The 55537-nt window shown below is 70.3% G+C and carries 56 protein-coding genes (1 of these 56 cut by a window edge); 29 read left to right on the top strand and 27 right to left on the bottom strand.

Going from position 1 to position 55537, the window contains the following annotated elements; translation table 11 throughout:
* The 3 genes from ABD108_RS18110 to ABD108_RS18100 form a co-directional block, all read right to left on the bottom strand.
* Positions 1-1143, bottom strand: partial view of an oxygenase MpaB family protein gene (locus ABD108_RS18110; RefSeq protein WP_343930992.1) — the 5' portion only. 90 nt of this gene lie to the left of the window's left edge; only the first 1143 of its 1233 coding nucleotides appear in the window; its start codon is at positions 1141-1143; the stop codon falls past the left edge of the window.
* Between the two features lie 116 nt (positions 1144-1259).
* Positions 1260-2537: an alkane 1-monooxygenase gene (locus tag ABD108_RS18105; RefSeq protein WP_343930991.1), complete on the bottom strand. Its 1278-nt coding sequence runs from the start codon at positions 2535-2537 to the stop codon at positions 1260-1262.
* A gap of 142 nt (positions 2538-2679) precedes the next feature.
* Complete coding sequence (locus ABD108_RS18100) at positions 2680-3546, bottom strand: exodeoxyribonuclease III (RefSeq protein WP_343930990.1); 867 nt, start codon at positions 3544-3546, stop codon at positions 2680-2682.
* Positions 3547-3618: 72 nt separating this feature from the next.
* Here ABD108_RS18100 and ABD108_RS18095 point away from each other — a divergent pair, with 72 nt between their 5' ends.
* Positions 3619-4446, top strand: a complete 828-nt coding sequence (locus ABD108_RS18095; RefSeq protein WP_343930989.1) for a phytoene/squalene synthase family protein — start codon at positions 3619-3621, stop codon at positions 4444-4446.
* Here ABD108_RS18095 and ABD108_RS18090 read toward each other — a convergent pair.
* The 4 genes from ABD108_RS18090 to ABD108_RS18075 are packed head-to-tail and all read right to left on the bottom strand — an operon-like array spanning position 4388 to position 8201.
* Complete coding sequence (locus ABD108_RS18090) at positions 4388-5260, bottom strand: alpha/beta fold hydrolase (protein ID WP_343930988.1); 873 nt, start codon at positions 5258-5260, stop codon at positions 4388-4390. The genes ABD108_RS18095 and ABD108_RS18090 overlap by 59 nt on opposite strands.
* On the bottom strand, positions 5257-6153 hold the full coding sequence (locus ABD108_RS18085; RefSeq protein ID WP_343930987.1) for an alpha/beta fold hydrolase: 897 nt from the start codon (positions 6151-6153) through the stop codon (positions 5257-5259). The genes ABD108_RS18090 and ABD108_RS18085 overlap by 4 nt, the downstream gene beginning before the upstream one ends.
* A 9-nt stretch (positions 6154-6162) precedes the next feature.
* Positions 6163-7308, bottom strand: coding sequence for a PDR/VanB family oxidoreductase (locus tag ABD108_RS18080; protein ID WP_220656775.1), 1146 nt, complete (start codon positions 7306-7308; stop codon positions 6163-6165).
* The gene (locus tag ABD108_RS18075) at positions 7308-8201 is read right to left on the bottom strand and encodes a metal-dependent hydrolase (protein ID WP_220656774.1); all 894 of its coding nucleotides are present in this window, start codon (positions 8199-8201) and stop codon (positions 7308-7310) included. Before ABD108_RS18075 ends, ABD108_RS18080 begins: the two co-directional genes overlap by 1 nt.
* A gap of 158 nt (positions 8202-8359) precedes the next feature.
* On the opposite strand from ABD108_RS18075, the gene ABD108_RS18070 reads away from it, so the two are divergent.
* Both ABD108_RS18070 and ABD108_RS18065 read left to right on the top strand, forming a co-directional pair.
* Positions 8360-8695 carry an ArsR/SmtB family transcription factor gene (locus ABD108_RS18070; RefSeq protein ID WP_220656773.1) on the top strand — a complete coding sequence of 112 codons (336 nt, stop codon included), beginning with the start codon at positions 8360-8362 and terminating at the stop codon, positions 8693-8695.
* Between the two features lie 11 nt (positions 8696-8706).
* Positions 8707-9192 carry an SRPBCC family protein gene (locus ABD108_RS18065; protein ID WP_220656772.1) on the top strand — a complete coding sequence of 162 codons (486 nt, stop codon included), beginning with the start codon at positions 8707-8709 and terminating at the stop codon, positions 9190-9192.
* Positions 9193-9273: 81 nt separating this feature from the next.
* Here the strand turns inward: ABD108_RS18065 and ABD108_RS18060 are convergent, their stop codons facing one another.
* Positions 9274-10056: a nucleotidyltransferase domain-containing protein gene (locus tag ABD108_RS18060; protein ID WP_220656771.1), complete on the bottom strand. Its 783-nt coding sequence runs from the start codon at positions 10054-10056 to the stop codon at positions 9274-9276.
* A gap of 50 nt (positions 10057-10106) precedes the next feature.
* Entirely contained in the window at positions 10107-11570 is a 1464-nt protein-coding gene (gene crtI, locus ABD108_RS18055) for a phytoene desaturase family protein (protein WP_343930986.1), read from the bottom strand.
* An 82-nt stretch (positions 11571-11652) separates the two neighbouring features.
* On the opposite strand from crtI, the gene ABD108_RS18050 reads away from it, so the two are divergent.
* Complete coding sequence (locus tag ABD108_RS18050; protein ID WP_343930985.1) at positions 11653-13698, top strand: heavy metal translocating P-type ATPase; 2046 nt, start codon at positions 11653-11655, stop codon at positions 13696-13698.
* Between the two features lie 59 nt (positions 13699-13757).
* On the opposite strand, the gene ABD108_RS18045 is transcribed toward ABD108_RS18050, so the two are convergent.
* Positions 13758-14081, bottom strand: a complete 324-nt coding sequence (locus ABD108_RS18045) for a hypothetical protein (RefSeq protein WP_220656768.1) — start codon at positions 14079-14081, stop codon at positions 13758-13760.
* A gap of 455 nt (positions 14082-14536) precedes the next feature.
* Between ABD108_RS18045 and dnaK the strand changes: the two genes are divergently transcribed.
* From dnaK to ABD108_RS18015, 6 genes are read left to right on the top strand one after another with little or no spacing between them, the layout of a single operon-like run.
* Positions 14537-16378, top strand: a complete 1842-nt coding sequence (gene dnaK / locus ABD108_RS18040; RefSeq protein ID WP_220656767.1) for a molecular chaperone DnaK — start codon at positions 14537-14539, stop codon at positions 16376-16378.
* Positions 16378-16968, top strand: a complete 591-nt coding sequence (gene grpE / locus ABD108_RS18035; RefSeq protein WP_220656766.1) for a nucleotide exchange factor GrpE — start codon at positions 16378-16380, stop codon at positions 16966-16968. Before dnaK ends, grpE begins: the two co-directional genes overlap by 1 nt.
* Positions 16969-16984: 16 nt before the next feature.
* On the top strand, positions 16985-18178 hold the full coding sequence (dnaJ, locus tag ABD108_RS18030; RefSeq protein ID WP_305110263.1) for a molecular chaperone DnaJ: 1194 nt from the start codon (positions 16985-16987) through the stop codon (positions 18176-18178).
* Entirely contained in the window at positions 18178-18576 is a 399-nt protein-coding gene (locus tag ABD108_RS18025) for a heat shock protein transcriptional repressor HspR (protein ID WP_220656764.1), read from the top strand. Before dnaJ ends, ABD108_RS18025 begins: the two co-directional genes overlap by 1 nt.
* Positions 18577-18597: 21 nt before the next feature.
* On the top strand, positions 18598-18858 hold the full coding sequence (locus tag ABD108_RS18020) for a hypothetical protein (protein ID WP_305110262.1): 261 nt from the start codon (positions 18598-18600) through the stop codon (positions 18856-18858).
* A 44-nt stretch (positions 18859-18902) separates the two neighbouring features.
* Positions 18903-19664: a S1/P1 nuclease gene (locus ABD108_RS18015; protein ID WP_220656762.1), complete on the top strand. Its 762-nt coding sequence runs from the start codon at positions 18903-18905 to the stop codon at positions 19662-19664.
* A gap of 2 nt (positions 19665-19666) precedes the next feature.
* Here ABD108_RS18015 and ABD108_RS18010 read toward each other — a convergent pair whose 3' ends face one another.
* The gene (locus ABD108_RS18010; protein ID WP_305110261.1) at positions 19667-20815 is read right to left on the bottom strand and encodes an FAD-binding oxidoreductase; all 1149 of its coding nucleotides are present in this window, start codon (positions 20813-20815) and stop codon (positions 19667-19669) included.
* A 233-nt stretch (positions 20816-21048) separates the two neighbouring features.
* Here ABD108_RS18010 and ABD108_RS18005 point away from each other — a divergent pair, with 233 nt between their 5' ends.
* From ABD108_RS18005 to ABD108_RS17985, 5 genes are all read left to right on the top strand, one after another.
* Positions 21049-21939, top strand: a complete 891-nt coding sequence (locus ABD108_RS18005) for an SGNH/GDSL hydrolase family protein (protein ID WP_305110260.1) — start codon at positions 21049-21051, stop codon at positions 21937-21939.
* A gap of 156 nt (positions 21940-22095) precedes the next feature.
* The gene (gene clpB / locus ABD108_RS18000) at positions 22096-24648 is read left to right on the top strand and encodes an ATP-dependent chaperone ClpB (RefSeq protein WP_220656759.1); all 2553 of its coding nucleotides are present in this window, start codon (positions 22096-22098) and stop codon (positions 24646-24648) included.
* 91 nt (positions 24649-24739) lie between these two features.
* Entirely contained in the window at positions 24740-25777 is a 1038-nt protein-coding gene (locus ABD108_RS17995; RefSeq protein WP_220656758.1) for an alpha/beta hydrolase, read from the top strand.
* A 19-nt stretch (positions 25778-25796) separates the two neighbouring features.
* Complete coding sequence (locus ABD108_RS17990; RefSeq protein WP_220656757.1) at positions 25797-26177, top strand: PPOX class F420-dependent oxidoreductase; 381 nt, start codon at positions 25797-25799, stop codon at positions 26175-26177.
* Between the two features lie 197 nt (positions 26178-26374).
* A complete protein-coding gene (locus ABD108_RS17985) occupies positions 26375-27136 on the top strand; it encodes an endonuclease domain-containing protein (protein WP_343930984.1) in 762 nt (253 codons plus the stop codon).
* Positions 27137-27204: 68 nt separating this feature from the next.
* Here the strand turns inward: ABD108_RS17985 and ABD108_RS17980 are convergent, their stop codons facing one another.
* The 3 genes from ABD108_RS17980 to ABD108_RS17970 all read right to left on the bottom strand — a co-directional run bounded on the left by ABD108_RS17980 (position 27205) and on the right by ABD108_RS17970 (position 29069).
* Positions 27205-28356: a glycerol dehydrogenase gene (locus ABD108_RS17980; RefSeq protein WP_343930983.1), complete on the bottom strand. Its 1152-nt coding sequence runs from the start codon at positions 28354-28356 to the stop codon at positions 27205-27207.
* A 66-nt stretch (positions 28357-28422) separates the two neighbouring features.
* Entirely contained in the window at positions 28423-28677 is a 255-nt protein-coding gene (locus tag ABD108_RS17975) for a hypothetical protein (protein WP_343930982.1), read from the bottom strand.
* Positions 28674-29069: a YidH family protein gene (locus tag ABD108_RS17970; protein WP_220656753.1), complete on the bottom strand. Its 396-nt coding sequence runs from the start codon at positions 29067-29069 to the stop codon at positions 28674-28676. The genes ABD108_RS17975 and ABD108_RS17970 overlap by 4 nt, the downstream gene beginning before the upstream one ends.
* Positions 29070-29191: 122 nt before the next feature.
* Here ABD108_RS17970 and ABD108_RS17965 point away from each other — a divergent pair, with 122 nt between their 5' ends.
* From ABD108_RS17965 to ABD108_RS17945, 5 genes are all read left to right on the top strand, one after another.
* The gene (locus tag ABD108_RS17965; protein WP_220656752.1) at positions 29192-29638 is read left to right on the top strand and encodes a hypothetical protein; all 447 of its coding nucleotides are present in this window, start codon (positions 29192-29194) and stop codon (positions 29636-29638) included.
* 32 nt (positions 29639-29670) lie between these two features.
* The gene (locus tag ABD108_RS17960) at positions 29671-30360 is read left to right on the top strand and encodes a type III secretion system chaperone family protein (protein ID WP_220656751.1); all 690 of its coding nucleotides are present in this window, start codon (positions 29671-29673) and stop codon (positions 30358-30360) included.
* On the top strand, positions 30357-30902 hold the full coding sequence (pyrE, locus tag ABD108_RS17955; RefSeq protein WP_220656750.1) for an orotate phosphoribosyltransferase: 546 nt from the start codon (positions 30357-30359) through the stop codon (positions 30900-30902). The genes ABD108_RS17960 and pyrE overlap by 4 nt, the downstream gene beginning before the upstream one ends.
* 8 nt (positions 30903-30910) lie before the next feature.
* On the top strand, positions 30911-31588 hold the full coding sequence (locus ABD108_RS17950) for a TrmH family RNA methyltransferase (protein WP_220656749.1): 678 nt from the start codon (positions 30911-30913) through the stop codon (positions 31586-31588).
* Positions 31589-31677: 89 nt separating this feature from the next.
* Positions 31678-32799, top strand: a complete 1122-nt coding sequence (locus tag ABD108_RS17945; protein ID WP_343930981.1) for a glycoside hydrolase family 76 protein — start codon at positions 31678-31680, stop codon at positions 32797-32799.
* Here the strand turns inward: ABD108_RS17945 and ABD108_RS17940 are convergent.
* The 4 genes from ABD108_RS17940 to ABD108_RS17925 are packed head-to-tail and all read right to left on the bottom strand — an operon-like array spanning position 32796 to position 37690.
* Complete coding sequence (locus tag ABD108_RS17940) at positions 32796-34439, bottom strand: ABC-F family ATP-binding cassette domain-containing protein (RefSeq protein WP_343930980.1); 1644 nt, start codon at positions 34437-34439, stop codon at positions 32796-32798. The two genes, ABD108_RS17945 and ABD108_RS17940, sit on opposite strands and share 4 nt — an antisense overlap.
* Positions 34439-35074 carry a DedA family protein gene (locus ABD108_RS17935; RefSeq protein WP_220656746.1) on the bottom strand — a complete coding sequence of 212 codons (636 nt, stop codon included), beginning with the start codon at positions 35072-35074 and terminating at the stop codon, positions 34439-34441. Before ABD108_RS17935 ends, ABD108_RS17940 begins: the two co-directional genes overlap by 1 nt.
* A 6-nt stretch (positions 35075-35080) precedes the next feature.
* Positions 35081-35800, bottom strand: coding sequence for a DedA family protein (locus ABD108_RS17930; protein ID WP_220656745.1), 720 nt, complete (start codon positions 35798-35800; stop codon positions 35081-35083).
* An 18-nt stretch (positions 35801-35818) separates the two neighbouring features.
* On the bottom strand, positions 35819-37690 hold the full coding sequence (locus ABD108_RS17925) for a Na+/H+ antiporter (RefSeq protein WP_220656744.1): 1872 nt from the start codon (positions 37688-37690) through the stop codon (positions 35819-35821).
* Between the two features lie 50 nt (positions 37691-37740).
* Between ABD108_RS17925 and fbaA the strand changes: the two genes are divergently transcribed.
* The gene (gene fbaA, locus ABD108_RS17920; RefSeq protein WP_220656743.1) at positions 37741-38769 is read left to right on the top strand and encodes a class II fructose-bisphosphate aldolase; all 1029 of its coding nucleotides are present in this window, start codon (positions 37741-37743) and stop codon (positions 38767-38769) included.
* A 6-nt stretch (positions 38770-38775) separates the two neighbouring features.
* Here fbaA and ABD108_RS17915 read toward each other — a convergent pair whose 3' ends face one another.
* A complete protein-coding gene (locus ABD108_RS17915; RefSeq protein ID WP_343930979.1) occupies positions 38776-39348 on the bottom strand; it encodes a hypothetical protein in 573 nt (190 codons plus the stop codon).
* Positions 39345-41105, bottom strand: a complete 1761-nt coding sequence (locus ABD108_RS17910) for an Rv0361 family membrane protein (RefSeq protein WP_343930978.1) — start codon at positions 41103-41105, stop codon at positions 39345-39347. Before ABD108_RS17910 ends, ABD108_RS17915 begins: the two co-directional genes overlap by 4 nt.
* Positions 41106-41210: 105 nt before the next feature.
* Between ABD108_RS17910 and ABD108_RS17905 the strand changes: the two genes are divergently transcribed.
* On the top strand, positions 41211-41630 hold the full coding sequence (locus ABD108_RS17905; RefSeq protein WP_220656740.1) for a DUF3151 domain-containing protein: 420 nt from the start codon (positions 41211-41213) through the stop codon (positions 41628-41630).
* Positions 41590-42756 carry an FUSC family protein gene (locus ABD108_RS17900; RefSeq protein ID WP_220656739.1) on the top strand — a complete coding sequence of 389 codons (1167 nt, stop codon included), beginning with the start codon at positions 41590-41592 and terminating at the stop codon, positions 42754-42756. Before ABD108_RS17905 ends, ABD108_RS17900 begins: the two co-directional genes overlap by 41 nt.
* A gap of 1 nt (position 42757) precedes the next feature.
* Here the strand turns inward: ABD108_RS17900 and ABD108_RS17895 are convergent, their stop codons facing one another.
* Positions 42758-43393: a hypothetical protein gene (locus ABD108_RS17895; RefSeq protein ID WP_220656738.1), complete on the bottom strand. Its 636-nt coding sequence runs from the start codon at positions 43391-43393 to the stop codon at positions 42758-42760.
* Positions 43394-43477: 84 nt separating this feature from the next.
* Here ABD108_RS17895 and ABD108_RS17890 point away from each other — a divergent pair, with 84 nt between their 5' ends.
* The 5 genes from ABD108_RS17890 to ABD108_RS17870 all read left to right on the top strand — a co-directional run bounded on the left by ABD108_RS17890 (position 43478) and on the right by ABD108_RS17870 (position 49118).
* Positions 43478-44764: an adenylosuccinate synthase gene (locus tag ABD108_RS17890; RefSeq protein ID WP_220656737.1), complete on the top strand. Its 1287-nt coding sequence runs from the start codon at positions 43478-43480 to the stop codon at positions 44762-44764.
* Positions 44765-44990: 226 nt separating this feature from the next.
* Positions 44991-46646, top strand: a complete 1656-nt coding sequence (locus ABD108_RS17885) for a hypothetical protein (RefSeq protein ID WP_343930977.1) — start codon at positions 44991-44993, stop codon at positions 46644-46646.
* Positions 46646-47269, top strand: a complete 624-nt coding sequence (locus tag ABD108_RS17880) for an LpqN/LpqT family lipoprotein (RefSeq protein ID WP_343930976.1) — start codon at positions 46646-46648, stop codon at positions 47267-47269. Before ABD108_RS17885 ends, ABD108_RS17880 begins: the two co-directional genes overlap by 1 nt.
* A 60-nt stretch (positions 47270-47329) precedes the next feature.
* Complete coding sequence (locus ABD108_RS17875) at positions 47330-48007, top strand: response regulator transcription factor (RefSeq protein WP_220656734.1); 678 nt, start codon at positions 47330-47332, stop codon at positions 48005-48007.
* The gene (locus ABD108_RS17870; protein WP_343930975.1) at positions 48000-49118 is read left to right on the top strand and encodes a sensor histidine kinase; all 1119 of its coding nucleotides are present in this window, start codon (positions 48000-48002) and stop codon (positions 49116-49118) included. The genes ABD108_RS17875 and ABD108_RS17870 overlap by 8 nt, the downstream gene beginning before the upstream one ends.
* On the opposite strand, the gene ABD108_RS17865 is transcribed toward ABD108_RS17870, so the two are convergent.
* The 6 genes from ABD108_RS17865 to ABD108_RS17840 all read right to left on the bottom strand — a co-directional run bounded on the left by ABD108_RS17865 (position 49090) and on the right by ABD108_RS17840 (position 53996).
* A complete protein-coding gene (locus ABD108_RS17865) occupies positions 49090-50193 on the bottom strand; it encodes a UDP-N-acetylglucosamine--N-acetylmuramyl-(pentapeptide) pyrophosphoryl-undecaprenol N-acetylglucosamine transferase (RefSeq protein ID WP_343930974.1) in 1104 nt (367 codons plus the stop codon). The genes ABD108_RS17870 and ABD108_RS17865 overlap by 29 nt on opposite strands.
* Positions 50190-50822: a D-Ala-D-Ala dipeptidase VanX gene (gene vanX, locus ABD108_RS17860; protein ID WP_343930973.1), complete on the bottom strand. Its 633-nt coding sequence runs from the start codon at positions 50820-50822 to the stop codon at positions 50190-50192. Before vanX ends, ABD108_RS17865 begins: the two co-directional genes overlap by 4 nt.
* The gene (vanA, locus tag ABD108_RS17855) at positions 50819-51856 is read right to left on the bottom strand and encodes a D-alanine--(R)-lactate ligase (protein ID WP_343930972.1); all 1038 of its coding nucleotides are present in this window, start codon (positions 51854-51856) and stop codon (positions 50819-50821) included. Before vanA ends, vanX begins: the two co-directional genes overlap by 4 nt.
* Positions 51853-52851: a D-isomer specific 2-hydroxyacid dehydrogenase family protein gene (locus ABD108_RS17850; RefSeq protein WP_343930971.1), complete on the bottom strand. Its 999-nt coding sequence runs from the start codon at positions 52849-52851 to the stop codon at positions 51853-51855. Before ABD108_RS17850 ends, vanA begins: the two co-directional genes overlap by 4 nt.
* Positions 52852-52921: 70 nt before the next feature.
* Complete coding sequence (locus tag ABD108_RS17845; protein WP_343930970.1) at positions 52922-53872, bottom strand: PfkB family carbohydrate kinase; 951 nt, start codon at positions 53870-53872, stop codon at positions 52922-52924.
* Position 53873: 1 nt separating this feature from the next.
* Positions 53874-53996 carry a hypothetical protein gene (locus ABD108_RS17840; RefSeq protein ID WP_343930968.1) on the bottom strand — a complete coding sequence of 41 codons (123 nt, stop codon included), beginning with the start codon at positions 53994-53996 and terminating at the stop codon, positions 53874-53876.
* Between the two features lie 135 nt (positions 53997-54131).
* On the opposite strand from ABD108_RS17840, the gene purT reads away from it, so the two are divergent.
* Positions 54132-55537: formate-dependent phosphoribosylglycinamide formyltransferase (gene purT, locus ABD108_RS17835; RefSeq protein WP_343930967.1), on the top strand; the 1406-nt coding region annotated here is incomplete at its 3' end.

Genomic DNA, 55537 nt, shown 5'->3' with positions numbered 1-55537 from the left:
CTCGTCCATCTGGTGATAGAGCTCCGGTGGCAACGCGTTCCGCTCCAACGCCCCCTCGCGGATCCCCACGTAGAGCGGCCACGTCGCGGCCAGCAGGCCCTCCCAGAAGGGCTGCCGCGGCAGCTCCATCCAGTCGGTGAGCTTGTCGCCCAGGGAGTATCGAGTGAAGGCCTCGAGTACCGGGCGGGACAGGATGCGTCCGTCGATGTCGCGACCCAGGTCCACGAGCATGTTCGCGAGCTTCACGCCCTCGCGGGTCGGGCCCATGATTGGGTCGAGGTTCTGCTGCGCCAGGGCCTCGGCCTGATCCCAGGTCGCGGGGATGTAGGCGTCGCCGATGCCGAGCATGTGGCCGTGCAGCTGCCACGAGTGCAGCAGCCCGGACCGCTCGTCCTCCGGCAGGCGGATTCCCCAGTTCGACATCACCCGCATGCCCATGGTGGCCAGGCTGTGCCAGGTGACCATCATGTCGGCCTGGGAGATCGGCTTGGTCTCGGTGGCGACGCGGCGCCAATGCGGGGATTGCGGCAGCAGATGGCGCACCGCGCCGTGCGTCATGCGGGTCTTGACCGCGGTCACGATCATCCTCCCGTTGGGCCCGTAGGCACCCACGGCGATCGAGTCGTAGACCAGCTTGTAGGTCTTGGCGATCCGCACCTTCATGTTCGAGCCGCCCTTGGACCAGTACACGGCGCGTGATTCCCGCGGGATCACCGACATCATCAGCCCGCCCGAGAAGCCGATGATCGTGGACAGATAGAAGCTGCGCTTCTGATAGAAACTGTCGGCCCCGCGCATCCGGTCGGGATCGAGCCAGTCGGGCAGTTTCCTTGCATGCTCGATGAATTCACGAACATCGGCGGGGAGTCCCGCGGGTATCGGCTGGCCGTTGGTGGTCCACTCGGCCAGGACGCGGTTGACCCGCTCGGCGTCTCCGCGTTCGAGTACGGCCGCCATCAGGGGATCGCCTTCGGCGTCCCAGAGCTGCCTCGGATCCGGTCCGATGCCACTGCCCAGCGCCGACGACGGCGGTGCCGTGTCCGGCGCAGCGAGTGCCGGCCCGGCACCCAGTGCGGCGGCGGCACCGGCGGTCCCGACTATGCCGACCGCCTTGATCACGTCACGTCGCTTGAGTTCGTTCACGCCCGTCCCGCCTCCCGAATCGATCCGCGTGGATTCGCTGACACGTCAGCGGTGCGAAAACGATTCCCCGGACATTAGAGAGGGTTGACCGACTGATGCAACTTCAAATGCTAAGGCTAGCTTAGGGAACTGCCCAAAAGGCTGTGGACCATCTCATCGGCCGACAGTGGGCGCGTCGTGCGTGCCGTGCATGCACCCGATGTGAGGCGACGGGATCGAAGCCCCGTGCGGCGAGCGGTGCGGGCGAGAAGGACTCGGCGGTGTCCGGGCTGCCCGTGCAGGCGGCGCAGTTCGGGCGTGAGATTGGCCCGCGTGATGTCGCCGCCGTAGAGCGCGAGCACGCGCGGATTCATCACTCGGCTCCACAGGCGGGGGACGAGCGCGAGGAGAACCATCTGGCCGTATCCGCCGGGAAGTTCGGGCGCATGCTCGTCGATGCGCAGGAGTTGATACCGCCGGCCGGGGTGGGTGTGATGATCGCTGTGGCGTTGGAGGTGGAACGTCGCCAGGCCCGTGACCGGCAGGGTGCTATTCCAGCTGTGCTGTGGCCCGGAGCGCTCGTAGCGGCCGTCGGGGCGGCGCTCCCGGAGGAGGCCGTAGTGCTCGATGTAGTTCACCGACTCGAGGAACGCCAGGGCGATCACGGTGTGGCAGATCAGATGTGGCAGTACGCCCCAGCCGAAGTACAGGGTGAGCGCGCTGTAGAGGGCGGCACTGAGGAGCCATCCGTGGATGATGTCGTTCTCCCGCGAGAAGAACGGAAGCCGCCGGCGCCGCAGACGGGCGCGTTCAGCCTCGATGGCGAAACGGAACTCGCCGATGAGGCTCCTGCCCAGAAACCGGTAGAAGGACTCGCCGAATCGTGCGCTGACCGCGTCGACGGGGGTCGCCACGTGGACGTGGTGCCCCCTGCTGTGCTCGGTGTGGAAGTGGGCGTACCACACGGAGGCGGTGGCGATCTTGGACAGTCGGCGCTCGACCGGGTTCTTCTGGTGTCCGAGTTCGTGGGCCACGTTGATCGCGAACCCGCTCATCAGTCCCATCGTCAGCGTCAGGCCGATGAGGTCGCGTCCGTCGAGGGCGGCGTCCGTCCACATCTCGCATGCGATGAGGAGGCCGAGGAAGTTGATGGGAATGAATGCGTAGGTGCACCATTTGTAAAACGGGTCCTCGGTGAGATGGAGGATCTCGTCCGGCGACGGATTGCGCCGATCGCGGCGGCGGGTGCTTTCGAGAAGGGCGCCGGCGACGACGAGCATCGGCCCGCTCCACCAGAATATGTGCGCACCGGTAATGGCCACGAGGAAGGAGGGCGCCACGCTGCACAACGCGGGGATGACCCCGACTGTCCAGGCGAATTTCGGTGGGGAGCCGCTGCCGTATTTCTTAGGCATGCGGAGATGGTAGCGGCATTCATTGCGATCCCATAAAACACTATGTTATGCAGAGTATGAATGTCCTATTGCAATGCAAAATACGCAACAATCACGGTATGAATATCGACTCCGCGGATGCCGGCGGGCGGCGGGAGGAAGGCTATTTCTGCTGGGGCAGCTTCGCGCCCTTGGGTGACACGCGCCCGGCCGACGGTGGCGGCACCATCGGGCCGACGTCACCGTCGGGAGCGGTGTCCAGGTCCAGGATCACGGGTGCGTGGTCGCTGGGGCCCTTGCCCTTGCGTGCCTGTCGGTCGACCCACGCGGCGGCCGTGCGGTCGGCGACCGAGCCGCTCGCGAGGATCAGGTCGATCCGCATGCCGAGGTTCTTGTTGAACATGCCGGCCCGGTAGTCCCAGTACGAGAACACCTGCTCGGTGGGCCAGTGCTCGCGCACCACGTCACGGAGCCCGAGGGCCTCCAGGGACCGCAGCGCGTCCCGTTCGGGCGCGGTGACGTGCGTGTGCCCCACGAACGCGGCCGGATCGAAGACGTCCTCATCGGTGGGTGCGATGTTCATATCGCCGCACACGAGCTGCGGCACCGAATCGGCCTCGACCTGATCCCGCAGCGCCGCCAGCCATTCCAGCTTGTACAGGTAGTGGTCGGAATCGATCTCGCGGCCGTTGGGCGTGTACAGCGAGTGCACTCGAATCCCGTTGCACACCGCCGAGATCGCCCGCCCCTCCACGATGCCATCGAACGCGGGCGCCCCGGGGATGCCGACCACCACATCGTCGAGCCCCACCCGCGACAACACCGCCGAGCCGTTCCACTGCGGCTGGCCGGCGGTGGCGAACTCGTAGCCGCGCTCGGTGAGATCGGGCCCGATCAGCGTGCCGAAGACGTCGTCGGTCAGCTTGAGCTCCTGCAGGCACACCACATCGGGCTGCCGCGAGTCCAGCCATTCCAGCAGCCGGCCGTGCCGCTGCTTGACCGAGTTCACATTCCAGGTGGCGACGCGCATGCCTCCACCGTATCGGTCGGGTCCGACAGGCCATCGGTGGACGTCGGCGGCCCGTCGGGGAGAATCGGGGATATGGATCCCACCGAGCGGTACACGGCGGCGGCCGTCGCGGCCTCCGCGGTCGTGATCCGCCAGTACTCGACCTCGTTCTCGATGGCCAGCAGGATGATGCCGCGTCGGGTGCGGCCGCACATCACCTCGATCTACGGCTTGGTGCGCGTGGCCGACGAAGTGGTCGACGGCGCCTGCGCCGTGGATCCGAGGGCTCATCTCGACGGCCTGGAGTCCGCCACCGAGCGCGCGATGCAGACCGGATTCAGCACCGATCTCGTGGTGCACGCCTTCGCGAACACCGCCCGCACAACCGGATTCGGGACCGAGCTCACCCGCCCCTTCTTCGCCTCGATGCGTGCGGATCTCACACCCGCGCCGCATACCGCGGAGTCCCTCGCCGAGTACATCCACGGCTCCGCGGAAGTGGTGGGGCTGATGTGCCTGCGCGCCTACCTGCACGGGGTGGCACCGTCGGACTACGAGGCGCTCGCTCCCGATGCCCGACGGCTCGGCGCGGGCTTCCAGAAGGTCAACTTCCTGCGCGATCTCACTGATGACGAGCTGCGCCTCGGCCGTGCCTACCTGCCCGAGCTCACAGCGCAGGCGTACGCCGAGGCCCTCGCCGACGCCCGCTCCGATCTGGAGCAGGCCCGACGGGGCATCGACCGGCTCCCGCGCGACGTCCAGCGCGGTGTGCGCGCCGCCGCCGATCTCTATGTCGCTCTGCTGCACCGCCTGGAGGCAGCCGGGCTCGACGGTGCCCGAGCCGGCCGCATCCGGGTCCCGGCTACTGCGAAGCTGCTCGCCGTAGCTCGGGGGTCGCGTTCCGGGCGAGGAAGCCGGTGAGCAGCGCGTCGAACTCGGGTGCGCATTCGAGCTGTGGCATGTGACCGACGCCGGGGATCAGGTGTCCCTCGGCGTGCGGGATCAGGGCGCGGGCGGCGTCCAGGTGCGCGGGCGGCAGGATCTGGTCCCGGTCGCCCCACACGATCAGCGTGGGCCGCGGGGTCTTCGCGATCGCGGTCTGGAGGGCGTCGCGCCACTCCTGCTTCACGCCGCCCAACACGGAACCGAGAGTGTCGGCGGTGCGCCAGGTGGTGAGCCCGGCGTCGGTCTCCCGGGCGATGGCCATCGCGTGATCGATCCGCGCGCGAGTCGCGAAGGACTTGTCCGCGAAGATCAGTCGCTCCTGGATGATCGCGGACAGCCGGCTCGGAACGGTGGCCATGAGCTTGCCGATCACCGGCAGGCCGAGCAGACGCAGAAGCGGCGTCACCTCTTTACCGAAACCGGCGGAGTCGACCAGCGTCATCGTCGCGACCTGCTCCGGGCGTTGCGTGAGCAGCGTCATCGTGACCGCGCCGCCCAACGAATTGCCTACCACGTGAACGGGGCCGGTGACCCCCAGGGCGTCCAGGGTCTCGCCGACGCCGCGGGCCAGGGCCTCCAGTCCGGCACCCTCGGGATGCGGGGCGGACCAGCCGTAGCCGGGCAGATCCAGTGCGACGAGCCGGAACTCGCCGGACAGGGCCTCGAACTGCGGATCCCAGTCCTCCAGGCTGCGGGTGATGCCGTGCAGCAGCAGGACGGTGGGCTTGGACTCGTCGCCCTCGACGCGCACGCGCGCCCATCGGCCGTTGACGGAGATGGTCGAGATCATCGGTTGGCCTCGATCCACTCGGCGGTGACATCGGCCACGGGGGCGGGGTTCTGCGCCACCACCCAATGCCCGCCGGGCACCGAGACGTGCCGCGACTTCGGCGAGTGCTCCAGGCCGGCCAGCTGCAGCGGCGGCGTCACGAACAGATCGCCCTCGGGGGTGACCACCTGCACCGGCACGGTGGTGTCGGCCGCGGCCGGCTTGAGGAACGGGCCGGGCATGTTGGCGCGGTACAGGTTCAGGCCGTTGGTGAAGTCGTGGTCGGTGCGCGTGTAGCCCTCGGCGGTGCGGCCGCCGGTGCCGCGCTTCTCCAGGGTCTCGATCAGTTTCTGTCCCCAGCCGCGCCGGTACAGGGCATCCGCGAGGCCGGGGGCGAGGAAGAACGGGATGTAGGTCGATCCGGCGGCCTGGCGCAGCCGGGCGGGCAGATCCGCGGGGCGGCGGGCGCCCTGCAGGTACTCGCCGGCGTGGTTGAGGTTCGGGCCGGAGATCGAGGTGTAGCTCGCGGTCTTGTCGGCCACCGCCGGGTCGACCACCGCGTGCCAGCCCTGGATCGAGCCCCAGTCGTGGCCCAGCAGGTGCACCTTGGAGCGATCGCCGGACTGCTCGCGCACCGCGTCGATCACCTTCGAGACATCGGAGATCAGCCGATCGAAGCGGTATCCGGCCTTGCCGGCGGGCGCCTCGGACTCGCCCGCGCCGCGCACGTCGTAGGTGTACACGTTCGCGCGACCGGACAGCGAGTCGGCCACACCGTCCCACACATGGTGGTTATCCGGGTAGCCGTGGATCGCGACCACTGTGGGCAACGCGGAATCATGTTCGCCGTAACGGAATCCGGCGAGGGTGAGACCGTCGGACGTGGGCACGTCGAAGCGGGTCTGTGCAGTCATGAATGCCTTCTAGAGGTTGATGGTGAGGTGATCGCCGGCGGCGCGGGAGACGCAGGTGAGCATCTGTCCCTGCTCCCGCTCGAAGGGCGTCAGGGTCTGATCGCGATGGTCGACGGTGCCCTCGGTCACCGTCACCCGGCAGGTGCCGCAGAAGCCCTGCTTGCAGGAGTACGGGGCGTCGGGGCGCACCTTGAGGATGGCGGCGAGCAGCGTCTCGTCGGCGGCCACGTCGATCGTCTCGTCGGTCTCGGCGAGCGTGGTGGAGAAGGGCTTTCCGTCGACCACCGGAGGCGCCGAGAAGCGCTCGTAGTGCAGCTCGACGTCGGTGCGGCCGATGAGGCCGACCCGCAACGACTCCAGCATGGGGATGGGGCCGCAGGAGTACAGCGCCGTGGGACCGGGGGTGTCGCCGATCAGGATGTCGGCGGTGGGGATTCCGTGCACGTCGTCGGTGCGGATCTCCACCTTGTCGCCGAACTTCTCGACCTCGGAGATGAACGGGATCGTGTCGGTCGAGCGGCCGGTGTAGAGCATGGACCAGTCGAGGCCGAGCCGCTCGGCGGCGATCATCATCGGCAGGATCGGCGTGATGCCGATGCCGCCGGCCACGAAGCGCAGATGCTGTGCGGGAGAACCGTGTCCGGGCACCGCCATCGGCATGCCGTTGCGCGGGCCCTTCACTGTCACGGTGGCACCGAGGTGCAGCGTCTCGTGCACCTCGACGGAGCCGCCACCGCCGTTGGGGATGCGGCGCACAGCGATGCGGTAGGAGTCCGGTTCGGCGGGGTCGCCGCACAGGGAGTACTCGCGCATCCTGCCCGACGGCAGCATGAGGTCGAGGTGCGCGCCGGGCGTCCAGCGGGGGAGCGGCGTACCGTCGGCCGATTCGAAGGTGAGGGCGACCACGTCCTTGTCGTGCGCCACGATCTCCCGGCCGATCACCCGAAGCTGCCGCGACGTGTCCGGTTCGGCGAGCTGCCGCGGCCGCATCAGGTGCGCGAAGGCGGGAATGGTGGTGCCGAAGAAGGCATTGGCGAAGCGCAGCAACGGATCACGCTTCCATCGCCCGTACAGGTGCGGCGGAACCTCGGTGACGGGCTCGCCCCACGGCCGGAAGACGGACGGCGACGTGCGCCCCTTCTTGGGGTCGGTCATCAGTTGGCCGCCCGGGCCGCCGGAGAGGTGGCGAGGTAGGCGACGGCCTGCGCGGTGGATCCGATCGACGCGGGGTCGAAGTGCGGCTTGAAGTAGATCAGCGTGAACTTCACGATGTCGCGCAGCTTGGGCAGGATGTTCTTGCGCGAGCCCTTGAGGTACTCCCACCACAGCCGCGGGTACGAGTAGCTGAAGTTCGGATCCTTGCGGAGCATGAAGCCGGAGGACCGGTGCAGCGCCAGCACCAGGAAGACGATGCCCACGATCATCGCGCGGCAACGGTGGAAGTAGCTGGGGTCGAAGTAGTTCGCCACATCGTGCGCCACGCTGCGGTGCTCGACCTCTTCCGCGCCGTGCCAGCGACAGATGTCGGCCATCGTGGGGTCCACGTTGTAGTCGTCCCACGCGTTGTTCAGGGCGAAGACGCCGAGGATCGCCGTGTAGTGCTCGACGGCGGCGATCAGCCACAGGCGCTGCACCATGTCGTTGTACTGCGCGCGATCCGAGCGGTAGGTGCGCGGCGCGAGGATCTTGCGGAAGACGTACTCGAACTGCCGGGCGACCGGCGTGGTGTCGATGCCGCAACGCGCGAGGTACTCGGACAGCGCGCGGTCGTGCGATTCGGCGTGCATGGCCTCCTGGCCGATGAAGCCGCGCATGGTGCGGGCGAGGTTCTCGTCCTTCACGTAGGGCAGCGCCTCGTTGTAGACCTCGCAGAACCAGCGCTCACCCTCGGGGAGTACGGAGTGCAGGATGCTGCTGATGATGTCGCTGGCCACGGGCTCGCCGGGGATCCACTCCAACGGAGTGTTCTCCCAGTCGAAGGTGACGTTGCGGGCGTGGATCTCGACCTCGGCGGGCTCGTGTTCACGGGCCGTTGCACGGGAGCTCATCGCTGCCTCTCCTTCCGTGGGTGTCTTGACATTCAACACCCAAGTGTCGAGCAAACGGTACCAGTTCAAGTGAGAGAGTCCAGCCCGGAATCTATCAATTCCGACATCTGAGGATGTTCGCTTGAACACATCCCTGCGCACGGCTAATCTACAACCTGATGGTTGTAGATGAATTGACGCCGGACGAGGTCGATCGCCTCTTCCACGCGCTTGCGGACCGCACGCGCCGCGACATCGTGGTGCGGGTGATCGGGGGCGAACGATCGGTCTCCGAGCTCGCTCGGGGATACGAGATGAGCTTCGCCGCCGTCCAGAAGCACGTGGCCGTCCTCGAGAGGGCGGGCCTGGTCACCAAGGTGCGACGGGGCCGCGAGGCCCTGGTGCGACCCGACATCACGGCCGTCCAGCGCGCGCAGCGGCTGCTGCGCGAGTACGAGGAACTCTGGCTCGGCCGGGTGGCGCGCATGGACGCGTTGCTCGACGAGCCTCGATGAAGGAGTGAGAGATGCCCGTTCTGTCCACCGCGAGCGACCGCGAGGCGCTGACCTTCGATCTGGTCGCCGAGTTCGCCACCTCCCCCGAGAAGGTCTGGCAGCTGTGGGAGGACCCCCGGCTGCTGGAGAAGTGGTGGGGTCCGCCCACCTGGCCGGCCACCTTCGTCCGCCATGAGCTCACCCCGGGCGGCCAGTCGCGGTACTACATGACCGGACCCGACGGTACGAAGGCCGGCGGATGGTTCGCGACGCAGTCCACCGACGCACCGTCGACCTTCACCTTCCGTGACGGTTTCGCCGGCGAGGACGGCGAGCCGGTCGACCCCGAGGACTACTCCACGACCACCGTGGTGATCACGCCGGCGGGAGAGGTCACCCGGATGAACGTGACCGCGACCCATCGATCGCTCGAACAGCTGGACCGGGTGCTGGAGATGGGTATGGCGGAGGGGATGACCGAGGCGATGAATCAGATCGACGCCCTCCTCGCGGAGTGAGTCCTCACGAATTCGGGTCCTGCGGGGCGACGCGGCAGAATTCTGCCGCGTGCGCCCGCCGGACCCGAATTCGTGAACGCGTCACCAGCCCCAGTGCGTGCGCTGCGCCGCCACCGCCCACGCGGTGATCCGCGGAACGTCGGCGCGCTCGGGCAGCGGGCAACCGTCGTCGAGCAGTGACCGCACCGCCCGCTCCAACCGATCGATCTCCGCGGACACCTCCGCCCGCGGCACCTCGCCGCGCTTGACGGCCAGCACGCGCTCGCGCTGCGTCGGCTCCAACGGCAGGGTGAGCGTCCCGGCCGAGGCGATCTCGTGGCCCTGGTACGCCAGGCGCAGCGCGTGACTGCCGTACTTGACGTCCCAGCCGTACCGTTCCACCAGCTCCGGCCGGTTCGGCACACCGCTGGCACGGCCCAGCATCCGCTGGTGCTGCGAGTGCATGTAGCCCAGGAACCGCTCCACCGACTGCCGGGACAGGAAGGCGCCGCGCAGTGCTCGCAGTGAACGGCCGAGGGCGGTCACCTTCACCAGCGACTCCTCGGGCGCGTACAGCGGCAGGAGCACCGTCGGGTTGCCCTTGACGGCCAGGCGCAGGTACTTCCGCAGGCTGTACATCACCAGGTCGGTATCGCCCGGACCGCTGCGCACGCCCTCGGGCTGGGTGCGCCAGATGTAATCGGCCCGCGGCTCCGGCACGCCCAACAGCGAAGCGGGCGGCTCCAGGTAGACCCCCAGCTCGTCGTGATCGTCGGTGCCCGCGATCGCGATGCCGTGCACGTCGGAACCCACGACGGAGCGCAGGATCTCGCCCTGCATCGCCACGTCGCGGTCCCCGTACTCGACATTCGCTCGATCTGACATGGGCGCGACGCTACCCGGGGGAGTGCGCTGCGCTCCAGCGATTTTCGCTGCTACCGAGCGATCGCGCCGGCGGCGAGCCGGCCCGAGATCAGCGCGGGAGGCACACCGACACCGGGATGGGTCAGCGAACCGGCGAGCACGGCGTTGGCGATACCGGGAACCCGCTGCGGGCGCCGCAGCGGACCGGTCTGGGTGATCGTGTGCGCCGCCGCGAACGGGGTTCCCGCCGAAAGTCCTTGGCGCGCCCAGTCGGCGGGGGTATCGATGCGCAGGACCTCGGCGGTGTCGATGCCGCGGTAGCCTCGCGCGGCGAGAACGCCGAGGAAGTCCCGCACGTAGTCCCCGCCCACGGTGTCCCAATCCAGCGGGGCCGATTCGAGATTCGGGCACGGCGCCAGAACGGAGACCGGGCCGGGTTCGCCGACGGTGACCGACGGCCGGGTGATCAGGAACGAGGGATCGCTCATCAGCCGCCCCCGGCCGCGGGTGGCCGTGATCTCGGCGAAGGTGCGCTCCCACGCGGCGCCGAAGTCGAGCGTGTGATGCGCCTGGGTGGGCCAGTGCTCCTGCAGATCCGGGTCCACATCGAGGTGCACCACCACGGCCGACGGGGACAGCCGGACCTTCCGGCGCGGCGGTCGTCCACCCAGCGGCGCCAGCAGCCGGTCCGCGATCGGAGCGTCGGCGGTGACCACGACGGCGTCGAGGGCCAGCCGGACATCGCGGTCCGCGCGGGCGCGCAGCCCGCAGACCCGGCCCCGTCGGCCGTCCAGACCGAGCACGTCGTGGCCGAGCAGTACCGTGCCGCCCGCGCGTTCCACCTGGCGTGCCATCACCTCGGCGACCCGCCCCATTCCGGCGCGCGGGTACCAGACGCCCAGGCCCACATCCATGTGCGAGATCACGGCGTACACCGCGCGCGCCGCCGCGGGACTGACGCCCGCGTACAACGCCTGGAAGGTGAGCATGCGCCGGGCCCGCTCGTCGTCCACCCGCCGGTCCACCTGGCGCTGCATGGAACTGAGCGCGCCGAGTCGGACGATGCGGCCCAGAGCCGCCAGATCGCGCGGATTGGCGTAGGACCGCAGCGCCGCGTCGCCCGCGATGAAGCGCGGATAGGCGGCGTCGAACATCGCCTGTTGCCAGGCGAAGTGCTCGGGGGTGTGGAGGTCCTCGGGGACGTGCAGCACGCTCGGGCGGTCGTGGCCGGGGAGTGCGGGGAAGCGGCCGGCGTAGGCCGGACGCACGGGCAACAGGTCGAGCTCCGCTTCGGCGGCGGTGCGGTCCAATCCGCCCGCGGCGAGCGCGTCGAAGGCCAGCTCGGGCATCGTCAGCACGCTGGCACCGGGATCGACGAGATGCGCGCGGCCGTCGGCGCCGTGGAGGGTGGTGGTTCCCGCGCGGCCGCCGGGGGCGCCGTCGCGCTCGATCACGGTGACCCGATGTCCCGCACCGATCAGATGCAGCGCCGCCGAGAGCCCCGCCAGTCCCGCCCCGATGATCCCGATGTGCACGGGCGGCAAGCCTACCGACCTCCGGAAACTTCGATCGAAGAAACATATTGCAATTCATGCATATGTCACCTACGCTGATCCCATGAGCGCAGAACACGACCACGACTCCGGCCATTCGGCGCGCTGGGAGATCGGCTTCGCCATCGCCTCGGGCGTCACCTATGTCAGCGGCATGATCGCCGAATACGCGCTGGACCAGCCGTCCATCGCCACCTTCTTCTTCCTCGCCACCTACTTCTTCGGCGGCTACTTCACCATCCGGTCCGCGATCCACTCGACCCTCAACGGCAAGTTCGAGGTCGACTTCCTGATGCTGGTCGCCGCGATCGGCGCCGCCTCCATCGGCCGCTTCGCCGAGGGCGCGGTCCTCCTGTTCCTGTTCAGCCTCGGCCACGCGCTGGAGGAGTACGCCCTGGCGCGCGCCTCCAAGTCGATCGAGGCATTGGCAGAGCTCGCGCCGCGCACCGCGCTGGTGCACACCGGCGGACCGTCGAACCTGTCCGGCGAGTTCGCCGAGAAGTCGGTCGACGACCTGGCGGTGGGCGATCTCGTGCTGGTCCGCCCCAACTCCCGGGTGAGCGCCGACGGCTTCGTGGTCGACGGCCGCTCGGCGATCGACCAGAGCGCCGTGACCGGCGAGTCGATGCCGGTCGAGAAGGAGCCCGTGGGCAGTCCCGCCGCCGCGGCGGCCCGGCCCACCACCGTGCCCTCCGAGCACCGCGTCTTCGCGGGCACCGTCAACGGCTCGGGCGCCCTCGTGGTGCAGGCCACCGCACTCGCCAAGGACTCCACGCTGAGCAAGGTGGTCGAACTGGTGGCCTCCACCGATCAGGCCAAGTCGCCCACGCAGCGCTTCCTCGACAAGTTCCAGCGCATCTACGTCCCCGCGGTGATCGCCTTCGTGATCGGCGTTTTCCTGGTGGGCTACTTCGGATTCGGTAACCCGTTCACCGACGCCTTCTACCTGTCGATGGCCGTCCTGGTCGCCGCGAGCCCGTGCGCCCTGGCGCTGGCCACCCCGTCGGCGGTGCTGGCCGGTGTGGCCCGCGCGGCCCGCGCCGGTGTGCTGATCAAGGGCGGTGCGCCGCTCGAGACGCTCGGCCGGGTCTCGTCCATCGCCTTCGACAAGACCGGCACCCTCACCTGGGGCGAGCCGCAGGTCACCGACACCGTCGCCGCCCCCGGCGTGGAACTCGACGATCTGCTCGCCACCACCCTGGCCGTCGAGAAGCTCTCGGATCACCCGCTGGCCGCGGCCGTCTCCGACGGCATCGCCGACCGCACGAAGACGCAGCTCACCGCTACCGATCTCCAGTCCGTGACCGGGCGCGGCGTGCGCGCCAAGATCGACGGCGAGGAGGTGGAGATCGGCAACGCCCGGTTGTTCACCGACGCCGAGATCGCGCTCGATGACGTTGCGGCGGATATCGATCGGCTCCAGGCCGGCGGTCGCACGCTGATGATCGTGCGCCGCGGCGGCCGCTTCCTCGGCGTGATCGGCGTGATGGACACGCCGCGCCGCGAGGCGGGCGAGGTGCTCGACCGGCTGCGAGAGTCCGGCATGACCGACATCGTGATGATCTCGGGCGACCACCAGCAGGTGGCCGACGCCGTCGGCAAGGAGGTCGGTGTCGACCGGGCCCTGGGCGGCCTGCTGCCCGAGGACAAGGTCACGCAGATCAAGGGCATGTCGGGCAGCAAGGCCGAGCCCACCGGTCCGGGTGCCCGACGGTGCGCCATGGTCGGCGACGGCGTCAACGACGCCCCCGCGATGGCGCAGGCCGATGTCGGGATCGCCATGGGCGCCGCCGGATCCGCCGTCGCGCTCGAGACCGCCGATGTCGCCCTGATGAGCGACGACCTCGGCCGGCTGCCCTTCGCGGTGCGGCTGAGCCGGCAGACCAGCCGGATCATCCGGCAGAACCTGATCGCCTCACTGGGGATCGTGGTCTTCCTCATCATCGTCACCTTCATGGGCCTGCCGATGGGGCCGGTGGTGTTCATCCATGAGGGTTCGACGCTGATCGTCGTGGCCAATGCGCTGCGCCTGCTCCGCTTCGATATCGGCAAGGAGCACGCGGGTGTGGAGCACGAGTCGCGGCCCGAGAAGGTGCCCGCAGCGGCCTGATCGGTGAGGGAGCGTGTCCCCCGGTGCCTGTGGGCGCCGGGGGACACATCTGTCGGTGGTCAGGTGAGCTGCGCGTGCATGAACAACGCGGCCAGCGCGAGTACGACGCCGCAGAAGCCTCGGCACGGGCCGCGGCCGAACGCGGTCCCGACGGCGGCGGCTATCGGGACGGTGAATCCGGCGAGCATGGCGATCGACAGGAGGGTGTCGACGTCCGGGTACTCGCGGGTGCCGCCGGCGGTGTCGAACTCCGACTCGGGATCGACGGGCAGCGCGGAGACCATGAGTACCAGGACCGCGATCGCGGCGCCGGTGATCCCGGCGGCGATCTGGGCGATGCCGCGGCGGACGGCATCTCGATGAGTAGTGACAGCGGTAGTCACACACCGATTCCACCCCGGCGACCGCCCCATCGGATCAGTGGAACTACTCGAATCGGCATGTGGTTTCTACGGTCGTCCCCCACGCCACGCCGATCCGCGGGCGATCCGGTCGGTCCCCCACGGGAGATCGTTCCTGCGGTGGGGGAGGCGCCGGGCTGGGAGGGAATCGGTACCGCGCGGGGGACGACGGTGCCGCCGGTCGCGCCCCGTCGGGGAACCCGGCTGCCTGCGGGAACAGACCCACCGTCAGGGTTGCGCGAAGTGCGCTCAACTTTTTTCGGAAATCGGGAACAACATCTGCGGACCGCTCGTTGGAACTCACGTAGGACTTGAGTGTCCTGCGCTCAATGAGGTAGAACGGAAGCGTTCGCCCCTTGAGCCGGGGGCGCTGAAGTCTAACGAGCAGGCAAATGAAACCCATCGGCCGCGAACCGGCCGGAACATAGGAGGAAAGTATGGGACGTGCAGTAGGCATCGACCTCGGCACCACCAACTCGTGCGTCGCAGTCCTCGAGGGCGGCGACCCGGTCGTGATCGCCAACGCCGAGGGCTCGCGGACCACCCCGTCGGTGGTCGCCTTCGCACGCAACGGCGAGGTCCTGGTGGGCCAGCCCGCCAAGAACCAGGCCGTCACCAACGTCGACCGCACCATCCGCTCGGTCAAGCGCCACATCGGCACCGACTGGACCGTGTCCATCGACGACAAGAACTACACCTCGCAGGAGATCAGCGCCCGCACGCTGATGAAGCTCAAGCGCGACGCCGAGGCCTACCTCGGTGAGGACGTCACCGACGCGGTCATCACCGTGCCCGCGTACTTCAACGACGCCCAGCGTCAGGCCACCAAGGAAGCCGGCCAGATCGCCGGCCTCAACGTGCTCCGCATCGTCAACGAGCCCACCGCCGCCGCTCTGGCGTACGGCCTGGACAAGGGCGAGAAGGAGCAGACCATCCTGGTCTTCGACCTCGGTGGCGGCACCTTCGACGTCTCGCTGCTGGAGATCGGCGACGGTGTCGTCGAGGTCCGTGCGACCTCGGGCGACAACAACCTCGGTGGTGACGACTGGGATCAGCGCATCGTCGACTGGCTGGTCGAGAAGTTCAAGGCGCAGCACGGCATCGACCTGACCAAGGACAAGATGGCCATGCAGCGTCTGCGCGAGGCCGCGGAGAAGGCGAAGATCGAGCTGAGCTCGGGCCAGAGCACCTCGATCAACCTGCCGTACATCACGGTGGACGCCGATAAGAACCCGCTGTTCCTCGACGAGAACCTCAGCCGCAGCGAGTTCCAGAAGATCACCAACGATCTGCTGGAGCGCACCCGCACCCCGTTCCAGGCCGTCATCAAGGACGCCGGCATCTCCGTGGGCGACATCGATCACGTGGTGCTCGTGGGTGGTTCCACCCGCATGCCCGCCGTGACCGAGCTGGTCAAGGAGCTCACCGGTGGCCAGGAGCCCAACAAGGGCGTCAACCCGGACGAGGTCGTCGCCGTGGGCGCCGCCCTGCAGGCCGGCGTGCTGCGCGGCGAGGTCAAGGACGTGCTGCTGCTCGACGTGACCCCGCTGAGCCTCGGCATCGAGACCAAGGGTGGCGTGATGACCAAGCTCATCGAGCGCAACACCACCATCCCCACCAAGCGCTCGGAGACCTTCACCACGGCCGACGACAACCAGCCGTCGGTGCAGATCCAGGTGTTCCAGGGCGAGCGTGAGATCGCTGCGCACAACAAGCTGCTCGGCAGCTTCGAGCTGACCGGCATCGCGCCGGCTCCGCGCGGCGTGCCGCAGATCGAGGTCACCTTCGACATCGACGCCAACGGCATCGTGCACGTGACCGCGAAGGACAAGGGCACGGGCAAGGAGAACACCATCAAGATCTCCGACGGCAGCGGACTGTCGCAGGAGGAGATCGACCGGATGATCAAGGACGCCGAGGCGCACGCCTCGGAGGACAAGGCTCGTCGCGAGGAGGCGGAGACCCGCAACCAGGCCGAGTCGCTGGTCAACCAGACCGAGAAGTTCCTGTCCGAGAATGCCGATAAGGTTCCGGCCGAGAACAAGGAGAAGGTCGAGGCCGCCATCAAGGAGGCGAACGAGGCCCTGCAGGGCACCGACATCGCCGCCGTGAAGGCCGCCGTCGAGAAGCTGTCGACCGAGTCGCAGGCTCTGGGCCAGGCGCTGTACGCGCAGGCCGGTGCCGAGGCTCAGGCTGAGGGCGCCGAGCAGTCCGCGCAGGCGGACGACGGTGTCGTGGACGCCGAGGTCGTCGACGAGGATCCGAAGGACGCGAAGTAATGACGACCCCCGAGAATCCGGTGGATCCGGAAGAGGTGAACACGGAGGCTGAGGGGGTCGAGGCAGGGACTGTCACGGCCGCGGCGGAGGAGTCCGCCGCGGCCGAGGCCGACAGCACCGACGCACCGTCGGACGAGGTCGCCGAGCTGACCGCCGATCTGCAGCGCGTGACCGCCGAGTACGCCAACTACCGCAAGCGCACCGCGCGCGATGTGGTCGACGCCCGCGCCGCGGGCAAGGCGTACGTGGTGGCCGAACTGCTGGTGGTCCTCGACGACCTCGACCGCGCACGCAGCCACGGCGACCTCGAAGCAGGCCCGCTCAAGTCCGTGTCCGACAAGCTCGACGGCGTGCTCGCCGGACTCGGTCTCGAGTCCTTCGGCGCCGAGGGCGACGAGTTCGATCCGTCCATCCACGAGGCCGTCCAGCACGAGGGCGACGGCGCCGATCCCGTCCTGGGAACGGTGCTGCGCCAGGGCTATCAGATCGACGGCAAGGTGATCCGCAACGCGATGGTGGCCGTGGTCGACCGTCCCGAGTCGGATGCGTCCGGCGCGGGCGCGACCGGCGCCGATCAGGAAGAGTCCTAGAAGGAGGTGATGCCCGGTGACCCAGAGGGAATGGGTTGAACAGGACTTCTACAAGGAACTGGGTGTCAGCTCCGATGCCAGCCAGGACGACATCAAGAAGGCCTACCGGAAACTGGCCGCCGAGCTGCACCCGGACCGCAATCCGGGGGACGCGAAGGCGGAGGAGCGGTTCAAGCGCGTCTCCGAGGCGAACTCGGTGCTGTCGGATCCGGCCAAGCGCAAGGAGTACGACGAGACCCGGCGCCTGTTCGGCGGCGGTCGATTCGGCTCCGGCGGTGGCGGCTTCGGTACCGGCGGCTTCGGCAACACCGGTGGCGGTTCGGGCGGCTTCTCGTTCTCCGACATCTTCGACGGCGCCACGAACGGCGGCGGCGGCGGATTCGGGGACATCTTCGAGGGGCTGTTCAACCGTGCCGGTGGCGCGGCTCCGGGCCCCGGCCCGCAGCCCTCGCGGCCGCGGCGGGGCAACGATCTGGAATCCGAGATCACCCTCGGCTTCCGGGACGCCACGCTCGGTGTCACCACACCGATCACGCTGACGTCACCGTCGCCCTGCACCACCTGCCACGGCTCCGGCGCCAAGCCGGGTACCAGCCCGCGGGTGTGTCAGTCCTGCAACGGTTCCGGGCTCGTGAGCCGGAACCAGGGAGCGTTCAGCTTCTCCGAGCCCTGCCCTGACTGCCGCGGCACCGGCTCGGTGATCGACGATCCCTGCACCGACTGCAACGGCACCGGCGTCACCGTGCGCACCCGCACGGTGAACGTGAAGATCCCGCCCGGCGTCAAGGACGGTCAGCGCATCCGCCTGGCCGGCCAGGGGCAGGCCGGGATGCGCGGCGCACCGTCGGGCGATCTGTTCGTGACCGTGCACGTGAAGGCGGACGACGTCTTCACCCGCAACGGGGACGATCTGCTGGTGACCCTGCCCGTCAGCTTCTCGGAGCTGGCGCTGGGCGCCACGGTCACCGTGCCGACGCTGGCGCAGCCGGTGGGCGTGAAGATCCCCGCGGGCACCACCGACGGCCGCACCCTCCGGGTGCGCGGTCGCGGTGTGCCCAAGCGGTCGGGCGGCCACGGCGATCTGCTGGTCAAGGTGCAGGTGGCGGTGCCCTCGTCGCTGGACGATGCGGCACAGGATGCGCTGCGCGCGTACGCGGAAGCGGAACGGGCCTCCGGCTTCGATCCGCGGAGCGGATGGGCGGGTGCGTAATGAACCGACCTCCGGAGATTCCTGACGATCCGGACGCCCACGTCTTCATGATCTCGGTGGCCGCACAGCTGGCCGGGATGCATGCACAGACACTCCGCACGTACGACCGCCTCGGGCTCGTGAAGCCCGAGCGGTCGGCGGGCGGGGGTCGGCGGTACTCCACCCGCGATGTGGACCTGCTCCGCGAGGTGCAGCGACTCTCGCAGGACGAGGGCGTGAACCTCGCCGGCATCAAACGGATCATCGACCTGACCAACCAGGTGGACGCGCTGCAACGGCGCGTGCAGGAACTGACCACGCAGCTCGAGAACGTGCACCGCACCGGTGCCGAGCTCGTGCACGTGCCCAAGTCCAGCGCGCTCGTGGTGTGGCAACCGCGCACCCGGCGCCGCGACTGAATCGGTGGCAGCATCGCTCCCATGAGCGAGCGCATCGTCTTCCGTCGCAGCGACGGCGGCCGGACCACCGTGCGGCACCACCCCACCGACGACGGGGCCGGTTTCCGGCTGGCCATCGTCGACGGGGAGGTGCCGGACGAGGTGACCGTCGACCCGACGGCGCTGTACTTCATCGACGACTACGACCCGCGTTCGCTCGTGAGCGACGCGGGTCTCGTCGTCTCCTGCGGCGAACCGCCGCACTTCGGGACGTGGGAGCGCCTGGACGCCTGGCCCGTGTGACAGCTCGGGTTGCGGGCTCCGTCCCCGGCCCTGATAGTTATCGTATGAAACGAATCGCGACGGTCCTGGCCACCGCCACCGCCCTGACGTTCGTCTCCATCGCCCCGGCCTCCGCCTGGGGCGTCGAGGGCCACGGCATCGTGGGCTCCGTGGCCGCCGCGCGGCTCAGCCCCGCGGCCACCGCGGAGGTCGCGAACCTGCTACAGGGCGAACCGAATCCGACGCTCGCCGGTGTCGCCTCCTGGGCCGATGACTACCGCTCCACCCCGGAGGGCGCAGCAACCGCGCCCTGGCACTTCGTGAACATCGCCGAGAACGGCTGCGTCTACGCACCCGAGATCAACGGCTCCGGCGGCGCCAATGTCATCGAGACGATCCGCAACCAGACCGCGATCCTCGCCGACAAGTCCAAGCCCGCCGACCAACGCCGCGATGCACTGAAGTTCCTGGTGCACTTCGTCGGCGACATCGAGCAGCCCATGCACACCGGCTACGCCAAGGATCGCGGCGGCAACAGCGTCAAGCTCACCTACAACGGCAGGTCCACGAACCTGCACGCGGTCTGGGACTCCGGCCTGCTCGACGGCGGCAGCGGCGCCCGCGTCACCGCGCTGCCCGCGCCGCAGACCGGATCGACCGACCCCGCGCAGTGGGCGCAGGAGAGCTGCCGGATCGCGGTGGACGCGTACCCGTCGTCGTCGGTGATCGGCGCCGACTACACCGCGAAGTACCGCCCGATCGCCGAGGCGCAGCTTCGGTTGGCGGGGGAGCGGCTGGGGCGCCTGCTCACCGACACCCTCGGCTGACCTCAGATCGGATCGTGCAGAACCTCATCGGGATCGGCGCCGGCGCGCAGTGCGGCGTCGCGGGCCGAGTGGACCAGGCCGGACGGTCCGGCGATGAGCACCCGCTGCTCGCGCAGATCCAGCCCCGCCATCGCCTCGACCACGGAGCCGTGCCGCAGCGGCAGGGCCCGCGCCGGCGTGGCCGGCGTCTTGAGCCACCACGGATCCCGCCGCGTATCGGTCACCTGGGTGATCCGCAGCCACGGGTTGGTGGCGGCCAGCATCGCGAGCGATTCCGCGTCGTAGAGCAGTCCGGGCGAGCGAGCCCCCATCAGCAGGTGCACGTCGGGATTGTTCGCGCTGGCGGCCATCGCCAACAGGATCGACTTCATCGGCGCCAGCCCGGTGCCGCCCGCGATCATGGTGACCGGCCGCGTACCGTCGACCCGCATCAGCCCGTGTACCTGGCCGAACTGCCACTGATCCCCGGGCCGGGTCTCCGAGTGCACGGTGCTGGACAGATCGCCGCCGGGTACCGCGCGCACATGGAACTCCATCTGGCCCTGCGTGTTCGGCGGCATCGCCAGGGAGAAGGGGCGCCACTGCCGGGGCACCTGCGGGATCTGCGTCTCCACGTACTGTCCGGGGCGGAACAGCAGGGGCTGCTCGGCCACCAGGCGCACGACGGTGAGCCCGGGGTGCGGCCGGAGCACGTCGACCACCTGGGCGCTGCGTCGCGCCGGCGTCGGATCGGAGTGGGCGCCGCCGCGCATCACGCCGGTCATCAACTGGATCGCCTGCTCGAGCACCGCGGTGTCCTCGGCGTCGAGTCCGCCGTGCGACTGATAGACGGCGTGCACCTCCGCCGAGAGCGCCGTGCCCATGGTGGCGTAATGCGCCTCGGTGAGCCCGTACTTGCGGTGATCGCGGCCCAGCTGGGCGAGGAACTCGATCAGCTCCTCGTGGTCCTCGGCGCGCGGGATGGTGGTGAGCACGTGGTCGAGCACCCGGTAGAAGACATCGCGGTGCGCCGACATGCTGGCGGGGAACAGGTCGCGCAGCGACGGATCGAGCGCGAACAGCCGCGCGAAGAGGTGCTTGGTGAACTCGTCCGACAGCGGACGCAGGTCGTTCGCGATCTGCGTCAGACCGTGCCGCGAATGCGAACCCACGACTCTCACGCTCCTGCTGCTGGCATCAGTTTCCGACCGGGCCATCCTACCTGCGGATTCGGGGCACCACCCGGACCCTGTGACACGGTTGCGAAGTGTGTCGCATCTTGGTCACGGTCGCGGTGTCGGTATGGCTGCGCGGGCCCCTGGTCGAGTACATTTCAGGGCGTCGACCGCGAGGCGCAGGCCGGCGGAAGTGATCTGTCGCGAATCCCGCGGCGAGGTGTTCGCACATGATCGAGAGAAGGGCTATCCGCATGGCCGGACTGCGTGGTCGGAAGAACCTGCGGCGCTGGGGCTACGGCCTGGCGATCGGAGCGGGAATGGCCCTGGCGCCCTTCGCCGCCGCCCAGGCCTCCGCGGACCCGACGCCGCCGGCCGCCGAGGTCCCCGCCGTCGCGAAGGCTCCCGCCGCCGAGGTCTCGGTCGTGAAGGCTCCCGCCGCCACGACGCCCGCCATCCGCGCCGCGGTCGCGAAGGTCCCCGCCGCGACCGCCACCGTCGATAAGGCCGTCGTGCAGCGGGTGGCCGTCGAGCGCCCGGTCGCCCAGCGCGCGCCCATCCAGCGTCCGGTGGCACAGCCCAAGTCGCAGCGATCAGCGGACCGTCGCTCCATCGTGGTGATCGGCGCGTCGATCTCCACCGGCTACGGCGTCTCGAAGACCTCCGCCTACCCGAGCCGGGTGAGCGCCGAGACCGGCCGCCCGGTGTACGTGAGCGCCAAGACCGGCGCCGGGTACGCGGACGGATCGATCGCCCGCCTCACCTCGGCCGCGAACCTGCCCGCCCGGAACCCGGGCCTGGTGGTGTTGCAGGCCGGGTCGAACGACGTCGGAGCCCCCGACGCCGTGGTGGCCGGACAGGTCCGGAAGGTGGTCCAGACGGTGCGCGCCCAGGCGCCGCGCGCGCAGGTCGCGGTGGTCACCGTGTTCCCGTCGGTGCGCAGCGGCGCGGCCGCCAACCGCACGGACGCGACGATCATCGACGCCGCCCGCTCTGTGGACCCGTCGGTGAAGGTCATCTCGCCGCTGGGTGAGGGCTGGCAGTACCCGGCGCAGGCCGATGGTCACCCGGCCGCCGGTGCACATGCCCAGATTGCGGAGCGCGTGGCCGCCCTCGCCTGATTCGGCGCACCCGTGCGGGGGTGCTGCGAAAAATTCTCTGCCTTGAGTGGAACAGACTCAACTCTTGGTGCGTTGTTCTCTACATAAGGGCATACTTGAGCCAGCAGGGCTCAGGTTGCACGACATGTTCGAGACGACCCAGGAGGGCACAGAAGAGTGGATTCGTTCAATCCCACCACCAAGACGCAGGCCGCGCTCACCTCGGCTCTGCAGGCGGCATCGGCCGCGGGCAACCCGGAGATCTCTCCGGCGCACCTGCTGGTCGCGCTGCTGGACCAGACCGACGGCATCGCCGCGCCGCTGCTCAAGGCGGTGGGCGTCGATCCCGTCACCGTGCGCAACCGTGCGCAGGAGCTCGTGGACCGCAAGCCCAAGGCCAGCGGTTCCACCACGCAGCCGCAGCTGAGCCGCGAGTCACTCGCGTCCATCACGGCTGCGCAGAAGCTCGCCACCGAGATGGGCGACCAGTACGTCTCCACCGAGCACGTGCTCTACGGCCTGTCCGAGGCCGGCGGCGAGACCGCCCAGATCCTGGTGAACGCCGGCGCCACCCCGCAGGCGATCCGGGAGGCCTTCACCGCCGTCCGCGGTAGCGCGAAGGTCACCTCGCAGGATCCCGAGGGCCAGTACCAGGCCCTGGAGAAGTACTCGACCGACCTCACCGCGCGGGCCCGCGAGGGCAAGCTCGACCCGGTCATCGGGCGCGACAACGAGATCCGTCGCGTGGTCCAGGTACTGTCCCGCCGCACCAAGAACAACCCGGTGCTCATCGGCGAGCCCGGCGTCGGCAAGACCGCCATCGTCGAGGGCCTGGCCCAGCGCGTGGTGACGGGCGACGTGCCCGAATCGCTGCGCGGTAAGACGGTGATCTCGCTCGACCTGGGCGCGATGGTCGCGGGCGCGAAGTATCGCGGCGAGTTCGAGGAGCGGCTCAAGGCCGTGCTCGACGAGATCAAGAACTCGGCCGGGCAGATCATCACCTTCATCGACGAGCTGCACACCATCGTGGGCGCCGGTGCCACCGGCGATTCCGCGATGGACGCGGGCAACATGATCAAGCCGATGCTGGCGCGCGGCGAGCTCCGGCTCGTGGGCGCCACCACGCTCGACGAGTACCGGCAGTACATCGAGAAGGACGCCGCGCTCGAGCGCCGCTTCCAGCAGGTGCTGGTGGGCGAGCCCTCGGTCGAGGACACGATCGGCATCCTGCGCGGGCTCAAGGAGCGGTACGAGGTGCACCACGGTGTGCGCATCACCGACTCCGCGCTCGTCTCGGCCGCATCGCTGTCGGACCGGTACATCACCTCGCGCTTCCTGCCCGACAAGGCGATCGACCTCGTCGATGAGGCCGCGTCGCGCCTGCGCATGGAGATCGACTCCCGCCCGGAGGAGATCGACGCGGAGGAGCGGCTGGTCCGTCGCCTCGAGATCGAGGAGATGGCGCTGTCGAAGGAGACCGACGCGGCCTCCGTCGACCGGCTGGAGAAGCTGCGCGGCGAACTCGCCGACCACAAGGAGAAGCTGGCGCAGCTGAATTCGCGCTGGCAGAACGAGAAGTCGGCGATCGACTCGGTGCGCACGCTCAAGGAGCAGCTCGAGAACCTCAAGGGTGAGTCCGAGCGCGCCGAGCGCGACGGCGATCTCGGCCGTGCGGCGGAGCTGCGCTACGGCCAGATCCCCGCGCTGGAGAAGGAGCTCGACGAGGCGGTGGCCCACTCGGGCGCCGCGTCCGACGGCGACGTCATGCTCAAGGAGGAGGTCGGCCCCGACGACGTGGCCGACGTGGTCTCCGCCTGGACCGGCATCCCCGCCGGCCGCATGCTCGAGGGCGAGACGGCGAAGCTGCTGCGCATGGAGTCGGAGATCGGCAAGCGCGTGATCGGCCAGGAGGCCGCCGTGGAGGCGGTCTCGGATGCGGTGCGCCGCACCCGTGCCGGCGTCTCCGACCCGAACCGTCCCACCGGCTCGTTCCTGTTCCTCGGCCCCACCGGCGTGGGCAAGACGGAGCTGGCCAAGGGGCTCGCGGAGTTCCTGTTCGACGACGAGCGCGCCATGGTGCGCATCGACATGTCCGAGTACGGCGAGAAGCACTCCGTCGCACGGCTCGTCGGCGCGCCTCCCGGGTACGTCGGCTACGAGGCCGGCGGCCAGCTGACCGAGGCCGTGCGGCGCCGCCCCTACACGGTGGTGCTGTTCGACGAGGTCGAGAAGGCGCACCCGGACGTCTTCGACGTGCTGCTGCAGGTGCTCGACGAGGGCCGTCTCACCGACGGCCAGGGTCGTACCGTGGACTTCCGCAACACGATCCTGATCCTCACCTCCAACCTCGGTGCGGGTGGCGATAAGGACCACGTGATGAACGCAGTGCGCGCGAAGTTCAAGCCGGAGTTCATCAACCGGCTCGACGATGTGCTCATCTTCGACTCGCTCGATTCCGGCCAGCTGACCGGCATCGTGGACATCCAGCTGGACCAGCTACGCAAGCGGCTGTCCCAGCGCCGGCTCGACCTGCAGGTGTCCGACGAGGCGAAGTCCTGGCTCGCCGAGCGCGGTTTCGACCCGCTGTACGGCGCGCGGCCGCTGCGCCGCCTGGTGCAGCAGTCGATCGGCGACCAGCTCGCCAAGTCGCTGCTCGCGGGGGATGTCCGCGACGGCGATCCGGTGAAGGTCACCGTCAGCGACGACGGCGACCGGCTGATCATCAGCTGACCCGCACACGATGAGCGGGCGCGACCACACGGTCGCGCCCGCTTTCGTGTGTCCGGGGGCGCCGCGGACGGTTCGGTGACAGGCTGGAGCCATGACGATCACCCCGCACACGGTGCGCACGGAACGGCACACCACCGGCTACCTCGCGTCCGGGCCGGACGACGGTCCGCTGCTGATCCTCTGCCACGGCTGGCCCGAGCTCTCGCACTCCTGGCGACACCAGCTCCGTGCGCTCGGCGAGCTCGGATTCCGCTGCGTGGCACCGGACATGCGGGGCTACGGAACCTCCAGCGTGCCCGCCGAGAAGGCCGCGTACCGTCGGGAGGAGATCGTGGCCGACATGCTGGAACTGCTGGCCGCCCTCGGCCGCAGCACCGCGATCTGGATCGGCCACGACTGGGGCTCACCCGTCGTCTGGAACATCGCCACCCACCATCCCGAGGTGGTCGACGCCGTCGCCTCCCTCAACGTGCCGCACTTCCCCTCGGGCGGACCCGGGCCCGTCGATCTGATCGACCGCGCGAAGTACCCGGCCGACGAGTACCCGTACGGTCAGTGGGACTACCAGGTCCAGTACCTCAAGTCCTTCGACGCGATCACGGCCCAGTTCGAGAGCGACATACCGCATTTCATCGCCGCCCTGTTCCGTCCCGGTGATGCCTCGCACCTCGACGGCCCCGGTCCCACCGCGCTGATCAGCCGCAACGGCGGCTGGTTCGGCGGTGGACCCGTGCCGCAGCTGCCGATCGACCCCGCCGTGCTGACGCCGCAGGACCACGCGATCTACGTCGCCGCGTTCGAACGGAACGGCATGGCGGGCCCCAACTCCTGGTACGTCAACGGTCCCGCCGATGCCGAGTACGCCTCCCGGGAACTCGCCGGCGGGCGGATCGACGTACCGGTGCTGTTCCTGCACGGCCGCTACGACGCCACCCTGGAGACGGTGCGCTCGCGGCTGGCCGATCCGATGCGTGCGGCGTGCTCCGATCTCACCGAGGTGATCGTCGACTCGGGGCACTGGATGGCGGAGGAACGTCCCGCCGATGTCAATGCGGCGCTCGTCCGCTGGATCGCCACCCGCGTGCCCGATCGGTGGCCCGGTCCGGCGGAGCTGCACTCCGCGGGCTGACCGCGTCTACGCTGATCCCATGAGTGCAGCCACCGTCGCCAGTGTCGCCGACGCCAAGTACGTCATGCTCACCACCTACCGCAAGGACGGCAGCGCGGTGGCCACCCCGCTCTGGGCCGTGCGCGACGGTGCCGATCTGGTGATGTGGACCGTGACCGACTCCTGGAAGGTCAAGCGGATCCGCAAGAATCCGGCCGTCCTGGTGCAGGCCTGCGACGCCCGCGGCAAGAAGACCGAGGGCCCGCAGGTCGCCGGTGTCGCGGAGATCGTCGACGGCGGTGACGCCGGCACCCAGATCCGCAGCAAGTACGGCATCCTCGGCTGGCTCACCGTGACCGGTTCCAAGATCCGACGGGGCGCGAACGGCACCGTCGGGATCCGGGTCCGCGACGCCGCCTGACCCTCACCGAGGCGATCTTCGGTGCCGAACTGCGGCGGAGACTCCAGATTCCTCGCAGTTGTGCACCGAAGATGTGTGGTTGGGGACCATCGGCGCTGCCGATGCGTCCAATGGATGTGGCGATTCGCACTCGGGACTTGAACGCGGTGGCATCACCGCACCTGGTTCGGAGTGCGTTTCGACAGGTGCTCCACGGCGTGCGCTCGCCGGTCGGCCGCGAGATCACACTGCGTGATCGCATCGACGCCGTCCTGCTCCTGTACCCGGATGCGGTCTTCTGCGGGTGGACCGCTGCGGCTCTCCATTCGGTGGCCTACTGCGCAGGGAAGCCGACGGAGGTGTGGCTGCCGGAGCATCGCCGCCGCCGAGGGCTCGTGATCCGCCGCTGCGTTCTCCCGGAGGAGGACGTGGTCGACGTCGACGGCGTCGCCTTCACGACCGGGGTGCGCACCGCGGTCGATCTGGCCCGTTACATCCCGGGTGATGATGCGGTCGCGGCAGTCGATCAGTGCCTTCGCTTCGACGAGGCGGGCCGAGCGGCAACCACCGTCGAGGAGATGCGGCGGTACCTGGACCAGCACCGGAACCTGCATCGATCGCGCCGCGTCGCGGCCGTGCTGGGGGCGGCGGACGGGCGGGCGGAGTCGCCACCGGAGACGCACACCCGGCTCGCGCTGCACCGCGCGGGCCTGACCGTCTTCGAGCCGCAGGTGGCGATCGATCGCGGGCGGTTTCGGGTGGATCTCGGTGCGGAGGAGTACCGGGTGGCAGTCGAGTACGACGGCGCCCACCACCGTGATCCTGAGCAGCACCGACTCGACGTCGAGCGGTGGAACACCCTGCGCCACGACTACGGCTGGGACATCGTGCTCGCTACCGCGTCGTCACTCGGCGGCGGTCGCGATGCGCTGATCCGACGCGCGCGGGCCGCCCTGCGTGACCGTGGCTGGAGCGGCTGAGCATCTTCGGTGCCGAACTGCGGTGACAACACATCTCTGCGTCGCAATTCGGCACCGAAGATGTGAGGTCAGTGGGGGGCGATGTACTTCACCGGCTCGGGGAGACCGCGCTCGATGCGCACGCGACGGGAGATGGCCTCCACGGCCTTGAGGGCGTCGACGACCTGCGCGGGCGTCACGGGCGAGGGCAGGTTGTGGATGGTCTCCGCCGCGGCGGTCGCGGCCTCGGCGATGGCCTGCAGCTCGGTGGTGTTCTCGGGCGTGAGGCCGATCTCGGTGAGCGAGTTGGGAAGTCCCACCTGCGTGGTGAACTCGATGAAGTCCTCGATCTCCACCGACGGGGCGCCTTCCAGCACCAGCTGCGTGATCGAGCCGATGTTCACCTTCTGACCGTGAGTGAGGCCGTGCGTCTGCGGCGCGGCGGTGAGACCGTTGTGGATCGCGTGCGCGGCGGCCAGGCCACCGGACTCGAAGCCGAGGCCGGAGAGCAGCGTGTTCGCCTCCACCACCGATTCCAGCGCCGGGGTCACCACCTTGCTGCGGACGGCGTCGATCGCCAGGAGTGCGTTCTCCCACAGGATGTCCCACGACAGCTCGGCGAGCGCGGTGCCTGCGCGGGTGGGGCGACCGCCCGCCATCGTGGTGCCCCGACCGCGGCGCGTGGCGCGGGCCTCGATCCAGGTGGCCAGCGCATCGCCGATGCCCGCCACCAGCAGGCTCACCGGGGCGTTCGCCACCAGCTGGGTGTCGATCAGCACCAGGTCCGGGTTCCGTGGGAAGAAGCGGTACTCCAGGAATTCGCCCGTCTCCGTGTAGATCACGGCGAGCGTCGAGGTGGGCGCATCGGACGAGGCGGCGGTGGGAACGCTCACCCAGCGGATGCCGGCGAGGTGCCCGGCGGCCTTCGCGGCGTCGATCGCGGACCCGCCGCCCACGCCGAGGATCACGTCGTGGCCGCCGGAGCTGATCGTCGCCACCAGCTCGTCCACCGCGGCCGGCGTCGCGAACTGCTTGAAGGGCACCCGCGTCACGGCGAGCCCGGCGGCGTCGAAGCTGGCGCTCACCCCGTCCTGCACGATGCCCCACACGGTGTCGTCACTCACGATCAGGGGAGTGGACCCCAGCTTGGCGACGTGCTCGCCGAGGGAGTCGAGAGCGCCTCGCCCCTGCACGTAGCGGGACGGGCTGGCGAAGATCGCGGTGCTGACGGTGTCGGACATGCGTGGCTCCTCGTTTCGTTGGGGTCACTTTCCAACGTGGCACGAGTCGGCCGGAAACGCACGCCGTCAGATCAGCCCGAGTCCAGCGGCGGCCGCCAGCACCACCACCGCGCCGGACAGGAGCAGGGCGCGTCCGGCCCCCGTCGGCGCCCGGCCGAGCCGCACCGCCAGTCCCAGCCCCACCACCGCGACGGCCGCACAGAGGATCGCCGCCCACGCCCGCCCACCGAGCGTCAGCCGTCCCACCAGCGCCAGCGCCATCACGGTGCGGACCCGGGCGAGCTGCGTGCGCTCCGCCGCAAGGGTCGACGGGGCGCTCATGTGAAGGCGATCGCGGCGGCCAGCACCAGGCCCGCTGCGGCGATCGCCGCCGCGAGCACCACCGTGGCGGGGGAGCCGCCGGGTGCCCGGCCGGTGCGGATGGCTCCCTCGACGCGCAGCCACCGTCGGAAGGCGTACCCGGCGAGCAGCGCGGCGAGGACCAGCAGCACCACCACCAGCGGGGTGCGCACCGCCTCGGGCACCACCTCCGGAGCGAAGGCCTCCAACCCGACCGCGGCGGCGATCAGGCCCAGTGACGTGCGGATCCAGGCCAGGAAGGTGCGTTCGTTGGCGAGGGTGAATCGTGCGTCCGGCGCCTCGCCCTCGGTGAGCTCGCGGGGCGGCCAGAACCTGCGGAAAGCGGCCACGCCGACAACGCTAGCGGGGGTCATAGTGATTCGCCCGCCCCATTCACAGGTGCATCTCAGACACGGGGCTTAGTTTCTGCAGGGGTGGCACGGGAGCACGTGCACCATGGAATGAGGAGGATCGACACGGTGCGAGGAGGTGGCGCATGACCGACGAACCGCGGTCCCGCGGCCCCTGGCTCGCCACGATCCTCAGCCTCATCGGTATCGGCGTGGTCGGTGCCGGCATCGCCTACAGCCTGCACATCTCCTCCGAACTCGGCAGCGTGCGCCGGGCCGCGCCCGCGGCCTCCTCGGCCGGCGTGCCGGTGAATCAGAAGGTCTCCGGTGTTGCGATCACGCCTGGTCGCGAGGTGATCGGAGCGATCCTCAGCATCGATTCCTCGGTGGTCAAGGTGCGCTCGGCGCCCGGCGGGAACACCGTCGAACTCCGGACCGGACCGGAGACGCAGGTGACCACCACGCACGGCGGCAAGCTCACCGATCTCAAGGTGGGCGACGTCGTGATGATCCAGGTGAGCGCCGACGGTTCCTCGGCGCTGGCCATCTATGCCGGTCAGATCTCCGTGGCCGGTACCCCATCGGTCGGGTGAAACCGCCGACCGACCGGCTACTGTAGGTGGCGATGTCGTACGTAGTGTTCCTGATCCTCGCGGTGGTCTGCGCGGCGCTCGCCGCTGCTCTCATCTGGTACGACCGCGGGCACACGCCGAATGTCCACTCCGAGCGCGCGGCTTGGGCCGAGAGCCGCGAGTTCGTCTACACCGCGAAAGACCCGTCGCTCAAGGACGAGTTCCACCGCGGTGGCATGGCGATGCCCGGCGATCCGCCGGTGGTCGACGTGGCGCACGGCACCTACTTCGGTGCCAACGCCTACGTCTTCGACCTGGCTGAGAGCGCCACCATCGCCGCCGTGCACCGCGGCGCCACGTCGGGCGCCCTGCTCGACCTGCGCCCCGAGAACGCGCACCCACCGACCGAGCCCGGGATGGAGCCCCTGGGCGCCCTGGGACCGCGGATCCTGTACACCAACAACGCCGAGGTGGGCCGCCGGGTGGCCGACCGCCGCATGATCACCTTCGCCGAACAGGTGCCCGCCCACATCGAGTCACTGTGGAACGAGGGCGCCTGGACGCTGGGCCAGATGCCCGCCACCGACGATCCCGACGATCTCGACGAGGCCCTCGAGGCCGTGCGCCGCTTCGGCGACCTGCTCCGCGTGCTCCCGCCGGAGGGCCACGCCCGCGTGGTCACCTCGGGCGGCCCCCGCGATCCGGGCCAGCCCGTTCCGGTGCGCTCGGAGTCCCGACGGTGAGCGCTCTCGATCCGGCGGCCAAGAGCCGACTCGCCGAACTGGTGCGCGAGCTCGCGGTGGTGCACGGCAAGGTCACGCTCTCCAGCGGTCGCGAGGCCGACTACTACGTGGACCTGCGCCGCGCCACGCTGCATCACGAGGCCTCGCCGCTGATCGGCCGCCTGCTGCGCGAGCTCACCGCCGACTGGGACTTCGCCGCGGTCGGCGGACTCACCCTGGGCGCCGACCCGGTGGCCACCTCCGTGATGCACGCACCCGGCCGCCCGATCGACGCCTTCGTGGTCCGCAAGGCCGCCAAGGCGCACGGCATGCAGCGGCAGGTGGAGGGCCCCGACGTGGTCGGCAAGCGCGTCCTCGTGGTCGAGGACACCACCACCACCGGCAACTCGCCGCTCACGGCGGTGCGCGCGCTGCGTGAGATCGGCGCCGAGGTCGTGGGTGTGGCCACCGTGGTGGACCGCGAGACCGACGCCGCCACCGTGATCGCGGCAGAGGGCCTCGAGTACCGCTCGGTGCTCGGCCTCGCCGATCTCGGACTCTGACCGAGCCCGTGAGCGAGTCCGACCTCGGTCCCACCGAGTGGGTGACCGGCGTGCCCGGACCGCACACCGTCGGGCTCGGACCCTGGCGCGACGAGTACGGAACCGAACCACCGCAGGACCCGAAGTACGACCCCGAGCTGCTCGCCGACGGCGACCGCCGCAACGTGGTCGACGGCTACCGGTACTGGACGCGCGAGGCCATCGTCGCCGACCTGGACACCCGCCGGCATCCGTTCGAGGTGGCCATCGAGAACCTCGGCCACGACGCGAACATCGGCACCGTGGTGCGCACCGCCAACGCCTTCGGCGCGAAGGCCGTGCACATCATCGGCCGCAAGCGGTGGAATCGACGGGGTGCCATGGTGACCGACCGCTACCAGCACATCCGGCACCACCCCGACGCCGAGGCCTTCGCGGCCTGGTGCGCGGAGCGCGAGCTTCCCATCGTGGCCGTCGACAACCAGCCCGGATCGGTGCCGCTGGAGCGGGGCTCGCTGCCCCGACGGTGCGTGCTGCTGTTCGGGCAGGAGGGGCCCGGCGTGTCCGGCGACGCCCGGCAGATCGCCGGGACCACGGTGTCGATCGCCCAGTTCGGATCGACCCGGTCGATCAACGTGGGTGTGGCCGCCGGGATCGCCATGCACGCCTGGGTGCGCGAACACGCCGACCTCGACGCCGCCTGGTAGAGCGAGCCGAGGCCGTCCGGGCCCGAACTGCGACAGAAATCTCGCCGTCCGCTCAGACTTCGGTCGGCTAACCATGGTCTGATGTGGGTATGACGACGGCGGTGGAATGGAACCAGCGCGCGGCGGCGGCGCAGTCCGCGGTGGTGGACCGGCACGTCCGCCCGGTGTGGGGGATTCCGGGAACCCGGCTCGGGATCCCGGCGTACCCGCCCACCCGGCGCGACGCGCTGCTGCTGAGCTGGAACTACTGGTGGCAGGCGCATCTGCTGGACGTGGCGGTCGACGCCTACATCCGCGACGGCGCGCCCAGCACCCGCAAGCTGGTGGTCGAGCTGGCGCGCGGGCACCGGCTCCGGAACCTGTTGCGCGTCACGAACTCCTACTACGACGATATGGCGTGGATGGGGCTCGCCCTGGAGCGGGCGCAGCGGTACGCGGGCGTGAACGCGGCCCGGCGGCTGCGCACCCTGACCGGCACCTTCCTCAAGGCGTGGGTGCCCGAGGCGGGCGGCGGTATTCCGTGGCGCACCACGGGACTGTTCCTCAACGCACCGGCGAACGGTCCCGCCGGGATCTACCTGGCGCGGATGGGGGAGTTCGAGCGCGCGGAGGAGACCGCCGACTGGCTGTACCGGCGCCTACTGGACCCCGAGACCGGGCTCATCAACGACGGTGTCGACGGCAGCTACGACGATCCCGAGAACGGAAAGCTGTACCCGGAGAAGTACACCTACTGCCAGGGCGTCACCATCGGACTCGACACCGAGCTCTCCGCCGACGACGATCCGGAGCACGCTCAGCGGGTCGCGAAGCTGATCGCCGCGGTGTCCCGGCTGATGACGGAGGGGCACGTGATCGCCGGTGGCGACGGTGGCGACGGCGGCCTGTTCAACGGCATCCTGATCCGCTACCTGGCGCTCGCGGCGGTGCAGCTGCGCGGCGGCCCCGGCACCGACGACGTGCGCGACGCCGCGGCCGAGATCGTCTTCGCCTCCGCGGAGGCGGCGTGGCGCGGCGCCCGCGAGGTGGACGGCAAGGTGCTCTTCAGCGCCGACTGGACCCGCGATGCTCGCATTCCGGGCTCTACCGGCCAGGCGGCCTACTTCACCGGTGGCACAGTGCGTTCCAGCGAAACGCCGGAGCGCGACCTCTCGGTGCAGATCGGTGGCTGGATGGCCATGGAGGCCGCCGCGGCGCTCGCCCGGGCCTAGTCCTCGCTGAGCCGCCCGGCGTCCATCCGCCAGCGGCGGGTGGCGCGCACGGTGTCGAGCATGCGGCGATCGTGGGTCACCAGGATCACGGTGCCGTCGAAGGATTCCACGGCCTGCTCCAATTGCTCGATCGCGGGTAGGTCGAGGTGGTTGGTGGGCTCGTCGAGCACCAGCAGGTTCACGCCGCGGGCCTGCAGCAGTGCCAGCGCGGCGCGGGTGCGTTCGCCCGGTGACAGCGACGATGCGGGTCGCAGCACGTGGTGCCCGCGCAGTCCGAACTTCGCGAGCAGGGTGCGTACATCGGCCGGCGGGGTGTCGGGGACCTCGGCGCAGAACGCGTCCAGTAGCGCGTCGTCGCCGAGGAAACGCCCACGCGCCTGGTCGATCTCGCCGATCTCGACGCCGGAGCCGAGCGATGCCGATCCGTTATCGGGCACCCGGCGGCCCAGCAGCAGCGACAGCAGCGTCGATTTACCGGCCCCGTTCGGCCCCGTCAGCAGGATGCGGTCGCCGAACTGGACCGACGCCGTGATCGGCCCGACGGTGAGCCGCGGGAATTCCGCGGTGGCGCCGGACAGGGTGGCCACGACAGTGCCGGAGCGCGGGGCGGCGGCGATCTCCATCCGCAGCTCCCACTCCTTGCGCGGTTCCTCGACCACGTCGAGCCGCTCGATGGCCCGCTCGGTCTGCCGGGCCTTCGACGCCTGCTTCTCCGTGGACTCCAACCGCGCCTTCCGGCCCGCCTTATCGGGGTCCCCGTTCTTCATCTTCCGGCGCGCGTTCCGCACGCCGTGCTCCATCCAGTTCCGCTGCATCTGGGCGCGGTCCTGCAGATCGGAGAGCTTGCCGGCGTACTGCTCGTACTCCTCGCGGGCATGCCGCCGGGCCACCTCGCGTTCGGTCAGATAGGCCTCGTAGCCGCCGCCGTACACGCCGATCTGCTGCTGCGCCAGATCCAGCTCCACCACCGTGGTCACGGTGCGCGCCAAGAACTCCCGGTCGTGCGAGACCACCACGATCGCGGTCGCGGCATCGGCCACGAACCGCTCCAGCAGCTCCAGGCCGGCCAGGTCGAGATCGTTGGTCGGCTCGTCGAGCAGCAGCACGTCGTACCGCGAGGCGAGCACTGCTGCCAGGCCCGCGCGGGCGGCCTGCCCACCGGACAGGCCCGTCATCTCCGCGTCCGGATCCGGCAGCCCGACGTCCGCGAGGATCGCGGCCAGCCGCTGGTCGAGATCGGCGCCGCCGAGCGCGAGCCAGCGGTCGAGGGCGGGCGTGTAGTTGTCCTCGGACGGATCGTCGGCGAGTGCCTCCGCCGCGGCGTTCATCGTCTCCTCCGCGGCCGCGACGCCGGTGCGGCGCGCCACGAACCGGGTGATGGTCTCGCCCGGCCGCCGCTCGGGCTCCTGCGCGAGGTAGCCCACCTGCGCATCGACGGGGGACTTCTCGACGGTGCCCGTCACGTCGGGTCCGCCGGCGGCGTGCTGTCCGGCGAGGAGCTTGAGCAGCGTCGACTTCCCGGCCCCGTTGGCGCCGACCAGCCCGACCACCTCGCCGGGGGCGATCACCAGGTCGAGACCGGAGAACAGGCTGCGATCGGCGTAGGCGACGGACAGGTCGCGCGCCTGGAGGACGGTCACTAGTCCTCGAGATCGACGGAGACGTTCGGCTTGGCCATCTCGCGCCGGTAGCCCACGATCCCGACGATCGTGCCCACGATCAGCATCACGATCATGCCGCGCAGCGCCCAGTCCAGGACCCACTTGTAGTCCTGCAGCGCCGACGACGCGTAGTAGCCCACCAGCAGCAGGAAGGGCGCCCAGATCAGCGAGCCGAGGATCGAGGCGATGGTGAACTTGCGCTTGTCCATGCCCACCGCGCCCGCGACCAGCGGGCACAGGGTGCGGACCCACGGGATCCACCGGGCGATGAGCACGGAGAAGAAGCCGTGCTTGTCCATCAGCTCCTTGACCCGGTGCAGGTTGTTCGCGTTGAGGTAGCGCCCGTCCTGCTTGGCGAGCACGTGATCGCCCATCTTCTCGCCGATCCCGTAGCCCACGTGGTTGCCCGCGATGGCGGCGAGGAAGGCGGCCAGCGCCAGGCCCCACACCGAGGCCGCCGAGTGGCCGGTGGTGGCCATGGCCAGGCCGGCGGTGAGCAGCAGGGAATCACCGGGGAGGAACAGACCGATGATGAAGGCGCACTCGGCGAAGACGAACCCGGCCACGACGAGCCAGATCATCACCGGCCCGGCGTTCTGGACGAATTCGAGCACGGCGGCCTACGCGCTGGCGGAGGAGTTCGCGCGGCGGTCGGACAGGTACTTCTTCGCGACGCCCCAGACGATCGGGAGCACCGACACCAGCACGATGCCGATGAAGATCTTGTCGATGTTGTCGCGCACCCAGTCGATCTGGCCCAGCCAGACGCCGAGCAGCAGGATGCCGTCGCCCCAGATGATGGCGCCGATGGCGTTCCAGATGACGAACTTGACGTAGTTCATGTGCGCGGCGCCGGCAGCCACGGGCGCGAAGGTGCGCACGAAGGGCACGAAGCGGGCCAGCACCAGGGTGGCCGGACCGTACTTCTCGAAGAACTCGTGCGACTCGTCGAGGTACTTGGTCTTGAGGAAGCGGGCGTCGGGCTTGAACAGCTTCTCGCCGCCGAAGCGACCGATGAAGTAACCCACCTGCGAGCCGAGGATCGCGGCGATCGGGACGCCGATCAGCAGCACCGGCAGCGACATCGCCGAGCCCGTGTAGGTGGCCTCGCCGACCGCGGCGCCGGTGCCGGCGGCGGTCAGCAGCCCGGCGACGAACAGCAGCGAATCGCCCGGGAGCACGGGGAACAGCACGCCGGACTCGATGAACACGACCAGCAGCAGACCCACGAGCGCGATCGGCCCGAAGGCGTTGAGGACGGCCACCGGATCGGTGATGTCCGAGATCGAGAAGGCCTGAAGGGTGGTCGAAGAGGCCAGCGTCAGGTCATTGAAATACACCTGGCAAGGATACCGGGTCTATTTGAGTAGTTCGTCGATGTAACACCAGCGCCAGGACTCCCCGGGCTGGAAACTGCGGATCACGGGGTGGTTGGTGTGCTCGTGATGGGCCGTGGCGTGCTTGCCCTCGGAGCTATCGCAACAACCCACGTGTCCGCAGGTCAGGCACAGTCTCAGGGCCACGGGATTCTCGCCCGCCGCGACGCATTCGAGGCAGTTCTCGCTCAGCGGAATCGGATCGTTGAACGAATCGGACACACGGAGGTGATCGCACTCGTCGGACGTCCACGGCGGGGTCAGCAGTTCGGCCACGGCCACGCGCTCGCTGCGGTTCGCCGAGACGGTGAGCATGGCCTCCTCGACGTCGAGCATCGCCAGCACCTGCTCCAGCACCTCGTGGTCGCCCTGCCCGTTGTCGCGCAGCCGCAGCACCTCCGCGCGCTCGGCGTCGAGCATCTGCAAGCGCACCTCGCGGACCTGCGCCGCCGGGGTGTCGTGGGATTCCGGGCCGAGCCGCTCCCAGAAGGAGCGCTCGCGGCTGATGGCGCGCTCGCGGATCCCGTCGATCACCGGCGCGGGGACGGTGTTCTGCGGGCTCGCCTCGATCTGGTCGAGCCGCTCCAGGCCGGCGTTGATGGCCGAGCGCATCACCACGGCCTGCTGCAGGGCGTCGGTGCGGGCGTTGGGGCCGCGCACGTGCAGCACCCGGGCCAGCGCGGGCAGCGTCGAACCCTGGATCAGCAGGCTGCCGGCCACCACCGTCATGGCGGCGAACAGCAGCACCTCCCGGTCGGGGAAGTCGAGCGGGAGGATGAACGCCGCCGCCAGGGTGACCACCCCGCGCATCCCCGCCCAGGACAGCACCGTCACCTCGCCCACGTTGAGCCGCTGGGCGGTCTCGTCCACTCGGACCGCGACGAGCGCGGCGGGCGCGCAGAAGACCATCCGCGCCAGGATCACGGTCACCATGACGGCGGCGCAGGTGGTGAGGATCAGCGGCCAGCCGATCGGCGAGGCGTCGGCGCCCTCGAAGATGGTGCGCATCTGCAGGCCGATCAACAGGAAGACGGCGTTCTCCAACAGGAACTGCACCGTGCTCCAGTTGATCCGCGCCGACATCCGGCCCACCGCCGTCTGATCGGTGGGGGCCCAGAAGCCGACGATCAGCCCGGCCACCACCACCGACACCACGCCCGAGGCGTGGATGTGCTCGGCCGGCAGGTAGGCGATCCACGGGCTGATCAGCGTGATGCCCGTGGTGAGGATCGGATCGGTGACCCGGCGCAGCGCGTAGCGGATCAGCATCGCGGCCAGCACGCCCACCGCGACACCGCCCACGGCGCTGAGCGCGAACGAGCCGAGCACCTGCCAGAAGCCGATGGTCCCGGCCACCGCGGCGATCGCCGTGCGCAGCAGCACGATGGAGGTGGCGTCGTTGAACAGCGATTCACCCTCGAGCAGAGTGGTCACCTTGCGGGGCAGGCCGATGCGGCGGCCCACGGCGGTCGCGGCCACCGCATCGGGCGGCCCGACGATGGCGCCCAGCGCCAGTCCCGCGGCGAACGGGATGTCCAGCAGCCAGGACGTGACCACGCCCACGGCGGCCGCGGTGAACAGCACCAGGCCCACCGAGAGCATGCCGATCGGGCGGATGTTCTCCTTGAAATCCACCAGGGAGGCCCGCGACGCCGCGGCGTACAGCAACGGTGGAAGCAGGCCCAGCAGAACCACATCCGGGTGCAGCGGCACCTCGGGGATCTGCGGGATGAACGAGGCGGCGATACCGATCACGGTGAGCACCAGCGGCGCGGCCAGACCGAGTCTGTCGCAGAACGCACTGACCACCAGAACGGTCGCTACCAGGGCGACCAGCCCAACTGCGAGCTCCATGGCGATAGTCTGACACTGAAGTAACGCAGACCGCTCAGGAGGACATAGACATGCCCATCGCAACCCCCGAGGCCTACCGGGAGATGCTGGACCGCGCTCGGAAGGGCGGTTACGCCTTCCCTGCCATCAACTGCACGTCGAGCGAGACGATCAACGCGGCCATCAAGGGCTTCGCCGACGCCGGCAGCGACGGCATCATCCAGTTCTCGACCGGTGGCTCGGAGTTCGGCTCGGGCCTGGGCGTGAAGGACATGGTGACCGGTGCCGTGGCGCTGGCCGAGTTCGCGCACGTGGTGGCCGCGAAGTACGACGTCACCGTCGCGCTGCACACCGACCACTGCCCCAAGGACAAGCTGGACGGCCTGGTCCGCCCGCTCATCGAGATCTCGCAGGAGCGGGTGAACAACGGCCAGAACCCGCTGTTCCAGTCGCACATGTGGGACGGCTCGGCCGTGCCGCTCGACGAGAACCTGGAGATCGCCCAGGAGCTGCTGGCCAAGTGCAAGGCCGCCAACATCATCCTGGAGATCGAGATCGGCGTGGTCGGCGGCGAGGAGGACGGCGTCGAGAACGAGATCAACGACAAGCTGTTCACCAGCAACGAGGACTTCGGCAAGACCGTCGACGCCCTGGGGGCCGACGGCTACCTGCTGGCCGCCACCTTCGGCAACGTCCACGGCGTGTACAAGCCGGGCAACGTCAAGCTGCGTCCCGAGGTGCTCCGCGACGGCCAGGCCGTGGCCTCGGAGAAGCTGGGCCTGCCCGAGGGCAGCAAGCCCTTCTCCTTCGTCTTCCACGGTGGCTCGGGCTCGCTCAAGAGCGAGATCGAGGAGTCGCTGAGCTACGGCGTGGTGAAGATGAACGTCGACACCGACACCCAGTACGCCTTCACCCGCCCGGTGGCCGGCCACATGTTCAGCAACTACGACGGTGTGCTGAAGATCGACGGCGAGGTGGGCAACAAGAAGACCTACGACCCGCGCGCGTACCTGAAGAAGGCCGAGACCTCGATGGCCGAGCGTGTCGTCGAGGCCTGCAACGACCTGCACTCGGCCGGGAAGTCGATCAGCGCGAAGTAGTACCCGCTAGGCCAGGGCCACGCCCACGACCACGGCCAGCACCAGGAACACCATGACCGCGGCCGCCGCCCATTCCGGGCCGGTGAGCCGCGGTCGTGCGTGGGGGGCCGGGTGCGGTTGCGGCGCCGGTGGTGCCGGGGCGGCCGCCGCGACGGGAGCGGGAGCCTGCGGTGCGGGAGCGGCGGGCCGTGCGGGCTTCGCAGCCTGCGGCGGCAGCGGCCGGCGCAGGGTCTCGGCGTTCGGGGCGATCTGTCGCTGCGGCGCGGGCTGTCCGGGCCGGGCCGGGCTGCGCGGGGTGCGCGGCGGCGGCTTGATCCGGGACGAGCCGCGCGCGATCTGTTCGGTGTTCGACGGTGCCTGCGGCTGCGGCACTTCCGAGTAGGCCAGTTTCGGGGCCGACGGTGCCGGGCTCGGCTTGCGCATCGGGGCCGCCTGCGTGGACGGTGCCGGGGGCTGCTGCGGGCCCGGGTTCCCGCCGGGTGCTGCTGCCGGGGTGTTCGCGGCGGGGCCGCTCGCCGGGGGCGCCGCGTCGGCCGGGCGTCCGGTGCGCCGCGTGGGGTGGTCCGAGGGCGAGGTCATGGGGCGCCCATCTGCGTGCACACCTTCCAGGCCCCGTCGCCGTCCTTGGACAGGTTCAGGGTGTTCTTCACCTTGGCGTCGGGCTGGCCGGAGTAGTGCACCTCGACCTGGACCTCGGCGCGATCGTCCTGGATGGCGACGGCCTGCAGGCTGTCGAGCTCGGGGAGCAGGCCGTCGGCCTTGGCGTTCGTGTGCACCCGCTGGAACTCGTCGGGTTCGATCCCGTCGTAGTACTGCTTCGCGGCGCCGCAGGTCTGCTCGCGCAGTGCGGTGAGATCGCCGCTGTTGACGGCGCCGACGAAGGAGGTGGTCGCGGCGGCCGCCTGCTGGCGCGGGTCCGACGGATCGGTCGTGCTGCCGCCACCGGTCAGCAGCAGCACCGCGGCGACGATCGCGGCGATCACCACCACTGCGGCCGCCACGATCCACTTGGTGCGACCGCCCGACTTCTCCGGCGGCGTGGTGCCCTGCGCGGTGGGCGCGTAGTACTCGGGGACCGACCGCTCGGCGGCGGGTGCGGGCGGCGCGTCCGGCGTCGCCGGCGCCTGCTCGGTGGGTGCCGCCGCGGCAGCGGAGGCACCGGACAGCGGGATCATCTCGGTCGCGGGCGTCGCGTCCGGCAGCTCGTTCCGCTCGGTGTCGATGACCGCCTGGTCGGGCTGCGCGGTCGCGACGGGGATGGCCTCGGTGGCCGCCTCGTCAGTGGTGTCGTCAGACTCGGAGGCGTCCTGCTCCGGTGCGGGCGCCTCGGTAGCGGGCCGCTCGACGACGGGGATCGCCTCGGCCTCGGCGTCAGCGTCGTCCTCCGGTGCGGGCGCCTCGGCCTCGGCCTCGGGGTCGGTCGCGTCGGCGTCCGTCGAAGGCGCGGTCGCGGCGGGGCCGACGGTCCGCAGCGGTGACGGCGCGGCCGTGTCCGGCGCGGTGTCCTCCGCGTCGTCGGCTGCGGCCTCGGGCTCGTCGGCTGCGTCCTCGTCCTCGGCGACGTCATCCGTGGTGTCCGCGTCGTCGGTGACCGCGCCCTCGGTCGCCACGACGGGTGCTGAGGCGACCGGTCCCACAGTGCGCAGCGGCGAGGGCGCCTCGGCCGTCTGCTTCGCTGCCTCCTCGTCGGCCTCGTCGGCCTCGTCGGCCTCGGCGCTGGCCTCCTCGGCGGTCTCCGGCTCCGAGTCGGCCTCGTCGGGAGTCGCGGTGTCGTCGCGCTCGACCTGATCACGCTGCACCACCGGGATGGCCCGGGTCTCGGCTTCGCTCGGCGCGGCGGCCTCGTTCTCGGCCTCCGCGGATTCCGTCGATTCCTCGGTCTCGGCGGAGTCCTGAGCCTCGGGCTCCTCGTCCTTCGCGGCGCCGGCGCGCTGGGCTACGGGGATCACCCGGGTCTCGGCCTCGGAGGCGCTGACGGCCTGGGGGCGCGCCGGCTGCTCCTCGGCCTGAGCCTCGCCGGACTGAGCCGCGTCGGCCTCGTCGGGCTTCGCGGCCGCGGCGAACGCGGTGGTCTCGGCCTCGCTCGGCGCGGCGGGCGGCGCCGCGGACTCGACGAGCTCGGCGAGCGAATCGGAATGCGAGGGCGTCACCGCGTCGCCGGGGGCGCTGCCGAGCGCCTTCGCGGCATTCGTGGCGCGGGCGTCCGGACGAGCCGCCTCCCGCGTCTCGCGGAACGTGCGATAGGCGGAGTACGCGTTCTTGGCGCCTTCGGAGACCCGCGGTGCCACCTGATCCCGCACTCGCGAGAACGCCCGCCGGTATGAATCCCGCGCCATTGATCAGCCATCCCCTCAGTCACCGTCGAACGTCCTCCGCAGTCGGCACGCCGCGTGCGGAACACCTGACAGACTAGCCGCCCGCCCTCGTGCAAGACTGGGACCATGACGTCGTTCGGTGATCTCCTCGGCCCGCCCCCGGTGCTCCTCGACATCGACGAGGAACCCGAATTGCAGCTGACCAAGGGCCGCCCGGCGGTCGAGGTCGCGGCCGAGAACCCCACGTCCTCGCTGGCCTGGGCCACGCTCGCGGAGGCCGCCCTCGCCGATGGCCAGCCCGTCGCGGCGTACGCGTACGCCCGCACCGGCTACCACCGCGGCCTGGACCAGCTGCGGCGGCAGGGCTGGAAGGGCTTCGGCCCCGTCCCGTACAGCCACGAGAACAACCGCGGCTTCCTGCGGGCGGTCGCGGCGCTCGCACTCGCCGCCAAGACCATCGGTGAAGAGGACGAGTACCTCCGCTGCCTCGACCTGTTGAACGACAGTGACCCCGAAGCCGCCGGCCGGCTCGGCCTCGCCGACTAGTCGCCTCCGGCGGCGGCACAACGAGCTGCCGCAGGTCATCCAGAGCCGCACCCGGCGGCTGTGGAGTTCCAAGCTGCCGATCCTGCAGTGCGCGCTCGCCGCGGGCATCGCCTGGTACATCGCGAACGACCTGGTCGGGCACGTCTCGCCCTTCTTCGCGCCGATCGCCGCGGTCATCTCGCTGGGACTCTCGCTCACCCAGCGGCTGCGCCGGTCGCTCGAACTCGTCGGCGGCGTCACCGTGGGGATCGGCGTCGGAGACCTGCTGGTCAGCCAGATCGGCACCGGACCGTGGCAGCTGGCCCTCGTGGTGGCGATCGCGATGTCGGTCGCCGTGCTGGCCGATCGCGGGCCCCTGGTGCCGATGCAGGCCGCCTCGTCTGCGGTCCTCATCGCCACGCTGCTGCCGCCCGGCTCGGCGGCCAGCTGGAACCGCATGCTCGACGCCCTCATCGGCGGACTCGTGGGCGTGGTGATCGCCGCGCTGATCCCGAACAACCCCGCGCGCCGGCCCCGCAAGGACGCCGCGAAGGTGCTCGACACCATGCGCCGCGTGGTGGCCTCCATCGCGGCCGGACTGACCGACGGTGACCGTTCCTCGCTGGACTGGGCCCTGGAGACCGCCCGCTCCACCCAGCCCGATCTGGACCAGCTGACCGCCGATCTGGCGGGCGGCATCGAGATCGCCAAGGTCTCGCCGGTGTTCTGGAGCTCCCGCGGCCGGATGGACCGGTTGCAGGCGATCGCCGATCCGCTGGACAACGCGGTGCGCAACATCCGGGTGATGGCGCGGCGCGCGATCGCCTCGAACCAGGAGGGCGAGCGGATCGACCCGGCGCTGATCACCGAGGTCGGCAGGCTCGCCGAGTCGTTCAAGATCCTGCGGGACGTGGTGCTGGCGGAGCCGGGCGCGAAGCCCGATCAGGCGGACGCGGCGCGGGTGCTGCGGTCGGCGGCGCGGCGCGCTAACCAGTTGCACGTCGAGGACGGCGGCTCGCTCAACGAGATGGTGATCTACGCGCAGCTGCGCTCGACGATCGTCGACCTGCTGCAGGTCGCGGGCCTCAAGCGCACCTCGGCGATCGCGGTGCTTCGCGCGCGTCCCAAGCCCGAGCAGCCCACCTGAATCAGCTGATCAGCAGCCAGTCGTCGGTGTGCCGGTAGAAGGTCGAGCGGGTCACCACCGTCGGATCGGTGCGGCCGTCGCGGGTCACCACGAGCTCCAGGCCGCCGGTCTGTGCGGCGCGTCCGGTCACCCACTTGCGGCGCATGCCCTTGGCGAGCCGCGCCCGCACACCGGCCCCCTCGCCGGTGGGCTCGACGATGATCGCCTTCGCCTGCCCGGTGAACAGCTTCTCCGAATCCACGAAGGTCTCGCCGGTCAGCGGCCCACCGTCGGGTCCGGTGATCCGGGCCTGGCCCACCAGCACGAAGCCGCGGTCGTCGCGGATCAGCGGCACCGAGCGCGGCGCGCCGGTCAGCGGATCGCCCGGCGGGTAGATCGCCGACGCCCGCGAGTTCTCGGACGGCGCGAAGGCCACCTCCACGTCGAGCCGCTCGGCCGCGAGCAGCCGCGCGATCACGGCCGCGAGCAGCTCATCCGGGCCGGCCACGACGAGTCGCTTGGGGTACGGCATCTTCTTCTTGAGTTCGGCCTTGACCGAATCCAGGTCGACGGTGACGGTCTCGAGGTCGCGCAGACTTCCGGGGATACGGACGTCTGGCGCACGCAGCACGACGGTGCTCTGGGTCACGGAGCTCACCGCACCTACTGTAAGGTCGCAGTACGGCTCACAAGAATTCGAGGTGAATCCAGTGCTGGATTGTGAGCCGGAAGGAGATCGTTCATGCCCGCGATCGTGCTGATCGGCGCCCAGTGGGGCGACGAAGGTAAGGGAAAGGCCACCGACCTCCTGGGGGAGAAGCTCCAGTGGGTGGTGCGGTACCAGGGCGGCAACAACGCCGGCCATACCGTGGTCCTCCCGAACGGCGACAAGTTCGCACTCCACCTCATCCCGTCGGGCATTCTGACCCCGGGCGTGAAGAACGTCATCGGCAACGGCGTGGTGGTCGATCCGTCGGTCCTGCTGCAGGAGCTCGACGGACTCGAGGCCCGCGATGTGGATACCTCGAACCTGCTGATCTCGGCCGATGCGCATCTGCTGATGCCGTACCACGTGGCGATCGACAAGGTCACCGAGCGCTTCCTCGGCAACAAGAAGATCGGCACCACCGGTCGCGGCATCGGTCCCTGCTACCAGGACAAGATCGCCCGCGTGGGCGTGCGGGCGCAGGACGTGCTCGACGAGTCGATCCTCACGCAGAAGGTCGAAGCGGCACTGGAGTTCAAGAACCAGGTGCTCACCAAGATCTACAACCGTCGCGCGCTCGACCCGCGCCAGGTGGTCGACGAGACGCTGGAGCTCGCGGAGAGCTTCAAGCACCGCATCGCCGATACCCGGCTGGAACTGAACCTGGCGCTCGAGCGCGGGGAGACGGTGCTGCTGGAGGGCTCGCAGGGCACCCTGCTCGACGTCGACCACGGCACCTACCCGTTCGTCACCTCGTCGAACCCCACCTCCGGCGGCGCGTCGGTGGGCTCGGGCATCGGTCCCACCCGGATCACCACGGTGCTCGGCATCCTCAAGGCGTACACCACCCGCGTGGGCTCGGGCCCGTTCCCCACGGAGCTCTTCGACGAGTGGGGCGAGTACCTGGCCAAGCACGGCGGCGAGGTGGGCGTGACCACCGGCCGCGCGCGGCGCTGCGGCTGGTTCGACGCCGTGATCGCCCGGTACGCCACCCGCGTCAACGGCATCACCGACTACTTCCTCACCAAGCTCGACGTGCTCAGCTCGATCGAGAACGTGCCGATCTGCGTGGCCTACGAGATCGACGGCGTCCGCTACGACGAGATGCCCACCACCCAGTCGCAGGTGCACCACGCGAAGCCGATCTTCGAGACGATGCCCGGCTGGTGGGAGGACATCTCCGGCTGCCGCACGTTCGAGGAGCTGCCGCAGAACGCGCAGAACTACGTGCTGCGGCTCGAGGAGCTCTCGGGCGCGCACATCTCGTGCATCGGCGTGGGCCCGGGCCGCGACGAGACGATCGTGCGCCGCGCCATCGTCTAGGCCGCACGTCCGGGCGGATCGCCCGGTGGTGAGACGGTCCTCACAGCGTCCACGGGTAGCGGCCGCGGGGTTCCGGCCTTAGGGTTACCAACGTTGGCCGAACAGCAACCTTGGTTGTTGATATTGCACAGCGAAACGCGGTGCCGGCCTTCGGAACTCGGGTCTCCGGCGATGCCGTCGCGGAGGCTCATCTCCCGTGCCGGTCCTCTCATCCCCTGGGGCGCTCATGCAGCTGAAGACGTGGAAGTCCATCCGTAGTGGCGCGCTGACATCGGTGCTCGCCGCCGCCACCGTGGTCGGGGTGGTGGGTGCCCAGCTCGTGGCCCCGCCGACCGCGGAGCGCGCGGCGCCGACCGTCGAATACGTCCTCACCGCGGGTGATCCGACCGACGGTGCCAGCGCCTCGTCCGGCGCGGATTCGTCCGGATCATCCTCCACCGCAGACGATTCCAAGGGGGCCGCCGCCGCGGGCTCCGGCGACACCGCCGCCGCGGCCGGGCCGGCCACGGCCGATGCGCCCACCGCCGACGAACCGAAGACCGACACTCCCAAGGCCGGGTCCTCGACGGCCGGATCGTCCGCGACCGAGTCGACGGACGGTCCGAAGACCGAAACCCCCAAGACCGAAACCCCCAAGACCGAAACCCCCAAGACTGAGGCGCCCAAGACCGAGGCGCCCAAGACCGAGGCGCCCAAGACCGAGACGCCCAAGACCGAGGCGCCCAAGACCGAGACGCCCAAGACCGAGGCGCCCAAGACTGAGGCGCCCAAGACTGAGGCGCCCACGACCGAGACGGCCACCACCGCGCCGACCACCAGCGCGTCGACCACCACCGCGTCGGCCACCGGCGCCACCGCACCGTCCGACGGCGCGACGTCGGCGGATGCGTCGAAGCCGACGATCACACCGTCCGCGGGCTCGGGCGCTGCCACGACCGTCCCGGCCCCGCAGAGCCCGTTCGTGCAGCTCGCACAGTCCCTCGGTGGCGCCGTGGGCGGCCTCCTGGGCACCGGTGCGGGCGGCGTGGTCGGCGTGGTCGGTGGCGCCGATTTCGCCACCCCCGCACGGACCTTGGGCTCCTCGCTCGGCTCCGCGATCGCGGCGGTGGCCGCCGGTGCGGTCGAGGGTGCGGCGGGCGAGCTGATCGGCTGGAACCACGGACTGGACCTGATCGGCGGCGGCCTCGGCATCGCGGGTGCCACGGTCAAGGGGCTGACCACGGAGCTGGCCCGCAGCCTGCCGGGCGTCGGCGGCGCCGTCCTCACCTCCGCCGAGCAGGTGCTCGTGCCGCTGTCCAAGACCGTGGCCGGAGCCACCGGCACGGCGGTCGGCGGCGCGATCGGAACCTCGCTGGCCGCCGTCGCCTCCGCTGCCGCCTCGGTCACCGGCGTCGGCGTGGTCCTGGTGCCCTTCCTCGCCGCGGGCCTGCCCTACGCCGGCGCCCGCATCGGCGGATCGATCGGCGGTGTCGTGGGCGATGTGGTCGGCGACGCACTCACCGGCGGCTTCAAGGCCGCCGCCGCGGGCGGCGACATCGGTGGGATCATCGGCGGCGGTATCGATTCCGCGACCTCCGGCACCCCGCTGCTCGCCGCGCTGCGGGCCTCCGCCGACGCCGCGCTCAAGGGTGCCGGACAGGCCGGCCCCGCAGGCGCCGTGGTCGGCGCCGCGACGCAGTTCCCCACGCTGGGCGCAGCGGTCGGCGAGCTCATCGGCAAGGTCGGCGCGTCCCCGTTCGACGTCCCGGGACTGCCCCGGATCGTCGGACCGACGGCCGAGCTCATCGGGCGCACGATCGGTGGCGGCATCGGCGGCGCCGCGAACCTCGCCGTCGGCACGATCGGCGGCCTCATCGGCGTCACGCTCGGCAAGGAGAAGTAGTGCGCCGCACGCTCTCCGCCGTGGTGGCGGTCGCGCTTCTCGCCGCGGGAGGATGCTCGGGGTCCGGCGACGAGGCGCCCGCGAGCGCCTCCGCCGCGACCGATATGACCCTCGACGAGTACCTCAAATCGCACGGGGTCACCGTGGTCGCGCAGACCGCCGCCGACCTCAAGGGTGTGCGCATCGCTGTCCAGCAGCCGCCGAACTGGTTCGTCGACAGTGCCTTCCAGCTCCCGAACACCTTCGCGGTGATCGCCAACACCCGCGCCACCAGCGACGGTTTCACACCGAACGCCACCGTGCTCGTGCACCGGCTCACCGGCGATGTCGATCCCGCCGAAGCGGTCCGCCGCGGCCCCGTCGACACCACGCGGTACCCCGGATTCCGGCAGGACGCCGTGCAGGTGGGCACCCGCGACGGCGACCCCTCGTCGACGATCAGCGGCAGCTACGACGACGGTAAGGGCCGCCGGCTCGCCGTCTCCTCGACCTACGTCATCCACAGCACCAAGGATCAGCGCCTGGCGGTCCAGCTCCTGGTGACCACCACCGACAAGCAGGCGAACGACCTGCGCGGCGATGTCCGGACCCTCACCGACGGCCTGAAGATCACCGACGCCTGACTGCGCCGATCCGCGGAAATCGATACGCCCGCGATAGGTGGCGGCTCGTAGCATGGGGTCATGCGTGTCCTGGTCGTCGAAGACGAGCTGTATCTGGCGGAGGCGGTGCGCGACGGCCTCCGCTTGGAGGCGATCGCCGCCGACATCGCCGGGGACGGCGATACCGCGCTGGAGTTGCTGGGCGTGAACTCCTACGACATCGCGGTGCTGGACCGGGACATCCCCGGACCGTCGGGCGACGAGATCGCGGCGAGCATCGTGGCGTCCGGCACGGGTATGCCGATCCTCATGCTCACCGCCGCCGACCGGCTCGACGATAAGGAGTCCGGCTTCGAGCTGGGTGCCGACGACTACCTGACCAAACCCTTCGAACTGCGGGAGCTGGTGCTGCGGCTGCGCGCCCTCGACCGCCGCCGGGCGCACAGCCGCCCGCCGGTGCGGGAACTGGCGGGGCTGCGGCTGGACCCGTTCCGCCGCGAGGTGTACCGCGACGGCAGGTACGTGGCCCTCACGCGCAAGCAGTTCGCGGTCCTCGAAGTGCTGGTCGCCGCGGAGGGCGGCGTGATCAGCGCAGAGGAACTGCTGGAGCGGGCCTGGGACGAGAACGCCGACCCGTTCACCAATGCCGTGCGGATCACGGTGTCGGCGTTGCGGAAACGCCTCGGGGAACCGGGCATCGTGGCCACGGTGCCGGGCGTGGGCTACCGCATCGACACCGGCGGGGTCGCCGATGCCTAGGCGGCCCGGGCTCAGCGTCCGCCTCAAGCTCACGCTCAGCTATGCGGCCTTCCTCATGGTGGCCGGCGGGCTGCTGCTGGCCGTGGTGTGGGTGTTCCTGCTGCGCTACGTGCCCGAGGTGATCGCGGTCCCGTATCCCGGGCCCCGGGAACCGGGCTCGGGCGCGGGCCCGCAGCTGATGGGGATCCCGAATCGCGCCGACCTGCAGACCGCGTTCGCGCCCAAGGCCTTCCTGATGCTGGGCTTCCTGCTGGTCTTCGGTCTGATCGGCGGGTGGCTCCTGGCCGGCCGCATGCTGGCGCCGCTCACCCGGATTACGCACGCCACGCGGCTCGCCGCGGACGGCTCGCTCGCGCACCGGATCCAGCTGGAGGGCAGCGACGACGAATTCCGGGAACTGGCGGACAGTTTCGATGCGATGCTCGCGCGACTGGAGGCGCACATGGCCGAGCAGCAGCGCTTCGCCGCCAACGCCTCGCACGAGCTGCGCACTCCGCTCGCCATCACGCAGACCCTGCTCGAGGTGGCCCGCAGCGATCCGAAGCGCGAGGACGACGAGCTGGTCGAGCGGCTCCACTTCGTGAACACCCGCGCGATCGATCTCACCGAGGCGCTGCTGATGCTCAGCCGCGCCGACCGCCGCTCCTTCGCCCGCGAGCCGGTCGACCTCTCGCTCATCGCGGAGGAGGCCGTCGAGACCCTGCTCCCACTCGCAGAGAGCCGCGGCGTGGGTCTGGAAGCATCCGGCGACATCACCCCCACCGCCGGCTCCCCGGCGCTGATCCAGCAGGTGGCCACGAACCTCGTGCACAACGCGATCGTGCACAACCTCCCCGAGGGCGGCAGCGTACGGGTCGACACCCGCACCGACTCCGGCAGCGCGATCCTCACGGTGGAGAACACCGGCCCGCCGCTCAGCCCGCAGGTGGTGGCCACCCTCACCGAGCCCTTCCAGCGCGGCACCGGCCGGATCAGCGGCGACCACGCCGGAGTCGGGCTCGGCCTCGCGATCGTGGACCGCATCGTCCGTGCGCACGACGGTGCGCTCGCCCTCACGCCCCGGCCCGACGGTGGCCTCCGGGTCACGGTGCGCCTGCCCGCCGCGCCCTGACCGCGTCGAGCGTCCGCACCGCCAGGAGATCGCCCGCGTCCGCCGCACCGACGGAGGCGGCGCGGTCGGCCATCGCCGCGATGCGGTCCGGCGCGAGCAGGAGTGGGACGAGCGCCCGTTCGATCCATGCCGCATCGAGCGCGGCATCGTCGATCACCACCCCGCCACCGGCCGCGACGGCCGGTTCGGCGTTGCGCCGCTGCTCGCCGCCGCGCAGCGGGAGCGGGACGTAGGCCGCGGGCAGGCCCACGGCGGCGAGCTCGGCGCAGGTCATCGCGCCGGCGCGGCAGATCGCGAGATCGGCTGCGGCGTAGGCGTATCGCATCGCGTCGACGTAGGGCACGGCGACGTATCCGGGACCGGACGGCGGCACGTCGCGGCCGGGGCCGGTGATGTGCAGGACCTGCACCCCCGCACGCAGGAGTGCCGGCGCCGCGGCGGAGGCGGCCGCGTTGATCGTCTCGGCGCCCTGGGAGCCGCCGGTCACCAGGAGGACGGGGCCGTCCGCGCGGAGCCCGAACCGCCCTCGTGCCGCCGCGCGCACCGCGCCGCGGTTCAGCGCTGCGATCTCCGGCCGCAGGGGGATGCCGAGCACCGTGGCGTGCGGCAGCCGCACGCCGGGGACCGCGGTGAAGACGCGGTCCGTCAGTCGGGCGCCGATCCGGTTCGCGATGCCGGGGAACGCATTCGCCTCGTGCACCAGGATCGGGATGCCACGGCGGCGGGCCGCGAGGTACGCCGGGAGGGCGACGTAGCCGCCGAAGCCCACCGCGACCTCTGCACCGGTGCGGTCGAGCACCGCACCGGCCGCGCGGACCGCCGCCGCGAGCCTGCCCGGGGTGCGGAGCAGCTCGACGCCGAGCGAGCGTGGAAGCGGTACCGGCGCAATCAGTGCGAGCGGATACCCGCGTGCCGGGATCAACGCGGTGTCGAGTCCCCGAACGGTGCCGAGGGCGGTGATCGCGGCCGCGGGTTCCCGCCGGCGGATCGCGTCGGCGAGGTTCATCGCGGGTTCGATGTGCCCGGCCGAGTGGCCGCCCGCCACCACGATCCGGGGTGGAGCCTCCGGGGTCATGCCGCGCGGTGTCCCACGGAGACCGTGATCGGGAAGTCGAAGTACGTGTTCGGGAAGGGCTCGTCGCGCAGCGTGTAGTGCCACCACTCGCTGGGGTAGCGCAGGAATCCGGCGTCCTCCATGACCGCGCACAGGCGGCGGCGGTTGGCCGCCGCCTCCGGTGGGACGCCGGGGGCCCCGTGGTGCGAGAGCGCATCCATCAGATCGTGGCCGCCACCCATATCGGCGAGCTCGCCGGTGTCGCGGTGGTACAGCGTGAGATCCACGGTGCTACCGCGGCTGTGCCCCGAACGCTCCGCCACGTAGCCCCCGTCGAACATGCCGCGCTTGTCGATGTTCGGGTAGTGCCGGGCCTTGGTGCGCCCGGTCTCGGGCTGCCGCGACCACCGCACGAAGTGGTCGACGGCCCGCTGCGGCCGGTACCCGTCCCACAGCAGCAGGCCGAAGCCGTGCTCCTGGGCGTGCTCCTGCGCGGTCCGCAGGGCCGCGCACAGGGCGCGGGTGCCCACGATCCGGTTCGCCAGGTAGCCGTCCACCGGTCTGCCGGTGAAGTTGTCCCACGTGGCGTATTTGGCGTCCCAGCGGATCCCGGGGACGTACTCGTCGACGAAGACGAAATCGGTGTTCATCGTGCACCTCCTGTGCGGGCGAGGGAGACGAGCCGGTCGATGACCTCGGAGAGGGGAATGCCGGCGGCCGCCATCATCCGCGGATAGCGGCTGTACGAGGTGAGTCCCGGCAGGGTGTTCACCTCGTTGAGGACCACCGCACCGTCGGGCCGCAGGAACAGGTCCACTCGTGCCAGGCCCCGGCAGCCCAGCGCGCGGTACACGGCGATCGCGGTCTGCTGCACCCGCGCCCGCGATTCGGCGGGGATGTCGGCGGGCACGATCGGGGTCGAGTTCTCGGATCCGGTCTCGGGGGAGTCCTCCTGGTGGATGCGGAAGAAGCCGTGCGAGAGGGCGATGTGGTCCACCTCGCCGACGGTGAGGCCGCGGTCATCGCCCAGTACGGCGCAGCCCACCTCGCTGCCGGTGACGGCGGCCTCGATGAGCACCTTCGGGTCGTACTCCCGGGCGGTGGCGATCGCCCCGGGCAGGTCGTCGGCGCTGGTCACCTTGGTGACGCCGAACGATGATCCCGATCGGGCGGGCTTGACGAACGCCGGGAAGGGCAGTGATCGCGGTGCGGGCCGCTCGTCGGTCACCGTCCAGAACTCCGGCGTCGGGATCCCGGCGCTCGCGGCGACCACGTAGGCGAGCGACTTGTCCATGCAGACGGCGGAGCTCTGCACATCACATCCCACGTAGGGCACGCCGGACAGCTCGAACAGGCCCTGCACCGCACCGTCTTCGCCGTACCGTCCGTGCAGCACGGGCAGCAGCACATCGAGCCGGATGCTCCGGAAGCCGTCGCCGGCGCGCACGAGGAGTCCGTGATCGCCGCGGTCGGGGGACAGCAGTACCGGCACCGAATCCGCTCCGTCCCAGCCCTCGTCGGGTCCGGAACACAGCCGCCAGGCCCCGTCACGGGTGATCCCGATCCAGAAGGGCTCGTAGCGGGCCGGATCGAGATGCTGCGCCACCTCGCGCGCGGACTTCACCGAGACGGGGTGCTCCTCGGACATTCCGCCGAAGACCATGCCGATCCTGGTCCTGCTCATGCGATCTCCCGCTTCTCGAAGTTGACGCAGTTGATCAGGCTGTTCTCCACCGTGTCGCGGAGCGCGTGATCGGTGAAATAGGCGGTGTGCGGGCTGATCACGGCGTTCGGCAGGTGCTGCAGGCGCAGCAGCGCGGAGTTCTCGACGGGGTGCTCGCGGCGGTCGGAGTAGAAGATGCCGTGCTCACCCTCGATCACGTCCAGACCGGCGCCGCCGAGACGGCCGCTCTCCAACGCGTCGACGAGGGCATCGGTATCGATCAGCGCGCCGCGGCCGGTGTTGATCACGATGGCGCCCGGCTTCATCCGCCCGATGCGCTCGGCGTCCAACAGGTGGTGGGTCTCCGGGGTGAGCGGGGTGTGCAGCGTGACGATATCGCTCTGCGCGAGGAGATGATCGAGATCGACGTGGCCGTCGTGGGCCCGGATGTCGGAGGTCAGGGTCCGGCACCCGAAGCCGGTGAGCCGGTCGAGGACGGCGCCGCCGATGCGGCCCGCGCCCACCACGCCGACGGTCAGATCCCGCAGCTCCCGGCCGCGGCGTCCGCTGAGCCGGTAGTCGTGGGAATCGGTGCGCCGCACCATCGCCTTGGCATCGCGGATCGCCATGAGCATGAGCATCAGGGTGTAGTCGGCCACGCTGTCGGGCGAGTAGTCGACGTTGCCCACCGTGATCCCGATGCCGGCGGCGTAGTCCACATCGATGTGGTCGAAGCCGGCGCTGCGGGTGGAGACGTACCGCACGCCGATCCGGCTCAGCGCCAGCAGAACGGGATTCGGCACCGGGGTGCGGTGGCCCACGCTGATGGCGCGCCGCCCGAAGGCCAGGAGGACGTTCTCCTCCGACAGGGGCATCTCGGTGATGATGAGGGGCACTCCCCACCGGGGAGCGGCCGTGCGGAACAGGGCGGCCTCGTCGTCCACGCAGCCGTAGACGGTGATGCCGGTGGGGCGCGGTGCACGGACCGCGATCGGAGCGATCGTCGACTGGGTCATGCACCCAGTCAACGAGGCCGGGTGTTGCCGGGGCGTATGCGTTTTTCGATACGTCGGCGATATCCCGGCGTCAGCGCAGGGTGGGGTCCCCCGCGCGGACGACCTCGACCTCGTCCCGCGACGGTGCATGGGCGCCCGCCCGGCTCACCGTGAGCGCGGACGTGATCACCGCGCGGTGCAGCGCGGGCTGGACGTCGCTCCACTGCGCGGACCGCAGTCGCCGGGCGGCGTACCGCGATCCCAGGTAGCCGGCCTCCAGCAGGCCCGAGACGAGTCCGGCCATGAACGAGTCACCGGCGCCCACGGTGTCCGCGACCTCGACGGTCAGCTGGTCCACGTGCAACATGTCCCGGTTCCCGGCGAGCAGGGCGTAGGCGCCCCACGGCCCGCGGGTCACCACCACCAGTGCCGGACCGGCGGCGATCCAACGGCGCATCACGTCCTCGACCGGCTCACCGGGGTGCAGCCAGGCGATGTCCTCATCGCTGGCCTTCACCACGTCCGCGAGGCCGATCAGCTCGGTGATCCGCGGCAGCACCGCCTCGGGCGTTCCCATGAGCGCGGGCCGGATGTTCGGGTCGTAGGAGATCGTGGCGTGGTCGCGGATGCGGGCGGCGATGTCGCGCACACCGTCGGCCCCGGGAGCGAGCGTGGCCGCGAAGCTGCCCGTGTGCAGGTGCCCGTACCGCTCGAGCCCACCCACCGGCGGCACCCGCCAGCCGAGGTCGAACTCGTAGGTGGCCCGGCCCTCGGCGTCGAGGTGCGCGTACGCGAGTGGTGTGGCCGGCGCACCGTCGGTGCCCGGAACGATCTCGACCCCCGCGCGGGCGGCGGCGTCGGCGATCCGCGCGCCGCGTTCGTCGCGGCCCCACCACGACAGGATCGAGGCCGGGTCGCCCAGCGTCGACAGGCCGCAGGCCACGTTGAACAGGCTGCCGCCCACGTGCTCGGCGGGCTCGGTGCCCTCGCGCAGCACGACGTCGACGAGGGCCTCGCCGAGGCACAGGGTCCGGTCGGTCATATCAGTGTCCCTTCGTGGCCTGCGGAGCGTCGTCGTCGGCGCCCACCGCGGCCTCCATCTCTTCGAGCGGGACGCCCGTGGTCTCCGGCATCACGCGGATCACCCAGACCAGCTGGAGGATCATCACCACGAAGAATATGGAGAAGGTCGTGCCGCCGCCCAGCGCGGGTGGCCGTTTCCCCGCGGAACAACGGGGCGAACGCGCGGCGACGGATCTGCGGCGTGCTTCCGGGCGGGTCGGTTTGCCATGATGGTCCCCATGACGAACCTCACCGAGACCGGCGGAAACCCCAGGATCGGCACCGCCCTGACGCCCGGAGCGACGAAGGTGCTGCTGCTCGGGTCCGGTGAGCTGGGCAAGGAGGTGGTGATCGCCTTCCAGCGCCTCGGGGTGGAGACGATCGCCGTCGACCGGTACGCGGACGCGCCCGCGATGCAGGTGGCTCACCGCAGCCACGTGATCGACATGACCGACGCCGCCGAGGTGCGCCGCGTGATCGACGAGGAGAAGCCGCGGTACGTGGTCCCCGAGATCGAGGCGCTCGCCACCGATGCGCTGATCGCGGTCGAAGAGGAGGGCGTCGCCGAGGTGATCCCCACCGCGCGGGCCGTCTCGCTGACGATGGACCGCGAGGGCATCCGCAAGCTGGCCGCGGAGGAGCAGGGCCTGCCCTGTTCGCCGTACGCCTTCGCGTCCACGGTCGAGGAACTGCGCGCCGGAGCGCGCGAGGTGGGCTTCCCGTGCGTGGTGAAGCCGGTGATGTCCAGCTCGGGCAAGGGGCAGACGGTGGTCCGCACGCCCGACGAGGTCGAGGCCGCCTGGGAGGCGGCGGTGACCGGCGGTCGGGTCCGCAACGAGCGGGTGATCGTGGAGGGATTCGTCGACTTCGACTACGAGATCACGCTTCTCACCGTGCGCGTCTTCGACGCCGAGCGCGGCAAGGTGATCACCCGGTTCTGCGAGCCGATCGGGCATCGCCAGCAGGGCGGTGACTACGTGGAGTCGTGGCAGCCGCAGCCGATGAGCCAGGCCGCCTACGACGCGGCGACCTCGGTGGCCGGGCGGATCACCACGGCGCTCGGCGACGGTGGCGCGGGCGGACGGGGCGTGTTCGGCGTCGAACTGTTCGTCAAGGGTGACGACGTGTACTTCTCGGAGGTCTCACCGCGGCCGCACGACACCGGTCTGGTGACGCTGGGTTCGCAGCGGCTCTCCGAGTTCGAGCTGCACGCCCGCGCCGTGCTGGGCCTGCCCGTCGACTCCTCGCTGATGTCCCCGGCGGCCTCCGCGGTGATCTACGGCTCCAAGGACAGCTCGTCGGTGGCCTTCGACAACGTGGCCCGCGCACTGGATGTGCCGGAGACCGACATCCGGCTGTTCGGCAAGCCCGAGGGGTACGCCAAGCGCCGCCTCGGTGTGGTGGTCGCGACCGCCGACACCGTTGAGCTGGCGCGGGCGAACGCCCAGGAGGCCGCGAACCGCGTGAACGTGGTCGACAGCGCCGACCCGGTCGATCCGGGTGCGCCGGCCACGGTCGCGGTCCCCGTCCAGCGCCCGCAGGTGCAGGAGGACATGTCGACGCGCGCGATCCCGACGCAGCGTCCGGCGGCGCCCGCGTCGCCGCCCCCGGCAGCACCGCCCGCGTCGCCGCCCCCGGCAGCACC

The sequence above is a fragment of the Tsukamurella strandjordii genome, from assembly GCF_039525985.1.
Lineage (GTDB): Bacteria > Actinomycetota > Actinomycetes > Mycobacteriales > Mycobacteriaceae > Tsukamurella > Tsukamurella strandjordii.
This window is presented reverse-complemented; position numbering and strand designations above follow the sequence as displayed.

Coding starts and splice junctions, on each gene's coding strand:
- ABD108_RS17840 (WP_343930968.1), bottom strand. CDS start 53,996: ATGATCCTCCAGCTGGTCTGGGTGATCCGCGTGATGCCGGAGACCACG.
- ABD108_RS18085 (WP_343930987.1), bottom strand. CDS start 6,153: ATGACTGCACAGACCCGCTTCGACGTGCCCACGTCCGACGGTCTCACC.
- ABD108_RS17945 (WP_343930981.1), top strand. CDS start 31,678: ATGACGACGGCGGTGGAATGGAACCAGCGCGCGGCGGCGGCGCAGTCC.
- ABD108_RS17975 (WP_343930982.1), bottom strand. CDS start 28,677: ATGAGCGCCCCGTCGACCCTTGCGGCGGAGCGCACGCAGCTCGCCCGG.
- ABD108_RS18065 (WP_220656772.1), top strand. CDS start 8,707: ATGCCCGTTCTGTCCACCGCGAGCGACCGCGAGGCGCTGACCTTCGAT.
- ABD108_RS17910 (WP_343930978.1), bottom strand. CDS start 41,105: ATGGCGCGGGATTCATACCGGCGGGCGTTCTCGCGAGTGCGGGATCAG.
- ABD108_RS18005 (WP_305110260.1), top strand. CDS start 21,049: ATGATCGAGAGAAGGGCTATCCGCATGGCCGGACTGCGTGGTCGGAAG.
- ABD108_RS18020 (WP_305110262.1), top strand. CDS start 18,598: ATGAGCGAGCGCATCGTCTTCCGTCGCAGCGACGGCGGCCGGACCACC.
- grpE (WP_220656766.1), top strand. CDS start 16,378: ATGACGACCCCCGAGAATCCGGTGGATCCGGAAGAGGTGAACACGGAG.
- ABD108_RS18070 (WP_220656773.1), top strand. CDS start 8,360: ATGGTTGTAGATGAATTGACGCCGGACGAGGTCGATCGCCTCTTCCAC.
- ABD108_RS17865 (WP_343930974.1), bottom strand. CDS start 50,193: ATGACCCCGGAGGCTCCACCCCGGATCGTGGTGGCGGGCGGCCACTCG.
- vanX (WP_343930973.1), bottom strand. CDS start 50,822: ATGAACACCGATTTCGTCTTCGTCGACGAGTACGTCCCCGGGATCCGC.
- ABD108_RS17905 (WP_220656740.1), top strand. CDS start 41,211: ATGACGTCGTTCGGTGATCTCCTCGGCCCGCCCCCGGTGCTCCTCGAC.
- ABD108_RS17980 (WP_343930983.1), bottom strand. CDS start 28,356: ATGTCCGACACCGTCAGCACCGCGATCTTCGCCAGCCCGTCCCGCTAC.
- ABD108_RS18095 (WP_343930989.1), top strand. CDS start 3,619: ATGGATCCCACCGAGCGGTACACGGCGGCGGCCGTCGCGGCCTCCGCG.
- ABD108_RS18075 (WP_220656774.1), bottom strand. CDS start 8,201: ATGAGCTCCCGTGCAACGGCCCGTGAACACGAGCCCGCCGAGGTCGAG.
- ABD108_RS18105 (WP_343930991.1), bottom strand. CDS start 2,537: ATGCCTAAGAAATACGGCAGCGGCTCCCCACCGAAATTCGCCTGGACA.
- ABD108_RS17875 (WP_220656734.1), top strand. CDS start 47,330: ATGCGTGTCCTGGTCGTCGAAGACGAGCTGTATCTGGCGGAGGCGGTG.
- ABD108_RS17965 (WP_220656752.1), top strand. CDS start 29,192: ATGACCGACGAACCGCGGTCCCGCGGCCCCTGGCTCGCCACGATCCTC.
- ABD108_RS17890 (WP_220656737.1), top strand. CDS start 43,478: ATGCCCGCGATCGTGCTGATCGGCGCCCAGTGGGGCGACGAAGGTAAG.
- dnaK (WP_220656767.1), top strand. CDS start 14,537: ATGGGACGTGCAGTAGGCATCGACCTCGGCACCACCAACTCGTGCGTC.
- vanA (WP_343930972.1), bottom strand. CDS start 51,856: ATGAGCAGGACCAGGATCGGCATGGTCTTCGGCGGAATGTCCGAGGAG.
- ABD108_RS17995 (WP_220656758.1), top strand. CDS start 24,740: ATGACGATCACCCCGCACACGGTGCGCACGGAACGGCACACCACCGGC.
- ABD108_RS17845 (WP_343930970.1), bottom strand. CDS start 53,872: ATGACCGACCGGACCCTGTGCCTCGGCGAGGCCCTCGTCGACGTCGTG.
- fbaA (WP_220656743.1), top strand. CDS start 37,741: ATGCCCATCGCAACCCCCGAGGCCTACCGGGAGATGCTGGACCGCGCT.
- ABD108_RS17925 (WP_220656744.1), bottom strand. CDS start 37,690: ATGGAGCTCGCAGTTGGGCTGGTCGCCCTGGTAGCGACCGTTCTGGTG.
- ABD108_RS17990 (WP_220656757.1), top strand. CDS start 25,797: ATGAGTGCAGCCACCGTCGCCAGTGTCGCCGACGCCAAGTACGTCATG.
- ABD108_RS18100 (WP_343930990.1), bottom strand. CDS start 3,546: ATGCGCGTCGCCACCTGGAATGTGAACTCGGTCAAGCAGCGGCACGGC.
- ABD108_RS18015 (WP_220656762.1), top strand. CDS start 18,903: ATGAAACGAATCGCGACGGTCCTGGCCACCGCCACCGCCCTGACGTTC.
- ABD108_RS18050 (WP_343930985.1), top strand. CDS start 11,653: ATGAGCGCAGAACACGACCACGACTCCGGCCATTCGGCGCGCTGGGAG.
- ABD108_RS17915 (WP_343930979.1), bottom strand. CDS start 39,348: ATGACCTCGCCCTCGGACCACCCCACGCGGCGCACCGGACGCCCGGCC.
- ABD108_RS18060 (WP_220656771.1), bottom strand. CDS start 10,056: ATGTCAGATCGAGCGAATGTCGAGTACGGGGACCGCGACGTGGCGATG.
- ABD108_RS18090 (WP_343930988.1), bottom strand. CDS start 5,260: ATGATCTCGACCATCTCCGTCAACGGCCGATGGGCGCGCGTGCGCGTC.
- ABD108_RS17870 (WP_343930975.1), top strand. CDS start 48,000: ATGCCTAGGCGGCCCGGGCTCAGCGTCCGCCTCAAGCTCACGCTCAGC.
- ABD108_RS18080 (WP_220656775.1), bottom strand. CDS start 7,308: ATGACCGACCCCAAGAAGGGGCGCACGTCGCCGTCCGTCTTCCGGCCG.
- ABD108_RS17885 (WP_343930977.1), top strand. CDS start 44,991: ATGCAGCTGAAGACGTGGAAGTCCATCCGTAGTGGCGCGCTGACATCG.
- ABD108_RS17970 (WP_220656753.1), bottom strand. CDS start 29,069: ATGACCCCCGCTAGCGTTGTCGGCGTGGCCGCTTTCCGCAGGTTCTGG.
- ABD108_RS17850 (WP_343930971.1), bottom strand. CDS start 52,851: ATGACCCAGTCGACGATCGCTCCGATCGCGGTCCGTGCACCGCGCCCC.
- ABD108_RS18025 (WP_220656764.1), top strand. CDS start 18,178: ATGAACCGACCTCCGGAGATTCCTGACGATCCGGACGCCCACGTCTTC.
- ABD108_RS17960 (WP_220656751.1), top strand. CDS start 29,671: ATGTCGTACGTAGTGTTCCTGATCCTCGCGGTGGTCTGCGCGGCGCTC.